Here is a 57,671-nt window from a genome sequence, read left to right on the forward strand (position 1 = left end):
TTTTCTAAAAATTGTACGCCATTCCAATCAAACATAGCATTATCACCCAAGTGTTTATTCCATAGATTAACATCAATGTTTTCTATGGTATGGTAACGCTTTACTACCAGCTGGTTAGGATCTACGATTTTGGGGGTTGCCACTACGTTAGTAGTAATGGGAGCCATCTTGAATGCTTTCCGGATTTTTTCATCCGTTTGGTTTGTTTCTATTAATGCTTTCTTAAAATGAAAGTTTAGTTTATCTACTAAAACTCGAATGTGCTCTAGTGAGTTATTTAAAGAAATGGTAATACGAACACCAATATTCTTAGCTGGAACCGCAGGAAAAGTGGCCAGATTTACGTAAATGCCGTCGTTAATTAATTCCTGAACCAAATGATTACCCATATCCATGGAGCCGGTACCAATAAAAAAGATGGGACTATTACTTTCGTGCACCAAGGGCAAGTCGGTTTGTTTTAGTAAATGATTGAAGTAAGCAATTTTCTGCTGTAATTCTTTTTGATACTCGTAAATCTCGTCGCTTAAATGGATGCGCGCTGATGCGATTGCTGCACCTAAAGTTGCGGGTTCAATCTGCACGGAAAAGGTAAGCGGACCACCAAAATTGTTTACTTTGTTGTACCATTCTTCATTCGGGAAAAGCGATAAGCCGCCACAAGCTCCAAAGGCTTTCCCTAAATTAGCCGTGAGTATCATTTTACGGTATAAGCCTTCGGGCATTTGGCTCATCACATAGCCAGTACCATGTGTGCCAGCCCAACTCATGCCATGTGCATCATCTACGTAAAGGTAAAGTTGTTCGTATTTTTCAGCTAAAGCAATTAATTCTTTAATGGGAGCAAAGTCGCCGTACATGGAGTAAACCCCGTCAGCCATATACCAGATTTTATCATATTTGTTTCTTTGCTTTTTTATCCGGTCTTCCAGCATTTCCAGATTATTATGCCGGATCATCTCTACTGTTACTCCTTGGCTAAGCAACTTTTTAACCGCCTCCTGCACACTGGCGTGTACCTGGTGATCCAAGATGATTAAATCGTTGGCCCGGATAATACTAGGTATAGTGGTTAAATGCGAGAGCGTGCAATTTTTAGAAATAACAACCGGGGCATTGTACATCGTGCGAATCATGGTTTCTAACTCGTTGTACAAGGGGTTGGAAATGTATGTACGCGACATGGGGAACTGCGTTCCGTAACGGTTAATGGCGTCGATCGAACCTTGTTTTAATTTTGGATGATGTTCCAGCCCCAAGTAGCCGCAAGTGCCAAAATGTAGAACCTGTTGCCCATTTAAAGTCAGCGTTTCCCCATTTAAAGTTTGATCCTGCGCGTGTAAATGAATAATACCTTTCTTTTTAGATACCGATAAAACGGAATCTACGGTATCTAAGATGTTATTATGTCTAATTTTTGCCATATAATTTTCCTATAATTGTACTCTAAAGTTTGACAACGCCAATATTGCACTTTATATTCAAAAAAAATGGAACATTTCCAAGAAGGTGATAGAACAAGGCTGACAGAAACTAAATATGTCAACATGTTCATTAAAGACGGAATATTTCAATGCTACTTTAAAGCAATGGAAGTAATGGATATAGCAGTTGCTATACGCACGGTAAAGGATCGTTTGAATTTTTTTGAGAACCAAGCCTATCCCTGTTTGTTTGATATAACGGAGGTAAGGCAAACTACCAAAGAAGCGCGCGACTTTATGGCTAACGAAGGCAATAATTTAGTATTAGCCAGTGCCATGATTGTAACAAATCCAATGCTTAAAATGATGGCAAATTTTTATGTAATGGTAAATCGGCCTAAAAACCCAACCAAATTGTTTACGGATCGGGAAAGTGCTTTAGAATGGCTTAACCAATTTAAACAAATTTAAAAAATGCATTTTTTAAGGTGGTTTTAAAAGGCAGCTAAAAATAACTACGCACGTTAGCTAAATCACTAAAATTATTTTGTCCTATTTTCTGTAAATACCACTTGAGGTTTATTTTTAAAAAAATACTATCTGCAACTTTTAGGAATTGGATATTAGCTAGAAAGAGCCAAAACTCAGGTAAATGGCACTTAGTAAAAATAAAACCCGGCTAGTTCAGAACTACTAACCGGGCTAATAAAATATCAATTTAAATTCAAGTTTATTATTGACTTGGCACGTTTAAAGTTAATCTTTGCGAACGGGGTAGATTATTAAGAACTAATGTATAAGAATGATCAATCCATTCTTGCAGGATCGTGTTTGAAAGATTACCTTTAATAGCAACGGTATTCCAGTGTTTCTTATTCATGTGATATCCAGGTTGTACTTCCTCAAAATTTTCCCTGAGTTCTAAGGCTTTTACCGGATCGCATTTTAAATTAATGCTGCTAAATTCTATTATATCCGCCAGAGCAAAAATTTTTCCACCGACTTTAAAAACCAGGGTATTGTCGCCAAAAGGAGTCTCTTCAGTAACACCAGGCTTCGAAAGACAATGATCCCGAAAATCTTCGATGTTCATTAAAACAAGTATTTGAAAGCCATATAAATTAATCCGGCTAAAAACATGCTCATGGATAATTTATTAATAAAGTGCATGGTGCGCAGATTAAAATTAGTTTTTCGGCTAGAATCTTTTTTACGGAAGAAGTAAGTAGCTACTTCAGATAAATTAAATAATCCCATGTTTAAGCTATTTCAGGTTTATAACGTTCTGTATATACAACAAAATATAGGTTAAAAGAATTTAGTTTATGTATTTTTTCACCAGATCATTTTCTGCTCATTCATCTTTGCAGCCCCATGGCTAACCTTTTGATGAAAGAAGGCATTTGCATCTTGGAAAACATATCAGCTTTCATACTTATAAATTAACCCGAGATAATAGCAACTCCTTGATAGAGCCGGAAGAAGCAAATTTTTTAAATTTTAGATAAACCAATTGGCTTCTAGATTTAGAACCAGTTTATTAAATAAAAGTTTAGTTTCTTTACACCAAAATTGATACTGTTATAATAATGTAAATGGAAGATTTTTCCCTTGCAGCTTATCATTTAGTTAGTTACTTCTAAGAGAACTTGGGCAGGCTCCACCCAGCGGTTATCTTCTTTTATTAATTCAATTAACTCATTTACGGCTGCATCTTCAGGTACTGATTTTTTAATAACCGACTGGCCACGGTATAAAGCAATTTTACCTTTTCCTACTCCCACGTAACCATAATCTGCATCCGCCATCTCGCCGGGACCGTTTACAATGCAACCCATAATACCAATTTTTACTCCTTTTAAATGGTCGGTGCGTTTCCGGATCAAAGCAGTAGTTTCCTGTAAATCAAACAAAGTACGTCCGCAACTTGGGCAAGAAATGTATTCAGTTTTACTCATGCGGGTTCGCGCTGCTTGCAAAATACCGAATGAAAGCCGATTTAACTGATCGATTTCCTGCATCCATTCCGGTTTTGATTTATCAGGTAAACTTTCTGTTCTTAGTAAAATTCCATCACCTAATCCATCAATTAATAATCCGCCCACATCCGTAGAGGCATATAATTGCGTTTGTTCCACCGTTTGATCCGGAAAACTTCTTTTAATAACTACCGGTGTAAGTACTTCTTGGTTCATTAGCCGGAAAAAAACTTTCCGCAACTCAGCCATGGCATGAGCATTATGAGTTTCAGCAATTAATACTACCGACAGGTCTGATCTTATTTGATTTAGGAATGACTCTGTTAAATTGTTAATTGTAACTTGCACGAAATTAACTTCCGGATGCTTTTCGACACCAGGCAGAAAATCCTTTCCTTGAAACAAAGGGTATCGTTCTAAACGATTTACAGCAGTTAACCAGGCCGAGTAATCTACTATTTCTTTTAAACCATTGGGTAGCATAAACGGAATCGGATTAGTACCGGTATAGAGATAATCGGCGCCTAAATCGTTCATGTTAAATTTATCCAACAACATAGAGTATAAATGCCCGACGCATTTTAAATCCGCGTATTGAATACTAGTCAGGCGGCTTAAATCAGCAATTACTCGGGGTACGTTTTGTCCGCCAATATTGGTAACTTCTAATGCAACGCGACGAGTATACTGAAAAGGATTGATGGGAACCTGACAAATAGGTTTTATAGGTGCGTGTCCGGACCGATGCGTATACCGATCAATTAACAACCGGGCTACTGGTGCTTCAAACTCAGGTGCTTCCGTTAAAGATACACGCACAGTATCGCCAATGCCATCTTCCAGTAAGGTACCAATACCTACCGCTGATTTTATGCGGCCGTCCTCTCCTTCTCCAGCCTCGGTAACGCCTAAATGAAAAGGATATGGCTGCAAACCTTCTTCTTCTAACTTTTGCGCTAAAAGCCGGTAGGCCTGCACCATCACCTGGGTATTGCTGGCCTTCATGGATAGCACAATATCATAGTAATGTAAATCTTCACAGATCCGCAAAAATTCCAACGCACTTTCTACCATGCCCAGCGGGGTATCGCCATACCGGCTTAAAATCCGGTCGGATAAAGAACCATGATTGGTGCCGATGCGCATGGCTGTACCGTATTCTTTGCAGATTTTCACCAACGGAATAAACCGTTCCCGAATACGATCGAGTTCCGCCTGGTAAGTAGCATCGGTATAATCAATTAATTCAAATTTCTTTTTATCGGCGTAATTTCCGGGGTTAATCCTTACTTTTTCTACTATACGAGCGGCTAGTTCCGCGGCGTTAGGTGTAAAATGAATATCCGCGATTAAGGGAACTTGGTAACCCCGCCGACGAAGTTCCGCTTTTATATTTTTTAAATTTTCGGCCTCCTTAACGCTTGGTGCCGTAATACGTACGTATTCGCAGCCAGCTTCTACCATCCGGATGGTTTGCTCTACCGAACCTAAAGTATCCATAGTATCTACGGTGGTCATGGATTGTACCCGAATAGGATTATTACCTCCTAAAGGCAATTCGCCGATATATACTTCCCGGGTTTGGCGGCGTAAGTATTCGGTTAGGCTGCGGCAATACGTTTGATTCATGATAAACGTTTGTATTTACACGTATAACAATTTACCAGGCAGGTTGGTGTCCGGTTTAGTAAAATTACTAGGTAATGATGGAATAAGCACTACTAGTAAATTGTTTTCCAATTAAAACTAATAATAAAGACCATTTCTGCCATAAATTGTTTTAAAGATTGGCAATGGCAAAATAAAAATGTTATTTTATGTTTAACTCCGTATTTACTACTAATACAATGACCACACATGAACCACCATATAATTGGCGAGGTAAGATTTTCCAGCAAGCAGAGGCTTTAGGTATGAAAAGCCAGCAAGTGTTGGATGTAATTTCGTTAACTCGGAGCGCCATTAAAGAAGAATTACAAGCCGAATTAGAAAATGGTCGTTATAAATTGGTTGTTCAGTTTATATTAAACCAATCGGTGCGGCACGGTAAAAATTTATTTTTTGATAAAGTTATTCAGAAAGTAGCTAGTCGTTTAATTTTGCGTTTAGGTTTACCGGGCGGCTTAGCCGTTAGCATTGCTACTTTATTGGTTCCTATGTTAATAAAAGGTGTAAGTAAAAAAGTACTTAAAAATAATACCGTTCAGGAATGGTTAACGCAAATGAGTAATCGCCACCATTTACCGGATTGGGTAAATTTTAAAAATTATTTTAATGATAAAAATGGCGCGGAAGCTGCCTGATGCTTAGAGCAGAATTTACTATAAACAAGAAAGGCGCTGAACTCAGCGCCTTTCTTGTTTATAGTAAATTATTTAAAATTAATGTTTGAATAACATTTCGCGGTATTTTACCAATGGCCAGTCTTCATCATCCACCATTAATTCTAATTTATCTACGCTGTAGCGGATAACATCAAAATAAGCGCGAACCACATCGCAATAGTTAATGGCGCGTTCGCGGACATCATCTATTTTATTGGCTACTTTGCGGGCTTCAATCATTTCGTCCACGTTTCTTTTAATAATGTTCACGTGTTTCGAAATAAATTTGATAGATTCAATGGTTTCTTCAGTGTACTCTCCTTGGTCCAGACCCAGGTCGCGTAAACCTTTAATGTTGTGTATTAATTTATTTTGATAAGCAATGGCAGTAGGAATAACGTGATTGTTCGCTAAGTCGCCTAGTACCCGGGCTTCAATCTGGATTTTCTTAGTGTATTCTTCCAGTAAAATCTCATGACGGGCGTGTAATTCTACTTTCGAGAAAATGCCATTGCGAATAAATAAATCTTCGGAAGTAGAGCTAACCAAGAAATCTAAGGCTTGCGGCGTAGTACGAACGTTGGCTAAACCACGAGCCGCGGCTTCGTCTTCCCACTCTTGCGAATAGCCGTTGCCTTCGAAACGGATCGCTTTAGAAGCTTTGATATATTCGCGAATTATTTCCACGATGGCTACTTCTTTTTTCTTGCCTTTATCAATTAACGCGTCCACTTTTTGCTTAAAGTCAATTAATTGATCAGCTACTATGGCGTTCAGGATGGTCATGGCCGAAGAACTGTTGGCCGAAGAACCAACGGCCCGGAATTCAAATTTATTACCAGTGAAGGCAAATGGTGAGGTACGGTTACGATCGGTGTTATCGAGTAAAATTTCGGGTATCTTATCAATCCCTAGCTTCAAATAAAGGTTATCGCCTTTATCAATAGAAATTTGAGAATTGTTTTCTAATTCATTTAACACGGCATCGAGCTGTGAACCAATAAAGACCGACATAATGGCCGGTGGTGCTTCGTTGGCGCCTAAGCGGTGGTCGTTATTAGCCGAAGCAATGGAAGAGCGTAATAAATTGGCGTGTTTGTAAACCGCCATAATAGTAGAAGCAAAAAAGGCCAAGAACTGGAGGTTTTCTTTTGGTCGTTTACCGGGGCTTAATAAATTAACGCCGGTATCGGTAGAAATAGCCCAGTTGTTGTGTTTGCCGCTACCATTTACCCCTTTAAATGGTTTTTCGTGCAATAAAGCTTTAAAGTTATGCCGCTCGGCTACCTTGCTCATTAAATCCATCAACAATTGGTTATGGTCTACAGCCAAGTTAGCGTCTTCAAAGGTAGGGGCACATTCAAATTGGTTAGGAGCAACCTCGTTATGGCGGGTACGCAACGGAATACCTAATTTTAAAGCTTCCTGTTCAAAATCCACCATAAAGGCGTGTACCCGCGGCGGGATAGAACCAAAATAATGATCCTCTAACTGCTGCCCTTTGGCCGGAGCATGACCAAACAAAGTACGACCCGTCATTACTAAATCCGGACGAGCTTCGTAAAGTGCTTTATCTACTAAAAAGTATTCTTGCTCTATACCTAAGGTAGCCGTTACCCGGGTCACGTCTTTATCAAAATACTGGCATACCTCTACCGCGGCACGGTCGAGGAAAGATAAAGTTTTGAGTAAAGGCGTTTTATAATCCAGGGCTTCGCCGGTATAAGCTACGAAAACCGTAGGAATACAAAGCGTTTTAGCGCCATAAGTTTCCATAATAAATGCCGGGGAAGTAGGATCCCAAGCGGTATAACCCCGCGCTTCGAAGGTATTCCGGATACCCCCGTTCGGGAAAGAAGATGCATCGGGCTCTTGCTGCACTAAAGCCGAACCTTTAAAGTTTTCGATAGCCTGTCCATCGTTATTTAAATCGAAGAAAGAATCGTGTTTCTCGGCAGTAGCTCCCGTTAACGGCTGAAACCAATGGGTGTAGTGAGTAGCTCCTTTGGCCAAAGCCCAGGTTTTCATAGCGGCGGCTACGGCATCGGCTACGGCCCGGTCTACTTTGGTGCCGTGTTTAATGGAAGTTACTAATTTTTTAAAATATTCACCCGACATGGTAGTCCGCATGGCTTCCATGCCAAAAACGTTTTTGCCGAAGAATTCAGAAATTTTTTGGTTGGATAAAGTTACATCTACTGGTTTGCGGTGATCAACCAGTTCAAGCGCTTTAAAACGAAGTACGGCCATAGTTTGATTAAAGGTTTATGATACGGTCAAAGGTAATAATTAATCTTTTTCATCAAAATGCTAAGATTGAAATTTTAAACATTTTTTTTAAAAATGATTAAAATATTATAACACTATCCTTTATTTAGGAGTGTATTTTTTTAAAAATCATTCTTTTTAAAAAGAAAAGGATAATTTAAAAAGCTTTTTTAAAATAGGGTTTAATCCAGCTTTTCTAGCAATTTTAAAATAAATATATCTTTGCTCCGTGAAGCAAGCTTATATCCGACCATTTATTTATTTGTTGTTCTGGCTTTTTGTAAGCTTTATCAGTAAGGTATTGTTTTTAAGTTACCAATACCCGCAAACGGCTACACTGCCCTGGTCCGAAATCGCGAAAGTATTTTTATACGGTTTGCGCATGGATGCTTCTTTTGCGGCTTATCTGTGCATTCTTCCTTTTTTTTGCTTTTTACTGGAGACTTTTGAATTAAGTATTAGGTTAACCCAACTAATTAGTTTTTACACCTATGTTGTAGTTATAATTGTTGCTGGTCTAACCATTGCGGATCTGGAACTATACCGGGCCTGGGGCTTTCGACTGGATGCTACGCCGCTGCAATACCTGAATACGCCCCGCGAGATGTTTGCGTCGGTAGCAGCTACTCCTATTTTTTTGCTACTTGGGTTATATTTATTGCTGGTAGTCGCCTGGTGCACTATTTATACCCGGGTAGTTCAGCCATTCTTGCGGCCCCAAACGCCGGATTTAACATCGCGCAGCAGTAAGATAATAACTGCTTGGTGCTTGCTGGTGCTTATTATTCCCATGCGTGGGGGCTTGCAACACATTCCGATTAACCAGAGCGATGTTTATTTTTCATCGCGTTTATTTGCCAACCACGCGGCCGTGAATTTACCCTGGAATGTGCTCTATACTTTAAATAAACGCAACCTGGCAGCTACTAAAAATCCGTATGAATATTTACCCGCTAAAACGGCTCACCAATTAGTTGATTCTTTATACGCTCTCTCACCGGCAACTGCGACAGCAAGCCCGCAAATTTTAAAAAATACACGACCGAACGTTTTATTTATCATTCTGGAAAGCTACACGGGGAAGTTGGTAGGTTGTTTAGGGGGAGAACCCGGAGTTACGCCAAACATTGACTCCATTGCCCAACAAGGCTTGCTTTTTAAAAATATATACGCGGGTGGCGACCGGAGCGAAAAAGGCTTGGTAGCTTTATTAAGTGGTTACCCGGTACAAACTACTACGTCTATTATTAAATTGCCCCGCAAAACTGAACACTTACCCCATTTAAACAAACTGCTTAAAATTAAAGGGTACACTACCAGTTATTACTACGGCGGGGAATTAGCATTTGCCAATATCAAATCTTACTTGCTGAACGCTGGCTACGATAAACTGGTAAGTAAATTTGATTTTAATTCTTCTAACTACAATTCTAAATGGGGCGTGCACGACCATGTTCTTTTAGAAAAATGGCTATCGGATTTAAAAGAAGAAAAACAGCCATTTTTCTCCACGCTCTTTACGCTCAGCAGCCACGAACCGTACGACATTCCCATCCCGGCCAAGTTTCCGGGCACCGACGAAGCTACACTTTTTAAAAATTCCATGTTTTACACCGATCAAGCAATCGGGCAATTTATTAGAACAGCAAAAAAGCAAGCCTGGTGGTCCAATACTTTAATTATAATGGCCGCCGACCACGGCCACCGCTTTCCCGGCGATGATCCCAATTATAAATCCAGTAAATTCCGGATTCCGTTTTTGCTTAGCGGCGGTGCTTTAAAACAAGCTTACTCCCCAGTAACTATAATTGGGTCGCAAACAGACATTGTTCCTACTATTCTGCATCAGTTGAACCTTCCGGCAGAATCCTTTAAGTGGGGCAAAGATTTATTAAATCCAGCCGCTAAACCATTTGCTTTTTACGTTTTTAACGATGGTTTTGGCTTTGTTACTCCTGATGGGGTGGTTACTTACGATAATATTGCCAAAAAAGTAATTACGCAAGATAAAACCGTAACCACCCAGCAGATAGATACCGGTAAAGCCTACCTGCAGCTTTCTTTTGACGATTATTTACGAAAATAATTTTTAGTCCATAGTCGGTAGTCCATGGTCCATAGTCCACCGTTCGAGGTTGTTAGTTAGAAGGATTATCGATCATCTGATTTTTGTAATTTATTCTTCATCGCATTTACGATTCTGCTTAGTCTCCATTCTAAATTTTTAAAAAAACTTAGAATGGATTATCAGCCGTTGCCTATGAATTATGGACTATAGACCATGGATATGGACTAAAAGCTAAATTTCTGTGGTCCATGGGCTATGGTCTGTTGTCCAAAAAGCGTATCTTTGCGGCGCAATGAAAAAGGTGGCATTTTATACGTTGGGTTGTAAACTGAATTTTTCGGAAACTTCTTCTATTTCCCGGATTTTTCAGGAGCGTGGTTTTGAGAAAGTAAATTTTGAAGACCAGGCCGATATATATGTAATTAATACTTGTTCCGTTACCGACAACGCGGATAAAAAATGCCGCAAAGTAGTAAAGGAAGCTTTAAAGCATTCGCCGGATGCATTTATTACTATTGTGGGTTGCTATGCCCAGTTAAAACCCCAGGAAATTGCGACTATTCCGGGGGTTGATGCCGTATTGGGCGCGGCCGAAAAATTTCAGTTAGTGGATATTCTGGAAGATTTCGTAAAACAAGGCAAACCGCAGGTACATGCCAGCCCAATTAGCGAAGCGAATACTTTTCATCAAGCTTATTCTTACGGCGACCGGACCCGTACTTTTTTAAAAGTGCAGGATGGTTGCGATTATTCTTGCTCTTTCTGTACCATCCCGCTGGCTCGGGGCAAAAGCCGCAGCCAAACGATTGAAGCCGCATTTACTTCGGCAAAAGAAATTGGGCAATCCGGTGTGAAAGAAATTGTGCTTACCGGGGTAAACCTAGGTGATTTCGGTATTATACCGGGGCAAGGCCGCCAGGAAACTTTCTTTCATTTAATTCAACGATTGGATCAAGAGGTAACCAACATTGAACGTTTCCGGATTTCGTCTATTGAGCCTAATTTATTAACTAACGAGATCATCCGGTTTGTAGCCCAATCGCAGCGATTTGTGCCGCATTTCCATATTCCGCTGCAATCTGGTTCCAATAAAATTTTAAAATTAATGCGCCGCCGCTATCAACGCGAATTGTATGCCGACCGCATCAGCACCATCAAAAACCTAATGCCGCATTGTTGTATTGGGGTAGATGTAATTGTGGGCTTTCCGGGCGAAACGGAAGACGATTTCCGGGACACCTTTAACTTTTTAAACGAACTGAATATAAGTTACCTGCACGTTTTCCCGTATTCGGAGCGGCAAAATACCAAAGCTGTAGAAATGAATGGCAGCGTACCTATAGGGGAAAGAAACCGTCGGACTACCATGCTACGCAGTTTGTCGGAAAAGAAAAAACGCTTTTTCTACGAGCAGCATGTAGGTTACGAAACCACCGTATTATTTGAAGCAGATATTACCGAAGGTTTTATGGAAGGATTTACAGATAACTACATCCGGGTACAAGCCAAGTACGATCCTGTTCTGGTGAACGAATTAAAAAAAGTCCGGTTAACTAATTTAAACGCTGCTGGGTTGATGGAAGCAGAGGAAGTACACGCCCAATTTTGGCAGCATTAATTCAATGTTCGTTATTTGAAATTTTGATGCTCGACCTATTAATCGCTATAAATAATTTGTTCGTATAAATTTAGTGCTTAACCACTTCCGGATAATTATTGTAGCTTTTTATTTATAATAGTGTAGAGTATCTAATTAGTCAACAATTGAAATTTCAAATATCGAAATTAAGGTAATGCCGAAACGGGAGCCTGCAAAGAGTTTTGTTGCTTAACGGATTCTTTGTTAAACCAATACCGTAATCCAAAGGACAAGCTAATCAAACTGGGATAACCGGGAACAAAGGTGGTGGAAAAATCCATTTTGTCGGTAAGCTGGTAATTATACTCTAGTTCGCCGGCGTAGGGTATAAACTTATACTGCCAAGCCGAGTGCGGCGTGCCGTCAAAAAAACCAGAATCCTGGTAACCGGGTAGCCGGTACCAGTTACGCCGGTAAATAAAAGTTGGTCCTAAGCCCCCGCTTACGGAATGTTGCTTGTTCTGAAAAATTATTGCCCGTACACCCATGTGGGTAAAACCACCCAGGAGAGCGGCGCAGTCAGTATACAGCGCCTGTATTGCCTTAAAAGAATACTTCTGGGGTTTCCAAAATTTTTCGTAGGATAACATGCCTCCCAGGTTAAATACCAGATAGCCTTTTTTATCAGGGTTTAAAGGCATTAAAGGGGCATTCGGATCACCTTTGGGATGCACACTTAAACCAAAGTATTTGAAATTAAGATTACTCTGCGCCCACCCATAATGGGCATTAACAACAAGTATAAGTCCTAGAATAAAGCTTATTTGCCTAGCCAGCTGGTTACAAGTACTTTTCATTTTAAAAATTTAAGAAGTAGATTTGTTAGTTAGTGGGCAATGCTGGTTTGGTGGGCAACCTAATTGTTCGTTTCGGTAGTAAACGGACCATTTAGGAGCGGCTTATTTTAAAAAAATCACCTACTTTCCGTTTCATACCTATTCTATAACTTTGGTTTTACCGGAAAGTTTTAAAATCATATATCCATCGGCCGATTTATTAAATAAGTAGTTGGTCGTTTTTAGTTGTTCGTTGTTAGATCGTTAATAAATTAATAATCAAGTACTTAAACTCAGGTTTTTATCAACTTAATTTTGTACTGTTACTTAAAAGGAAAATGCAGGAAAATAGTTGTTAGCCGAACATTTAACGAAGATGGATTAACCTAAATACATCGGGTTGAATCAGCATTTAGATGAATTTTACTCACCTTACCCGCGTCTAAGTATACATAATTAGTAATAAAATCAGGTACTTCCTGGGCATAATGTGATACTAAAATAAGAGTAGTATCAGGAGTGCAGTAATTTTCTAAAAGGCGGATGGCTTGCGCGATATATTCCGGACTCAAACCTTGAAATGGTTCGTCCCAGATTAACAATTCCGCATTTTTAAGTACCGACCGAATAAGCAAAACCAGGCGCTGTTCGCCGGCCGACATTTGCAAAAAAGGTTTAACTAATAAATCCGGCCGGTCAAAAAACGCAAAATGATCTTGGATGTGCGTTTCTCGTTCTTTCGTTAATTTTTTGGGTCGGGTGAGCGTATCCGTATAGCCGGTGGCGGCCACTTCGTGGCCGGTTAAAGCTTGCCGGAAATACAAATGCAATTCCGGCGATACAAATCCGATGCGCTTTTTTATATCCCAGATGCTTTCACCGGAACCTTTGCGCTTATCAAATAAGTAAATTTTATTCGCAAAGGCCTGCGGATTATCGGCGTAAATCAAGGAAAGTAAAGTGGTTTTCCCCGAACCATTGGGCCCGATCAAAGCCCACTTCTCCCCTTTTTTAACGATCCAGTTAATAGCTTCCAGAATCACTTTATTTTGATACCGAACCCAGACGTTTTCCATGTGTACGGCCACTTCAAAATCTTTCCCTGTTTTTTCCGGCAAAAGAATAGCCGGTCTGGGAGAGCTGACTGAATTACCTTCTTTAACTCGAGTGTTAGGCAAAAATTTAAAAAAATCTTCCCGCGAGAAGCATTCTTTTATTTTAAACTGATCGAGCCAGAGTACTTGAGTAATACTTTCCGGAATTTCGAGTTGATTGGTCGCCAGAAGTATTTGCGTCCCCTGTTGGGTTAAGCTATCTATAATTTGCTTTAGTTGCGTTCGGGATTTTTCGTCTAAACCGGTGAACGGATTATCCAGTATTAACAATTTAGGTTTTTGCAGTAAAGCCCGCGCAATTTGCAACTTTCGGGTTTGCCCATTGGAGAGTTTAATTAAAACTTCCGGTAATAAATCTTGTAGTTGTAATAGGTTTATTATTTCGTTTATTTCATCGGCAGTACAAGTAGTAGCTGCCTTAGCAAGTACCTCTTGTACGGTGGGTATAGCAATTTCACTTTCCAGGCTTTGGTAACGTTGCTGGTAAAAAGCCCGTTCGTAATTAAAAAAAGAGTTTTGTTGCTGAAAAGTTACCAGCGCCGAATGCGTCCGGAAAGAGGAACGATCCACCCGGTTAAATGTTAAATTTTCGTTATTCCGGATTTCTAATGCATAAGTACCTGATCGTAAAACGAGTTGTCCCGCCAGGGCGGCCAGGAAAGTGGTTTTGCCCGCTCCTACTTCACCGAAAATAGCCCACTGTTCGTTTGGTTTTAATTGCCAGTTCAGGTCAGAAAAAACAACTTGATTTTGGCGGGTAAAAGTAGCGTGGTGTAAGTGAATTGCCAGAGTACCAACCGTTGTTTTTTTTAATTTTTTCATGCTAATGCGTCAACAAAACCTAACCGGAAATAAACGCCAGCTAGCAGAATTACCGGTAGCAGGCGTTTATACTAAAACTTTCCGGTTTAAAGATGCAATAGAAAAAAGAATTAAGCTAAAAGGCTTTAAGGGCAATGGGAAAATTGTTTGTATAATTTAATTGGTAAATTTTTCGTGCTAGAAAAAACCAAGCAGCAAAATTTTCCGGAATAATCACTTTCGTTTATAGAAGTTTAAGTTTACCGTAGTAGCAAGTCCTTTTTCACTTAAAGTAAAAATACCGGAGTTATCGGCGGCAAAGGTTACGGCTTCGCCTTGTGGTTCTATGTTGTAAGGAAGGTTCGTAAAATCTTTTTGCAGAGCTTCCAGTATGGATTCGTTCCCGGAACGTTTGTAATAATACAAGCTGGCGTACGATTTTAACAACATCTCTTGTCCATCTGGCGACACAGCGGCACTGACAATGCCCGTGTATTTTGTACTTCCTACTAAGATGGCTTGGTTTACAGCCGTGTAATTATACGGGTAGGTAATTTGATAGAGCTTGCCCGGGTTATCGCGTTTGGTAATAATATAAATGTTTTTAGTTTGTGGATCTACGATAAAAGCTTCCGCATCGTGCGAACCGTCGGGGTACTGGAACCGAATGGTTTTTACATCTCTAACGGTGTCGGTGGCCAACGTTGGTTCGGCAAATTGGTAAAAAGAATATTCCGGATATTTACTGTCGTTGTCGCCGATATCACCAATAAAAAGATCAGTACCCGAAAGAGCCATATCTTCCCAGTCGCGGTTAACCGTTCCTTTTACAGTTATTTTGGTGATAACCTTACCCGTATGTTCCACGAATTGAATTTGATTGGGACGGCCGCTATCTTCCTGCACCCACAATTTACCCGGATTTACTTTGCTATCGGCTATACCGGAAACTTCTTCAATGATAGGTTTAAGGCTGTTTTCGGTAGGAGTGTTTTCAAAGCCTTCCGTTTTATTTATGGGAGATAAAATGTTTTTATCACAGGCCGGGAAAACCAATAAGCCCAAAATTAAAAAAGAGAGAGAACTAAATTTCACCATAAAAGAGGCTTTGTTACTATATGAAACAATCAAATTAAAAATTATTTAAAATTGAGTGACTTAAAGTCTGTTTCCCTAAGATTAATAATCAAGTTGGCCCCTCTTACAGTTTGCTACATTTTGCCAGAAGAGTCTACTTACAAATATATCTAATATTTTATATATTTATATTAGATCCTAATTATAACCTTATATTCCGTGGCTTTTTGATTTGTTTATCTATATTTAACCAATTACAACTAAAACATTTTCTTCCATGAAGTCAGATTATACTATTATTTTTAAAAATACAATAGCTTTTAAGCACCTATTACACCATTACACCAGTAACGAATAATAACTAACCAACGATAACTTCATAACTTCTAATTTAAGCCTCTATAATAATCGCCTATGACTTTTTCTGAACTACAACCTGCCCTAACGTACAATAAGGCCTACCAGACCCGGGTTGCCTATTTTTCGATGGAATTTGCTATTCATCAACCATTAAAAATATATTCCGGTGGTTTGGGTTTTTTAGCGGGTTCGCACATGCGCAGCGCCCATGAACTCCAGCAAAACTTAATTGGCATTGGCATTCTTTGGAAATTTGGCTATTACGACCAGATCCGGAAAGCCGACCAATCGATGAATGTTCTTTTTCAGGAAAAGCTGTATTATTTCGTAAAAGATACCGGGTTGCGGTTTCAAATAGATATTAACAATTCGCCGGTTACCGTGGCGGCGTATTACCTAGCTCCGGAAGTTTTTGATACGGTACCTATGTTTTTCTTATCCACGGATTTACCCGAAAATGATTATTTGGCGCGTACTACTTCGTATTACCTCTATAACGCCGACACGGCCGGTAAAGTAGGGGCCAGTATATTATTGGGAGTAGGCGGAGCCAAACTTTTGGATTTGCTGGAATACAACCCCGATATTTATCATTTTAACGAAGCCCATCCGCTACCGGCGGCTTTTTATTTGTACAGTAAATTTAAAAATTTAGCGGAAGTTCAGAAACGGGTCGTATTTACCACCCACACTCCCGAAGAAGCGGGCAACGAAAAAACAGATATTAACCTGTTGAATAAAATGAGTTATTTCTGTGGCACGCCGCTAGAAGAAGTACGGCAGATTACGGGCGAGTGGGGCGAAATCTTTAATCATACGTTAGTAGCCCTCCGGATGGCGAAAATAGCGAACGGCGTATCCAAAATGCACGGCGAAGTGGCCCGCCAAATGTGGAACGCTTACCCGGACATTTGTCCGATTTTGCACGTAACCAACGCGCAAAATTATAATTATTGGGCCGATTCCCGTTTATACCAAGCCTTAAAAGCCAACGACGATGAAGCTTTGCTCAAACGAAAAAGACGCTTAAAAAAGCATTTGTTCGAAGAAGTAGCCAACCAGGTAGGCGATATTTACAAAGAAAAAGTATTAACCATTGTTTGGGCCCGCCGGTTTGCCGGTTACAAACGCGCCGATTTGCTTTTGCGCGATGTAGCCCGTTTTGAAAGATTGGTTACCAATACGCAATATCCGGTGCAAATTATATGGGCCGGTAAACCTTACCCGATGGACTATGGCGCCATTGGCACGTTCGACCGGTTGGTACAAGAATCTAAAAAGTTTCCGAACTGCGCCGTAATGGTGGGCCACGAACTCAAATTATCAAAGCTACTAAAAGGCGGAGCCGATGTCTGGTTAAACAATCCGCGTATCCGGAAAGAAGCTTCGGGTACCAGCGGCATGACCGCCGCCATGAACGGCGCTTTAAACTTCTCCATTCAGGACGGCTGGATTCCGGAATTTGCCCGCCACGAACATAATTGTTTTGTGGCCCCGGTAGCCGAAGGCAACCTGACGGAGTTTGAAATGGATGAGTTTGACCACAGCAACATGATGGACCTGTTGGAAAATGTAATATTACCCATGTACTACGATCAACCGGAAAAGTGGCTCCAAATGGTTAAAAACAGTATGACCGAAATTATTCCGGTATTTGAATCCGGTAGAATGGCCGATGAATACTACCAAAAAATCTACAATGCTTAAAACACGCTAATCCGAAAATTTAAAAATTTAAAAAACCAGGCATAAACAACCTGGTTTTTTTTAAATTTTATTGTTTCTGCACCTCGCAATTAATCGTTCTCGCAAAAAACTAACTTGTTTTGGGTTGAAATAAGGTCCGGTAGTCGCTAATAAAATGGAGCCAAGGAACGTGGCTCCTGGCCGGTAATTTGTTGCACGTTGTTACTAATTTGGGGTGGCTTCTGAAAACGCGGCAGAAAGTGTAACAGCATCATAATAAAAATATACGCAATAGCTAAGCCTTCCTTTTTCTTCCGGAAGTAAAAAGACCATAAAGCAGGAGAATGATAAGTAATTTTCCGGTTTAATACTTCGGAAAAAACTTGCGCAATCTGGTTAAAAGTAACGTTTTCGGGGGTGGTTAATTCATAAGCCCGGTTGGCGTGCGGCGCATTGTTTTGTAATATTTTGGCCGATACCGCACCAATACCCCGGACATCGATTAAATTAAATAAGCCATTATCCGCAGGCAAATACAATTTTTGGCGATAGCGTAAATCCGGCAGTAAAACGGTGGTAAAGTTTTGCATGAAATAGCTCGGCCGCAAAAAAGTGTAGAGTATCCCGCTGGCTATAATTAATTTTTCAATTTTGTGATGCGGAATAAAGTTTGATTTTTCAGCGCCCTGCACCGATAAATAAACCAGATGCTGGACCTGGTGGCGTTTTGCTTCCTTTAGTAACTGCTCAAAATAATTTACTTCATTTGGTAAGCCGGGTGGTAATAACAAAAACACGCTATCTGCTTGTGAAATGGCAGGAGCATATGTTTTTGGATTTATCAAATCAAACGGAACGGTTGTGAGAGGTAATCCCGCGGGGAATATAGAAGGTGCAGGCTCTTGACGCACTCCCGCCAATATTTCTACTCCGGGCTGCAAGCAGTCTTGCAAAGCCTGCAAAGTAGCTAAACCCACGTTTCCGGTGGCTCCTGTTACCAGTGTGGCCGCCATTATATTTTTAGAAGCCCACCGGGCTGCTCACTTGGTTGTATAACGCAAAGCCAGAATAAAGTTACGGCCCGGTGCATTCACACCGGAGGCAAAAGTACGGTAATTCAGGTCCAGTATTGTTTGACCCCAGCTTGCAAAGTCCAGGATTTACGCCATTAATAGGTTTTTTTAAATTCCAGGTTTGCCAGCCGGGCGAACCGCCGGCAAGGGCATAAGATGAATAATCTTCGCCGGACGGGCTATAATTCCGGAGTTGTTTGGGACTATTCATCATCCAGTAAGTCTATGCTTGCCAGTTATTTTTGGTTGATGGTAAATTGACCTAGCCAAATACCGGAGCAATATTTAGCGGTACTTGATTAATTTTATCTTTGCCCCGGGTTTGCGAGGTATTTACCCGGGCTGTTACCGCAGGTAAAAACTTATACATGGCCACGGCAAAGTAGTACCGTAAAGGGCAGAAAAAATAAGCTTTCCTTAATAAAATTTAAAATAAGTATAAACAACCGGGACAATCGCCGTAACTATTAAAAAATTGATTTCATGAGTTCAAATAAGGATTTTAATATTAATACCACTGAGGCCACCGGTATGGCGCAAATTGTAGAACGTAATATTCATGCGTTACTCAATCGGCGCCAGCAAGAAGCTGCCAATCGGACCTGGCAGGATAAACTGGCGGATGCGGTAACTAAGTTTGCCGGCAGCATGCTATTCGTTATCATTCATTTAATTTTATTTGGCACCTGGATTCTTTGGAATTCCAACCTGTTTCCGGTAAAACAGTTTGATCCTTCTTTAGTGATTTTGGCCATGGTTGCTTCCGTAGAGGCTATTTTTCTCTCTACCTTCGTGCTTATTAGTCAGAACCGAATGGCTCTTATAGCCGACAAAAGAGCCGATCTAGATTTACAGGTAAGCTTATTAGCAGAGCACGAAATTACTCGCTTAGTTACTTTGGTGGCCCAAATAGCTAAGAAAATGGATATTCAGGAATCAGAAAATCCGGAGATTCCGGAATTAGAACAAGATGTGCGACCCGAAAAGGTTCTGGATACTATTGAAAAAATAGAAGACAAGTTTAATGCTACTGGTAAATCAATGGTTTAAAAATTAAGGTTCTTTCAAAAGAATTAGAAATTATGAATTAGAAATGAACACACCTTAACTTCAAATTTATAATTCCTAATTTAAAAAAAGCACTTATTTATTCGTACCGCAGTGATTCAATAGGGTCGAGCTTAGAAGCCCGGAAGGCCGGGTAATAACCAGAAATTAGGCCAACGGCCACGCAAACCAATAATCCTACAATTACCCACAACCAAGGCACAATAAAAGCCCCTTCGCCAATTAAAGAGGCTACTGCGTTACCCATTAATACGCCGAATAATACCCCGGCCATTCCGCCTAAAAAGCAAATAACAATTGCTTCAATCAAAAATTGCTGCCGGATTTGGCGCGCTGTGGCTCCCAAGGCTTTGCGCACGCCTATCTCCCGGGTACGTTCGGTTACCGACACCATCATAATATTCATGAGACCAATAGAAGCTCCCAGCAAAGTTATGAATCCAACTAAGCCACCGCCCACTTTTAAGTATCCCGTAATCTCGTTCATGGATTTTAGCATGGAATCGCTCCGGTTGATTTCGAAAGAATCTTCCTGGCCCAACGGATCGCGGCGTACTTTCCGCATAATTCCGGTTGACTCGGCCATGGCATAAAACAAGTTTTCCTTTTTTAAAATCATGGTTTTAATTTCGTAGGTAAGTGCCTTTTGCCGAGGCATTTGGTTCCCGGTAATTAAAGGAATAATTACTAACCTATCGGCTCCGCCACCCCCCATGTCGTTGCCGCTTTTTTCTAACTCACCTACTACCTTAAACCGGCGGCCTAGCATAAAGATAGAATTACCCACCGGGCTTTTACCCTTAAAAAGTTTATCTCCTATTTCACTGCCCACAATGGCCACATTGGCGCCATTTTCTAATTCACTCGTCGAAAAAGGCCGGCCTACTGCCACGTTATAATTTTCGTTTATCAAATAGTTTTCGTCGCCGGCTTGTACATTTATGTTCGGGTTGGTTTTAACATTACCATTTTTTACGATGGTGGCGCCTGAAATAAAAGCCGACAAACTTACCCGGGCGTTTTCGCCCGAAATATCTTTGTATTGCCGGGCTTGCAAAAAGGTTATAGGAGGGTAAACTTTACCTTGTCGGCCATTTTGCGAGTATCGGTTTGTATAGCCTTTGCTGACAATATCGTAAGAATTAGCGCCCAAAGAGGAAAAAGTTTGGTCAATGGAATACTTAATAGAATCTACGGCGGTTAAAATGCCAACTAAAGACATGATACCAATAGAAACAATCAGTGCGGTTAACACCGTACGCAGCAGATTACTCTGGATCGAGCGTAAACCTTCTTTAATATTTTCGATTAAATTCATGTGTTTTTAAAAAAAAAAGCAACCCGCTCTTAAAAAGAAATCGTTAAAATAACTTTAAGCTGAATTGTCTAAATTTAAGAGCAATTTTTGAAATCCTGCACGTTTATAACGTAAAAATGTGTATGTTACCTTACATAATAAATTCTGGAAGCACATGACTGGTAAGATTATAAGCACTTTTGTGCTACTATTACTAATTACTTTTAAAGGATTAGCCTCCCAGGTGCTCATCCCGATGGATGAAACGCAAAAAGACCATTTAAAGTCTTATGGCTTAGCTTACTGGGTGCTCCAAAACCAGGTAGAAGTAGATTGGCTACTAAATTACAAAGGCGGTTCTTTTTCGTTTCCGCACAGCCCAAAGCTTGAAAACGAAATGGTGGTGCGGGGCATTAGTTACCAGGTTATTTCGGATGCCCAATATAATCAAGTACTGGCCTTAATTGCCTCGCCGGAATCCAACATGGACGTTATGAAACTAGAAAAAGTCCCGAAAGTGGCGGTGTATTCTCCTAAAACTAAGCAACCCTGGGACGATGCTGTTACGTTGGTACTTACTTACGCCGAAATTCCTTATGACATTATCTACGACGAAGAAGTAATGGAAGGCGTTTTACCGAAGTATGATTGGCTACATTTACACCACGAAGATTTTACCGGCCAATACGGTAAGTTTTACATGTCGTATAAAAGCTACCCTTGGTACATTGCCCAGCAACAGGAATCCGAAGCTACTGCCAAAAAAAATGGCTTTAATAAAGTTACCCAACTGAAATTAGCGGTAGCCAATAAAATTAAAGAATTTTGCGCCGGCGGCGGTTTTATGTTCGCGATGTGTTCCGCTACGGACACGTATGATATAGCCTTGGCCGCTTCCGGAGTAGATATTGTGGAAGCCATGTTTGATGGGGATGCTGCGGACCCGAACGCCCAACAAAAACTGGATTACAGCAAAACTTTTGCTTTCAAAGATTTTACAATCAGCCGTAATCCCTATGATCCCGAGTTCTCCAACATTGACAACCAACAGCACGAACGGGGCTTAATGGAAAGTAACGATTTTTTTCAATTATTTACTTTTTCGGCTAAATGGGATCCCATTCCGACCATGCTCACGCAAAACCACGAGAAAACCGTGAAAGGCTTTATGGGCCAAACAACCGCCTTTAAAAAGAAACTAGTGAAAACAGATGTAATTGTGATGGGAGAAACAAAAGCCGCCAACGAAGTGCGCTACATGCACGGCACCTTAGGCAAAGGCACCTGGACTTTTTACGGAGGCCACGATCCCGAAGATTATCAGCACCACGTAGGCGAAGAACCTACGGATTTAGCCTTGCATCCCAATTCGCCGGGATACCGCTTAATTCTTAATAATATACTTTTCCCAGCCGCCAAAAAGAAAAAATTAAAGACTTAGGCAGTATTATTTTTAAATTCATTGCATTAAAAGCCGGCTTGTCCGGCTTTTCTTTTTGGTATAAACTTAATAGTGGATTATTCCTCTTTACTCGTTTATTATATGTAAAATCCCATATTAGTTTAAAGCAAAATTGTAAATTTTAAAGTTTTTATAGCTATATATGTAAATTCAAAAATGTACATGTGTCTTTAAATTAATTCTGCTACCATGAAAATTCAAAGTACACAAACCTTCGTCTTTTTATCACTGATTTGGTTAATTTCTGCTTGTTCCCTCATCAGTCATCACTCTGGCTACGATGCTAATCCCGTGTATGCACCGTTTCACGAAAAAGCTAATGAGTTAAAATTAAGCGCTGGCTATGGACGCGTGTTAGGAATACAGGGAAATGCTTCTTATTCGCTTTCCAACCGCATAGCCGTAATGGCAGGAGGTGTATATAATCATCAAACTATTGGCACAATCGGCATTTTGGATGAAATCTACTTTAAAATAAAAAGCCATTATGCCGAAGGTGGTATAGGTTATTATTTTCCGGTTGAAGGAAAAGCCATTACCCAAGTTGAAATATTTGCTGGTTTAGGATCCGGCATCATAAATAAAAAAACAGATTTTGATAAAAATTTTTCAGGGAGTTACCAGGAATGGAACAGTAGTTTTCAAAAAACTTTTATTTTAATTACGGCTAAAAAACCAACCACCGATAATCTGGACATAGGCTTTGCTAATCGCTTGTCTTTGATTCATTTTGATAAATTACAGTATAGTTCTTATAACGATTCGGCCCGCAATACTAATTTAAATTCTTTAGTAACGGAACCAGTTTTGATTGTAAACTATGGCAAACGCCTAAAATTTACTTCTCAGGTTGGTGTCGCTATTCCATTAACAACACCTTTTAAAACTACCTCTGGCACCAGGTATGCAAATGCAAGCGGCATTTTTCAAATCGGAGTAAAGTATGACTTAATAAAGTAGTTTTTTAAATTTCCAGTAACGAACCACCAATAACTTTTTAATGCATCCGGTCCGGCCGGTGTTCCAGGTTGCGGATGATATCGGCTTCAATTTTTAATAATTCCTGAAGCCGGGCGTCTACTATTTCGGCGGGCATGTACTCTTTGGCTAATTTCACAAAACTCACGTAATGTCCGGCTTCAGAAGCCATTAATTCATAATAAAATTTTTGCAAGCCTTCGTCCGGAATATTTTTCCAGAGCAGTTTAAAACGTTCGCAGCTGCGGGCTTCTATTAAGGCATTTACCAGCAAGTGGTCCATTAACTGGCGCTCGCGCTTATCGCCTTTGCGAATGTGCTTGCTTAATTCCACTACGTATTCATCCGGACGATTACGGCCTAAAGCATAACCTCTTTTTTTTAGCTCTTCGAGTACCCGCTCAAAATGTCCCCATTCTTCGGCCACTAAGGCCGTCATTTCGTCTACAAGCTTAGTCTTGTCGGGGTATTTTACAATTAAAGAAATACCCGATGTTGCGGCTTTTTGTTCGCAGTAGGCGTGATCCACTAATATTTCTTCAATGTTTTTTTCGGCAATATTCACCCAGCGCGGGTCTGTAGGCAGTTTTAATTTTAAAATAGTTTTGCCCGGATTCGTCATTTCTTCCATGTGTGTTGTGGTTGCGGGTTGCAAGTTACAGGTTGCAGATTTTTAAACAATTATGGTCGTTTAATCTTGTGTTTGGGTATATAGCCTGTAGCTTACAATATAAACCTTGTAGTTTAACTTGTAATCTGCAACTGGTAACCTGTAACCAGGTTAATCGAAAAACATCCAGCGCAGGCCAAAAGTTAAATTACGGGGCTGGCCTAGATAAATGGGAGTAGTAAAATACCCATCTGCCGGAAAGCCTTGGTTCACGTGGGCCATTTTTACGAAAATATTAAATGATTTAATATCAGCTGTTATGAATGCGTCTATTAAAGGGTACGAAGGAATTAAGAAACGATTTTGCACATTCTGCACATCTTGTAAGTAAAATTGCTGAGTGACCGGCATGTAATTATCGGCGTAGAAATCATCCTGCATGTACATCTCCGCCCCTACTTGCCCGTACAATGCTTTTTTAAATAAATGCCCCTGGAAATAGACCTTCGTATTTACCATCCATTTAGGTACCCGGATCACCTCGGCTTTGCTGTTATCGGCGTAAACAAAATTATTCTCCCAATGAAAAGTTTTTAACGCTAAATGATGCTTTACTGATAAAGTATATAATTGTAGCTGGTTAGAAGTTTGGACCGGAACCGCATTTTCATTAAAATAAGTATAGTTTTGAATGTTGGTCCTGGCCAGTTCGGCATCTAACGAATTATGGAACAAGGTCCCATTTACCCGCACCGCTGAACGGTCGGCTACCGTATTTTGAAACGTGTTTGTGTTTATATGATCCCATTTAAAATGATTTGATAGTACCCGCTGTTGGGTTAAGGTGGGCGAATACGACGTACGCGATTGCGAAACGGTTAAAAACTTTAGTCGTAAGGCGGCTTCTAAGCGATAATCTTTAAATAATTGGTATTCCCCGTCAACGGTAACATTAAAAACATCCCGGAATAAAAATTCCCCGTGTCCGCCTAAAAAATATTGTTTAAAGTTACGTTTATAGCCCAACCTAATCGTATCATTTACCTGCTTATAATTTACCTGGAACAGATTATTGGCATAGCTCCCATTTCGTTGTTTAAAATACCCTCGAAAATAATGTAATTTGCTGTCGCTCATAACACCTATCGAATTCTCTAAATACCGAAAATTGCTGCCATCACTGGTTCTTACCGTGTCGTAATTCACAACAGGATAAAATATTAAAGAATCGCCTATATAAGATAACCCAGTATCTTTAAACCGGTTGAATTGCGAGCGATAGTCTAAAGTATGGTATACCTTAAAATAATCTTTGGCAATTTGGTAAACCTGGCTTATATGTAGGTTTTTACGATATTCCCGGTTAGTAGCGGTAGTTAATATTACTTGTACATTATCTATTTGGTACAAGCTATCAATACTTCCCTCATCCGCAGTATTCCTCTGGATGCCACCAGATTCCAAAATAGCTTGTTCGGCATAATTAAGATTCGCAAAAAGATGGTAGCGGTTTTCTTTGGTTTGCAAGTGAGTAAATAAAGTTATGCCGGTACGTTCTACCTGGCGGGTGCCCCGGGTGGCACTGGTACCATAAAATTTTTCGCTGGAGATCCGTTCGTAAGTAAAACCCACACTGGCATTTTCATTTATATTCCGGCTGAATGTTCCGTCGAAGATTTGCTGCCCATTTCCTCCTTGCACGTAACTCAACCGGGAATAAGGTGATTTAGAGTCGAAATACGTCTGATTGGCCGGATTGTAATTATAACGATCGAAGATAGAACGACCATAACGAGCCCCAATTTGGGTGGGGAGCGTAAAATACAACCTCTTAGAAGGTGTAGCTAAAATGCCTAAATCCTGGTAAAAAGTAGTATCGTTGTACCAGTTCCGGATTTGTTGCAAGTTGTTTAAAGTAGTATCTACTTGTTGTAACTCGTACTTACCCCGGAAGATATCGTTTTCTTGCAAAACCCGGGTAGTTTTAGGACTGTATAAATTAACCGTGGAATCATTTAAAATTTGAGCCTGGGCATTATAAAAGCCAGAAAGGCAGAATATAACCAATACTAAAAGGGACAGAATGTACTTCACGCTCAAAATTAATTATTTTCCGGTTTACTCTTGCTAGCTACGTGGTTTAAAATAAAGGCATCAAAATCCTGCTGATCCTTAACAAAAGCAACTCGAATTGGCAAATAAAACAAAGGTGCTGTTTTCCAAAATGGTTTTAATTTTGGTGCCATTAATTTAACAGCATCTTTTCGGGTAGTAATTATAACTACTGAGTTATTATGGGAGTAACGCTGCCAATCCGCAAAAATTTTCGCAACTTCCGATTCAGTATAAGCATGATGATCCGGAAACGCATAATGATGCAAAAGATCGTAAGCTTGTTGTTGTAAATAATTTAGCAAAGGCTTAGCGTTGGCAATGGCCGTTATTAATAATACCTTCTTGCTTACAGACGAACTTTGAAAACAAGGCACTAGCTTACCGTACTCGTAAAAAGTAAAAAAAACTGGTATAGGTTTATTGGCGCGGGAAACCACCTGTTTTTTAATTTTTAATGTTTGTTCCTGGCTAATCGTACCCGGGCATTTGGTAACAATAATAGCATCGGCGCGATTAGCTCCTACTGCAAATTCCCGTAACCGCCCGGCAGGCAAAACTAAATCCTGGTAAAATAAACGGGAATAATCCGTTAACAGAATATTTAAAGAGGGGGTTACTCTCCGATGCTGGTAAGCGTCATCCAAAATAATGGCTTCCAAATCCGGAAATTGCGCAAGTAGCCGCGTGATCCCTATTGCCCGATTTCCCGCTACTGCCACCCGCACGGCCGGGTAATCCAAGTAATACTGAAATGGTTCGTCGCCTAAAGATTCTACCGTGGCTGAAGCATTCGCTAATAAGTAACCTGTGGATTTTCGTTTATAGCCGCGACTAAGAGTAGCCACTTTTTTATAATGCAGTAAACGCAACAGGTATTCTACGTGCGGTGTTTTACCTGTGCCTCCCACCGTTAAGTTGCCGATACTGATAACGGGTACTTTAAAATGAGCCGATGTAAATAATTTTTGATCATACAATTTATTCCGCACCAACATAGTACCGCCGTAGAGCAGCGAAAACGGATACAATAAAAAAGAGATAACATTCATGCCCCTCATTGATTCAAACAAAATTAAACTATTTTTAAGCTCTCGTTAAATTTGGCTCCACAAATTAGGTTTATAAAATGTTTAAAATAAAAGATTTAATTTATTTGTTAGAGCAAGTGGCTCCTCCGGCTTACCAGGAATCGTACGATAATGTGGGTTTACAAACGGGAAATGTACAAGATACCATTACCGGAGTATTGTTAACTTTAGATTGCACCGAAGCCGTTATAAACGAAGCTATACAAAATAATTGCAACCTGATCATTGCCCATCATCCCGTAATATTTAAACCGCTTAAAAAATTAACGGGTCAGAATGCCGTTGAAAAAATTATTATAAAAGCGGTGCAAAATAATCTGGCCATTTACGCCTGTCATACCAATCTGGATAGCGTAATAAACGGGGTAAACAGCAAAATATGCCAAAAGTTAGGTTTAATAAATACGCGTATTCTGGCGCCTAAAGCCGGGATCTTACGCAAACTAGTTACATTTATTCCGGTCAGTAACACTTCCCAAGTTTTGCAGGCTTTACATCAAGCCGGGGCGGGCCACATGGGAGATTACGAAAACTGTTCTTTTCAGGTAACTGGTCAAGGCAGCTTTAAACCCATTAATAACGCCAATCCCGCTATTGGAGAAATTAACAAGCAAGAATTTGTGGAAGAAAACCGGGTAGAAGTAATTTTTCCGGCTTATCTCGAAAGCAAATTAACAAAAGCCTTGTTCCAAGCGCATCCTTACGAAGAAGTAGCGTACGACATTATCTCTTTAAACAATTATAACCAGCAAGTAGGGGCCGGTATGATCGGCGATTTACCCGATTCTCTCTCCGAGTCTGACTTTATAACCTATTTAAAAGAGAAAATGGGGCTGCAGATGGTAAAGCATACCGCCTTCCAAAATAAAAATTTAAAAAAAGTGGCTGTTTGCGGCGGCACGGGAAGTTTTTTAATGAAAGATGCTTTGCATCAACAAGCGGATGTATTTATAACCGCGGATTTAAAATACCACGAATATTTTGCGGCTGAAGACAAAATGATGTTGGCCGACATTGGCCACTACGAGAGCGAAGTTTATACAAAGGAATTATTTTATGAAATTATTAAAAATAAATTCACTAATTTTGCAGTCTTATTATCAAAAGTAAATACCAATCCTGTCAGATATAGTTAATCACTACATGGAAAGTACCGTAGCTAGTAAATTAGAAGCCCTCATGAAGCTTCAGCAAATTGATTCCCAATTAGACGAAATCAGACGTGTTCGGGGAGATTTACCGGAAGAAGTTAGGGACTTGGAAGATGAAATAGCCGGTTACGAAGTTCGGGTAAATAAATTTGACGAAGAGATTGAAGGTTTAAATCAAACGATTGCCGCCCGCAAGCAAGCCATTAAAGATTCCGAAGGTTTAATTCGCAAGTACGAAGACCAACAATCAAACGTCCGCAACAATCGGGAATACGACGCCATTACCAAAGAAATTGAATTACAAAAGCTGGAAATTCAGATTTCGGAGAAAAAAATTAAAGAGGCTTATTACCAAATAGATCAAAAACACCACGATATAGCCGGAACCAAGCAAAAACTGGAAGAACGTAGCAAAGACTTAAATTCGAAAACCGGCGAGTTAAACGTAATTGTTTCGGAAAGTGAAGAAGAAGAACGCCTGTTATTAGCTGACCGAGAAAAAGCGGTAAAAAATATTGAAGAACGGTTATTTAATGCGTATAGCCGGATCCGGCAAAATGTACGCAATGGCTTAGCCGTAGTTACCGTAAAGCGCGATGCCTGCGGAGGTTGCTTTAATACTGTTCCGCCACAACGGCAATCGGATATCGCTTCGCACAAAAAAATTATTGTTTGTGAACATTGCGGACGTATTTTCGCCGATGTAGAACAAAAAGCAGTTATTTAAGTAAATTTTTTTTAAAATTTTTAACAAAAAAGGATGGCCTAGGGTCATCCTTTTTTGTTTTATACCTACTGCTAAATTCAAGAAAGAAATTAAAGTTAAGCTATATTTTTGCGCATGTACCACTTAGAAATTTCACATAAGAATTTACCGGATTCTTTGGCCAATTTTAAAAAAAAAGCTTTAGCCTGGGCAAATTCTTATAAACAGGTTGCTTATTATGAGCCTAATGAGATTGCTTTTCCGCACCACGGATTTAAAAATTTTTTGGCGGTTAGCAATACTTTTTTGCCGATTGACACAAACATAGCTTTACAAGCTCTGCAAACTGAAATTTACCAGCAAAAGCAAATTCTTTGTTGTATTTTAAACTACAATTTAAAAAATCAAATCGAGGATCTTACCAACCCTAACCCCGACTTTATACAATTTCCGACTATTCATTATTTCTACCCGGAAGTACAGCTCTGCTTTCAATCAGAAAAAGTTATCATATACTCTGTTTCCGATAATTGCTTAGGTTTATACCGAGCAATTACGAAACAAGACATTACGGGCAATGTGCAGCTTAATGCCATGGCGTTTAAATCCCGGATTTCAAAAAAAGAATATATAAATCAGGTAAATCAGGTAAAACAAAGAATTTGGGAAGGAGATGTGTACGAACTTAATTTTTGCCAGGAGTTTTATGCATCGGTTTCGGACTTTAACCCCATTACCGCCTTCTTCCATTTAAATAAACTTTCGCCCATGCCCTTTGCTGGCTTTTATAAAGTGCAGGATCGTTATTTACTATGTGCTTCGCCAGAGCGTTTTTTAAAAAAAGATCAGAACACACTCATTTCTCAACCCATAAAAGGTACCATCCGGCGCGGTAACACCGAACCAGAAGATGCGCAGCTCAAACACGAATTAGCCACCAACGAAAAGGAAATTGCCGAAAACATGATGATTATGGATTTGGTGCGAAACGATCTGGCCCGGTGTTCGGTTAAGGGTTCCGTAAAAGTCGAAGAAATGTTTGCCATCTACAGCTTTAGGCAAGTTCACCAGATGATTACAACCATTCAATCCCAAGTGTCCGACAGAACTTCTTTTTCCGATATGATTCGGAGTACCTTTCCAATGGGAAGCATGACGGGAGCGCCTAAATTGGCGGCCTTGCGCTTAATTGATCAATACGAAGCATTTGCCCGTGGCTTATACTCCGGAAGTTTAGGTTACATTTTACCTAACGGGGATTTTGATTTTAATGTAGTTATCCGAAGTATTCAGTATAACAGTATAGCGGGTTATTTATCTTTTGCGGTAGGGAGTGCCATTACTTACGATTCGGACCCGGAAAAGGAGTTTGAAGAATGTTTGTTAAAATCTAAAGCCATTCTTGAAATACTACAATAAAACTTAGGTTTACTATAGTAGAACGGCATAATATTGGTAAATGGTCGAGCGAACCAAAATTTGATCATGAAAAAAATTCTACCCATTTTATTTTTAAGCAGTTCCCTATTTGTAAGCGGTTGTGCTTCATCGTTTAAGAGTATCAATCCAGAAAAAATTTCTTATTCGTACACGAGCAAAGAATCTGAGGTGCAGTATTCGTATGCGTATGATGTACTAGCTATGCAGGGTAACCGGAAATACGTTAAAAAGGAACGGAAGCATGGCTTGCGGGTAGTTGCCGTTAAAATTGTAAATACCACTGAGCAAACCTTGCGGTTAAATGACAATTTAAAATTAATGGTGGGCAACAATCAAACAGTGCCGGTAGCCCCCACCATTGCCGCCAGAGAACTAAAACAAGGCGTGCCTATTTACTTACTTTACCTACTTTTAAATTTTACCGTTGGGGGCACTCAAACCACTACGAACGGCGTAACCACTACCACTGGAGGCAATTACATACCTAGTGGGCCATTTATTGCCGGTGGAAACATGATTGTAGCAGCAACCGCAAATAAGAATTTAAAATCAGAATTGCTACGATATAATTTAACAGATAAGGACATTGCTCCTGGCCAAACTGTATACGGTTTAGTCACTATTCATTCTTTAACAGCTGATCCAATTCGTTTTGAATTAAACACTACTCAGTTAAGCAGTAAATAGATTATATCAGCTTCATTATCATCAACAATCAGCGTAATTTTACTTTAACAATTAAGTGGTATTTAATGAGGATCACCATTAATTAGTTTAGATTAAACTTTAAAATAATATTTCTCCAAACGCCAGGTAAATAATTTACCTGGCGTTTTCGTTTAAACATAAGTATTAATTCCAGAGTTAATATAAGTATAACTGCCATTCTGTCATTTAAAATAAAATTTGTAAATTTGCCTCTTCAAAAATTAGAACATGAATAACTTAGTGGTAGATCTGGATTTTATCGATAATCGAACAGCCGAACAAGCGGCTTGTGAAACCAAGATCAGCGCAGAAACGAATACCGGGCGTTCCCGGAAACTATATATTGAGAGTTACGGCTGCCAGATGAATTTCTCGGACAGTGAGATTGTAACATCTATATTATTTAAAGAAGGTTTTGATACTACTGCCGATATTAATAAAGCAGATGTTGTATTCTTAAATACCTGTTCTATTCGGGAAAAAGCGGAACAAACCGTCCGCCATCGGTTAGTGCATATAAATGGTTTACGGAAACGCCGGCCTGGATTAATCATCGGGGTATTAGGCTGTATGGCCGAACGCTTAAAGAAAAATTTTCTGGAAGAAGAAAAAATAGTGGATTTGGTTGTGGGTCCGGATGCCTATCGGGATTTGCCTAATTTATTAAATGAAGTAGATAATGGCCAAAAAGCCGTAAACGTGCTTTTATCCCGCGAGGAAACGTACGCCGACATTAATCCCATCCGGTTAAATTCCAACGGTGTTTCGGCCTTTGTATCCATTATGCGCGGCTGTAATAACATGTGTTCCTTTTGCGTGGTACCATTTACTCGTGGTCGGGAACGCAGCCGCGATCCTTTTTCCATAATTCGGGAAGTACAAGACTTAGTTGCCAAAGGCTTTAAAGAAGTAACTTTACTGGGCCAAAACGTAGATTCGTACCATTATACTTCCGAAGACAACCTGGTTCAAGTAAATTTTGCCAGTTTACTGGAAAAAGTAGCGCAGGTTAGCTCAGATTTGCGGGTACGTTTTTCTACCTCGCACCCCAAAGACATTACCGATGAAGTATTGTACACTATAAAAAAATACGACAACATTTGTAATTACATTCATTTACCAGTACAAAGCGGTAATTCCCGGATTCTGGATTTAATGAACCGTACCTACGACCGCGATTGGTACCTGAACCGCGTAGATGCCATCCGCAGGATTTTAGGCGAAGACTGCGGTATTTCGTCAGATATGATTACCGGCTTTTGCTCTGAAACCGAAGAAGAACACCAGGATACGCTTTCTTTAATGGATTACGTGCAATACGATTACTCCTATATGTTCTATTACTCGGAACGTCCGGGAACTTTAGCCGCCCGTAAATTAACCGACGATGTGCCTCTCGAAACAAAAAAACGGAGGTTAGCCGAGGTAATCGAAAAACAAAGACAACTTTCACTGCAACGCAACCAAATGGCGCTAAACCAGGTGCATCGAGTTTTAGTAGAAGGTTTTTCTAAAAAATCAAATGAACATTTAAGTGGTCGCAACGATCAAAACAAGGTAGTGGTATTTCCTAAATTGCACTTTAAAAAAGGCGACTACGTGGATGTTTTAATTACGGATTGTTCGGTGGGTACTTTAATGGGAGAACCCCTAATTTAGATTGTTTAACTGATAAACGAAACATCAGGCATGAACAATTTTTAAAATTAATTAATAGGATATTGAATCAATCAGAAATACAAAGTATAAAGCAACGGTTTGGCATAATTGGCAATTCGCCTTTGCTGAATTACGCTATCCAGGTAGCGGCTCAGGTTGCCCCTACCGATATGACGGTGCTCATCACCGGCGAAAGTGGAAGCGGAAAAGAATCTTTTTCGAAAATTATACATTCTTTAAGTCCCCGTAAACACGGTCAGTTTATTGCCATTAACTGCGGCGCAATTCCCGAAGGAACTATCGATTCCGAATTATTTGGCCACGAAAAAGGCTCCTTCACCGGGGCGCAAGAAGCACGCAAAGGTTACTTTGAAGTTACAAGTGGGGGTACTATTTTTTTAGATGAAATTGGCGAAATGCCTTTAGGCACCCAAGCCCGCCTGTTACGGGTACTCGAAAACGGCGAATTTATAAAAGTAGGTTCTTCTAAAGTACAAAAAACGGATGTACGGGTAGTAACGGCTACTAACGTTAACTTATTAAATGCTGTCCGGGATGGTGCTTTTCGTGAAGATTTATATTACCGGTTAAATACGGTACCTATTACGGTACCACCGCTCCGCGAACGGGGTGAGGATGTATACTTGCTATTCCGGAAGTTTGCTTCTGATTTTGCCGAGAAATACCACGTTAAACCGGTTACACTAACCCCAGATGCGGTATTGGAATTGCAGCGTTTCCGCTTCCCGGGCAATATCCGGCAATTAAAAAACATTGCCGAGCAGATTTCAGTGCTGGAATATGATCGCGAAATTGACGGAAACAAATTACGGCATTACTTACCAAAGGAAGAAGTAAGTACTTTACCAATGCTTTTACCGGGCAACCGGGCCGCCGACCAAAACTTTTCGGAACGTGACCTGCTCTACAAAGTATTATTTGACATGAAAAAAGACGTAACCGATTTAAAAAAACTGGTTTACGAATTTATAAGCCCGCAGTCAAATAATGCTAATATTCTGCAAGAGCACAGCCATTTATTCGAAAACCTGGATACCGTTGATCGGCGATCTTATCCCGCTCCGGAACCAGCAGATAACCGGCTTCTACCGGTAAACGACCACACGGATGATTACGAAAAAGTAGAAGACATACCGCACGAAACCGAAGAAGAAACTTTGTCTCTAGAGAGTAAAGAGAAAGAAATGATTTTGAAGGCGCTCAAAAAACATAATAATAAGCGGAAGTATGCGGCCCATGATTTAGGTATATCGGAACGCACACTTTATCGCAAACTGAAACAGTACGACATTGAAGAATTATAATTTAATTATTTCGAGTTTATTTTTCTGGATGGTAATGGCTTTATCCGGTTGTGGCGTTTACTCTTTTACGGGTACTAACATCGATCCTTCCATTAAAACCATGAGTGTGCTTAATTTCGAAAATAATTCCGGACAAGGCCCATCTAATCTCACACAATTAGTAAGCGAAGAATTCCGGGATTATTTTCAAAGGAACACTAATTTAAAATTAATACCACAGAACGGTGATTTGCAATTTGAAGGACAAATTTTATCTTTTAATTTTAGTCCGGCGGCTTTGCAAAAACAAGGGGAAACGGATGTAGCCTCTGTTAACCGACTTACTATCAGTTTGCAGGTGCGCTATAAAAATAACAAAGATTCTAAACAAGATTTTGAACAATCTTTTTCCGCTTTCCGCGATTTTCCCCAAAATCAGAATATTTCGCAAATTGATGATGCCTCTATCCGGCGCATCACCGAGCAATTAGTAATGGACGTTTTTAATAAATCATTGGCTAATTGGTAAAAGGGTTGCAAGTTACAGGTTACCAGTTGAAAGTTTATGGAATAACTACTAATTAAACTTTCTTACCTTTTAACCTTTAATTTCTAACTTCTACTTTTCTAACCTGTAACTTGCAACTGGTAACCTGCAACCCACCTATGAACAAATCAGCTTTACTCCACATGGTGCGCAACGTGTCTGCTCTTTCGGAACAGAATGTGGAAGAACTAGAAAAGCTGGTCCAGAATTTTCCTTATTGCCAAACGGCACATCTACTTATTGCGAAAGCCGCCTACGATAAAGGCAATATGCTGTCGAACCAAAAGTTACGGAAAGCCGCCGCTTATGCCACCAACCGGCAATTACTCAAAAAGCTAATTTACACAACAGATGCAGCAGTACCATTAACGGTAGTTGAAGAGTTCAAAAATCAGTTTCAAGCTCAAGCAGTTGCTGGCAAATATGCGAATGATGGCTCTGAAGCAGCACTACTATCTCCTGTAAACCAGGACGAGGAAGCAATTTCTAGTTCCATCAATGCTGAAAATTCAAATTTAGACTCAGAAACCACCGCGGAGGATTTAAAACCGATAGTTGGTAAAAGTGTAGAATTTATTGCGTCATCCAATTCGCCTCAAACTATAGAACCAGAATTAGAACCAAATGAAGATGAAACGAATGAGCCAGATAGTACAGCGATAACTCCTTTCACCGAAACAGAAAAAGATAATACAGAACCAGTTGAATTAGCTGAAATTGATGAACCTGAATATAATTTAATTGAACCACAAACTGCCAATCCGGAGGAAGAAATAAGATTCTTACCTAATTTAGAGCCTGCTTATACTTTAACCTTGTCTGAACTGGAAGAAATGCTGCAGGTTGAAAAATGGACAAGCTCTGTTGATGCTTCCGAACCTGTAATTTCAGAATCCCAGGAGGAGGACATACCTGTTATTGAAGTAGAAATACCAAAATCTACTGCGCCTACCGAAATAATCCGGTACGAATTAGAAGTGCCGGAAGAGATGGAAGAAACTGCTTTCGACCAGACATTAGCCAATTTCGATTCGTATTTATTTAAACCTGAAAAAGACGAATTTTTTAATAGTGAATTAATACCTGCTACCACGGAAGAATTTATTCGGGAAGTGTATCTGTCCAATCAGTTAGGGTACTGGATGGGATCTAGCCGTTTAGGCGAATTACTGCAAGTAAAAGATGAGCTCACCCAACACACACCTCTGCAATTTTACCCGGATTTAATCTTAGAATATAGCAAACAAAATTACCTCACTCCGACCGATCCGCCCAAAACTACCCCGGCCAACCGGCAGTTTGAAATTATTGATCAGTTTTTAAAAGCAAATCCAAAATTAAAAGCATTTTCAAACGAAAAAATGCGCGCCGAGCCGCTCGATGATTTAGCCTTTAAGAGCACTAAAAATACAAAAAATTTGGCTTCGGAGAACTTGGCAAATATTATGGTGCAACAAGGAAAAATTAAAAAAGCCATTAAAATTTATGAGCACCTGATAGTGAAAATACCGGAAAAAAGAGCTTACTTTGCAGCTCAAATTGAAAAACTAAGAAATCAGATATAGTATATGTACATTGCCTTACTTTGCTTAATAATTTTTGTTTGCGTGCTGTTGATATTGGTAGTTTTATCTCAGAATTCAAAAGGTGGTGGCTTATCCAGCCAATTTGGCGCGGGTTCCAGCCAGTTGATGGGTGTTAAAAGAACCGGCGATTTACTTGAAAAATTAACCTGGGGCTTAGCAATTGGCTTGGTGCTGCTTACTTTAACGTCACATATTATTTTAGATACTACGGGCAATGCCGTACAATCCAGAAGCATTAACATCGAAAAGGCCCAACAAGACAGACCAGCTGCTACGGCACCGGCCATTCCACCGGTTGGTAATGGAACTACGCCTCCGGCTGGTTCTAACAACGCGGCTCCGGCTGGTACGGCTACCCCGGCACAACAACCGGCTGTAAGCACTCCCGGTGTTACACTTGATTCTACCAAATAATAAATAGATCAGTTATTATTCTCTACCGGTATTGCCCGCCGCAATACCGGTATTTTTTTGCTACTTTTTACAGTAACTTAAGTCAGTTTTTTAAATTTTATGTCAGCTTTACTTACCAACTGACAGCGCCAGCCTGACAATTGTGGCAGAAGCGAGCTAAAATAAACTGAAAATTTGACGATTAAGAATCAAAAAACACCTTGGCACAGGAAATGTAGCAGTGCTTCACGCGAGTAAAGCTAAAGGCTTTGTTTCAGATGAACTTAATAAAACATTCATATCTACTTTAAACTATAGAAAACCTATGGCAATTAACATTAAACCATTAGCAGACAGAGTAATTGTTGCTCCGGCAGCAGCAGAAGAAAAAACCAAATCAGGTATTATTATTCCGGACACTGCCAAAGAAAAACCGCAACGCGGCGAGATAGTGGCAGTAGGCGAAGGTAAAGTATCGGAGCAGGGTGTTCTGGTAAAACCACAATTGCAAGTAGGCGACCAAGTACTTTATGGGAAATATGCTGGAACCGAAATTACAGTGGATGGCCAGGATTACCTGATTATGCGTGAATCTGATATTTTTGCGGTAGTTTAAGTTAACCGTACTTTTATCTGTAATTTATTATAAGAACTATTTTTAAATTTTTTAAAAAATTAAAATTATGGCTAAGAACATTTCGTTTGATACCGATGCCCGTAATAAAATTAAAGTTGGTGTAGATAAGCTGGCCAACGCTGTTAAAGTTACTCTCGGACCGAAAGGCCGGAACGTAGTAATTGACAAAAAGTTCGGGGCTCCTGCTATTACGAAAGATGGAGTTACTGTAGCAAAAGAAATTGAATTGAAAGACCCAATCGAAAACATGGGTGCTCAGTTAGTAAAAGAAGTTGCTTCTAAAACTGCCGACCAAGCGGGTGATGGTACCACTACTGCTACCGTTCTGGCGCAAGCTATTTACACCGCTGGCTCTAAAAACGTGGCTGCCGGTGCTAACCCAATGGACCTGAAAAGAGGTATTGACAAAGCGGTAACTGCGGTAGTTGAGAACCTGCGTACCCAGTCCAAAAAAATTGAAAATTCCAGCGAAATTCAGCAAGTAGGTACTATTTCAGCTAACAACGACGCCGAAATTGGTAAAATGATTGCCGATGCGATGGACAAAGTTGGTAAAGATGGTGTAATTACCGTAGAAGAAGCCAAAGGTACTGAAACCGAAGTGAAAACGGTAGAAGGTATGCAGTTCGACCGCGGTTACTTATCGCCTTACTTTGTAACTAACCCAGAGAAGATGGAAGCTGATTTAGACAACGCTTTCATTTTAATCTACGATAAAAAAGTGTCTACCATGAAAGAATTGCTGCCGGTTTTAGAGCAAGTAGTTCAAACGGGTAAACCTTTAGTAATTATTGCCGAAGATGTGGATGGCGAAGCTTTAGCTACGCTGGTGGTTAACAAGCTGCGTGGTTCATTAAAAATTGCTGCAGTTAAAGCTCCCGGATTCGGCGACCGTCGGAAAGCTATGCTGGAAGATATTGCCGTATTAACCGGTGGTCAGGTAATTTCCGAAGAAAGAGGCTTTAAATTAGAAAACGCCAGCTTAGATTATTTAGGTCAAGCTGAAAAAATTATCATAGACAAAGACAATACTACTATTGTTAATGGTAAAGGTGAGAAAGCCGAAATAACTGGCCGTATTGCGCAAATTAAAGCGCAAATGGAAACCACTACTTCCGACTACGACCGCGAAAAATTACAAGAGCGCTTAGCTAAATTATCGGGTGGTGTGGCTATTCTTTACATTGGTGCTTCTACCGAAGTAGAAATGAAAGAAAAGAAAGACCGGGTAGATGATGCTTTACACGCGACTCGCGCTGCCGTAGAAGAAGGTGTAGTAGCTGGTGGTGGGGTGGCTCTGGTGCGGGCAATCGAAATTCTAAAAGACGTACAAGTAGAAAACGACGACCAATTAACTGGGGTAAATATTATCCGTACGGCACTGGAAGCTCCGCTTCGGACTATCGTATCTAACGCCGGTGGCGAAGGTTCGGTAATTATCCAAAAAGTACGCGACGGTAAAGATGACTTTGGTTACAATGCCCGCGAAGACAAATTTGAAAATTTGTTCGCTGCTGGTATTATTGACCCAACTAAAGTTACTCGTTTAGCTTTGGAAAACGCAGCTTCAATTGCCGGTATGTTATTAACTACCGACTGCGTAATCTCTGACGAACCAGAAGAAGAAAAAGCAGGTGCAGGTGCTGGTATGCCAGGTGGCATGGGCGGCATGGGCGGCATGATGTAATCTAATCGCTTTTTTCCCTAAATAAGAAAGCCTCCGAAAATTCGGAGGCTTTCTTATTTATAATCCGCTTGTGGCCTATTTACTAAAATAACTTTTGTAAGCATTTTGGTAAATAATTTCAAATTTTTAAAAATGACTATCAGTACTTTCCTTTTCAAACAACCCTTACGAATAATAAAAACGCTAGTTCTTTGATTTCGATTTTAATATTATGCGGAGCAGTCTCATCTCCTCCAAAATAAGGAAATAATTTATACTTATCAGAAGTACCCGAACAACCGCGCGACATTTCCATCTGTTGCCCGTTTAACTTAAAAATGTACGTGTTATCAGTAGCTTCCAGTTCAACTCGTAGGCTTTGTTTAAGTCAACAGACGTAATAAACGTTTCCCTTCTTTGTTGATTTGCATAAGTATAAGCCAGAATTTCTATCTGATAATTTAAAACTTGAACAAGGTTAAACAGGTCTCAGTTCTTTAACAAACAATCCGTTTTGTTATAGTTATACCAGATAGTAATAAGAACTTTCCATATTTTAGAAATGTTTGGTTTGCATGGGAAGAGTAAAGAAAATAGAGATCCAGGAGAGTGCGTCAGCGTTGCTGGAGTTGATGCAGCAGGAAAAGCGGGCTTTGGTGCAAGCGCGTTTGCAGGCCTTGTATTTATATAAAAGCGGGCAAGCGTCGGATTATGCCACTATCAGCCAGCAGGTGGGCTATGAGCGACACACCATTGGCAAATGGTTTAGCCAGTATGAACAAAAAGGTTTAGCCGCTTGCCAGGCTTTGGAGATGGGGAAGCACTCCGGTTCGCGCATCAGCGGGCCAGCCTTGGCAGAACTTACAGAAAAGCTTAACAGTACGACGGATTACTTTACTTCTTACAAGCAGATTCACCAGTGGCTGCAAGAAGCACATGGTATTCTGCTAAGCTATGAACACGTGCACCGCTTTGTACGCTACTACTTGGGAGCCAAGCTCAAAGTAGTCCGCAAAAGTAACCTGAAGAAAGATGTGGCTTACGAAGAGAAGTATAAAAAAAAGTAAACGTGCTCTTATCTTTTCTGCTCCAACGCTACTATGGGCCTTTAGCCCGAGCCGGGAAAGTGAATAGCTGGAAAGTGTACTTTCAGGATGAGAGCCGGTTTGGTTTGATGACCGTCTTGCGCCGGGCCATTACCCGAGCCGGAGTGAAGCCAGTGGGCGCTTACCAGCACCGTTTTATTTACCGCTACTGTTATGGGTTAGTAGAGCCCCTCTCGGGGGATAAGTTTTTTGTCACCGCGCCGCAAGTCAACACCCTGTTTTTTGAGTATCTGCTCCAGGAGTTTTCCCGCCACGAGCCATCCGTATACAAAATCATTTTCTTGGATAAAGCCGGCTACCATCGGGCCAAACACTTGCAAGTGCCCGAGAATATCCGCCTGGTGTACCTGCCCTCTTCCAACCCGGAACTCAACCCTATCGAAAGGTTCTGGCGGGATATGAAAGATAAAGTTGCTTTTCGCAACTTTCCGGATGAATCAGCGCTGGAAACCTGGATCAACACCACCATTAACAACTACTCCAAAGAACACATTGCTTCGCTAACTGGCTACGAGTATATTCTCCAGGCCGTCTCGCACGCTAAAAATGCTATGGAAGTATCTTAATACTATTCGGTATTATATATATGCAATATAATCCTTGTGTTATTCCATTTTTAAATTTTTAACTAGTATCCATCCACTTAAAACAAGAAAGCCGGCTGATTTTTACTCCAACCGGCTTTTCAGCTTTAAAAAGTTTGTAGCATCAGGCCGGAGCGTTCATCATTTTCACGAGCTTGCGGTTTACTAAAAATAAAATTAAAGAAGCAACGGCGCCTGCAAACACGAAAACCATAAAGAAGCTATATAAATCTGTGATTTCGTAACCAAATAATTGGGGCGCGGGTTTACCAGCTTCCGGATACAAACTGCTCATAAAACCGGCCAGGTAGTTTGCCGCAGCGTTAGCCAAAAACCAAACGGCCATTAATAAAGAGCTAAACTTTAAAGGCGCTAGTTTATTTACCAGGGATAAGCCAATCGGAGATAAACACAACTCGCCAATGGAGTGCAGAAAGTACAAACCTACCAAGAAAAACATACTAACTTTTACGCCCGGTTGTAAATCATTCACCCCAAAACACATTACCAAATAGCCTAAGGCTAACAAAGCTAAACCAATGGCCATTTTCATCGGTGAAGGCGGTTCCTGCCCTCTTTTACCTAAGGCAGTCCACAGCAAAGCCATTAATGGGGCGCAGGTAACAATAAAAAAAGCATTTAAATTTTGAAAAATACTAGCCGGTAAGGTATAATTAAAAATGGTCCGGTCCATTTGCTCATCGGCGAAGAAAGTAAGCGAGGCGGGCGCCTGCTCAAAGGCGGCCCAGAAAAATACCACAAAAAATGCTACCGTAAAAATAACGTATACCCGTTGCCGGTCGCCGGCGGTTAACGACTTATCTAATAAAATTAAGGCGGCAATGCCTAAAGCCGAAAGAATTAATAAAGGCATTATTACGGGCAAAGTGGTAGTATCTAACCATAGAAAGCCTAAGGCTAAAGCCAGCATTACCGGCAAAATGGCAAAAACACCTTTTACGCCCGGCGAAGAAATCGGGGTATTCCCTACTTGCTCTCCTTCCGGGGTATGCAGGTATTTATTTTTTCCCCATTGAAAAAGCCCAGTCCCTAAAACCATGGCAATGCCGCAAGCTAAAAAAGCCCAACGGAAATCTTCTGGTCGGCCAGTATCCCCAATTAGGCTAGTTATAGTATTGCCAATAAAAGAACCCAGATTAATTCCCATGTAAAAAATAGTGTAAGCGGCATCGCGCCGTTTATCAGTGGAGGTATAAAGTGTACCCACCATGGAGGATATATTAGGTTTAAAAAAACCGTTCCCGATAATCATACCGCCCAAACCTAAATAAAGTAAGCCCTGCCCCAGCGGCGTACCATAGGCACTACCAGCCGCAAATAAAATAAACTGCCCCACGGCCATTAAAATACCACCTACTAGTATGGAGCGGCGATTGCCCCAGTATCTATCCGAAATATAGCCCCCAATGAGCGGCGTTAAGTATATCAAACTGGTATAACCCCCGTAAAACTTAGAAGCAAAAGCTTTGTCCATCAGCATCGCTTTTGTTAGAAAAAGCACCAGCACCGCCCGCATGCCGTAATAGCTAAATCGCTCCCACATCTCCGTAGCGAAAAGCAGATATAAACCTTTTGGGTGCCCTTCGGCTTTTAAAGTTTGTTCCATGTAATAATTTTAAAAAAATTTAAAAAATATCCGATTTTGAAGAAAGTAAATCTACAATCTACCGTTCATTTCTACAACTTTATTAAATTTCTAATAAACCGAAAAGAGTACTTTTAAAAGAATGGTAGAAGTTAGGTGCAATCCCCAATTTTAACCGTCCTTTTTTACCTGGAGACTGGCGGTAAATAGATCAACTTTTAAATAAATTTAAAAAATTAGTATGCATCTCTTTTTCACACCCGATTTAAATTCCGAGACCTACACTTTAAACGAAGACGAATCGAAACACAGCATTCGGGTTTTACGATTAAGCCAAGGCGACACTATAAACCTGGTTGATGGGAAAGGTGGGCTTTACACAGCGGTAATCACCGATGCTAATCCTAAAAAATGTGCTTTACAAATTGTAAATCATGTACCAAATTTCGGTAAGCGACCGTTTTACGTACACATTGCGGTAGCTCCCACTAAAAACCTGGACCGGATGGAGTGGTTCGTGGAAAAAGCCGTTGAAATAGGAATTGACGAGATTTCGTTTTTATGCTGCGATCACTCCGAACGAAAAAATTTAAATACCGAACGTTTACAAAAAATCGCCATCAGCGCTATGAAGCAGTCTATCAAAGCGTATTTACCAAAGCTTAACGAACTGCAACCTTTTGCTTCTTTCGTAAACCAGTGCGATGCTTCAGCTACATTTATCGCTCATTTAGAAGATCACAACCGAAAATCCCTGGTTCAAGCAACTGTTAGCCAAAAAAATTGTATATTGATAGGACCGGAAGGCGATTTTTCAGGTCGGGAAATTGAAATGGCGTATAAACAAGGCATTAAGCCAGTAACTTTAGGTCCATCGCGGTTGCGTACCGAAACGGCCGCTTTAGTTGCTTGCCATACTGCCAACTTATTACATGAGATTCAGGTAGCATTACCTTAGTATATATCGTATGAAAAATTTTCTTTGCTCCATTCTTTTGCTTATTGTTTGCTTCGGGAGCGTGCAAGCCCAACAAGCCAGCTTTAAATTGGCTAAATTAAAATACAACGGTGGTGGCGATTGGTACGCCAATAAAACTTCTTTGGGCAATTTAATCCGATTTTGTAACCAAAACCTGCGTATGAATATTTCGCCGGAGGAAGCGGTAGTAGAAGTAGGCAGCCCGGAATTATATTCGTACCCGTTTGTGCACATGACCGGCCACGGCAACGTGGTATTTTCAGAGTCGGAAGCGGAAAATTTAAGAAAATATTTAACCGGCGGGGGCTTTCTGCACATTGATGATAATTACGGCCTCGATAAATTTATCCGAACCGAGATGAAGAAAGTATTTCCGGAATTGGAGTTTGTGGAATTACCTTTTAACCACCCGGTGTATCACCAAAAATTTGAATTTAACAAAGGTTTACCTAAAGTACACGAACACGATAATAAGCCTCCGCAAGGTTTTGGTTTAATTTACCAGGGCCGTTTGGTTTGCTTTTATTCTTACGAATGCGACTTAGGCAATGGCTGGGAAGATCAGGAAGTATACAACGACCCGGAAGAAAAAAGACAATTAGCTTTACAAATGGGCGCCAATTTACTATCCTATGCTCTCACCCAGTTTTAAATTTAAAAAATCAGTAATCTACGCGCCGGTTCAGTATCTCGGAAAGAATAAAAGCGGCCCGCATATTCTTAGGATCTTGTAACAACTTACCATAATTAACTGCTAGTGGAGCAGGAGCAGTTACCCTGGGTTTAGTTTGGCGGGCCAACTCAATGGCCGATGGTTTACGGATTAATTCTTTTGTAGGTGCTGCCCTTGTTTCTAAAGAACGGGCTTTCATTTCGGTATTCTCTAAACTTCTAGGTTCTCGCCTTACCTTTTCAGCTGAACCTTTACTTTCTAAGAAAATGGGTGTAGTGCTTTTCTTTGCCCGGTCGCCGGAGGCCTGCATTTCTTTTAAAATATCCTGGTACGAAGTAGCCGGCGGGGTTGGTACCGGGTAATTCTTTGGATTAGCAGGCCGGTTAGCAGCCGAAGGGTTAGAAGATGAAAAAGCTTTGAGCCACATGCGCACTACCAAAACAATGACGGCCAGTAAAACATAAAAAATCCACTTAAATTCTTCCATTCTTCAAGTTACTACTTTTAAAATTATTTTTTTAAATCTTTCTTTAAAGAGCTGCTCTCGCATTACTTTAGCCTGTTTCCATTAATTTACGAGTAGGGCAAAGCAAAGGCTTGTATAAGCTTCAGCGTTTTTAATACAAGGGAATTAATCGTATTTTTGTTATAAGAGAAAGAATCTATTTACAGTTGAATGCAAGTATCAAAATTAGAAATTAAAGGTTTTAAAAGCTTCGGCGACAAAGTATCTATTAATTTTAATGAAGGAATTACCGGTATTGTGGGACCCAATGGTTGCGGTAAATCTAACATTGTGGACGCCATCCGGTGGGTTTTGGGCGAACAAAAAACCCGGAATCTGCGCTCCGACAAAATGGAAAATGTTATTTTTAACGGCTCTAAAAACCGTAAGCCCCAGCAACTCGCCGAGGTTTCGCTAACCTTCGACAATAACAAAAACATTTTACCCACCGAATACTCCCAGGTAACCGTAACCCGTCGCTACTTCCGGACCGGCGACAGCGAATACCTGCTCAACAACGTTACCTGTCGACTGAAAGACATTACCGATTTATTTTTAGATACGGGCATTGGTTCCGATTCGTACGCCATTATTGAATTAAAAATGGTAGACGAGATTTTGAACGATAAAGATAATTCCCGCCGTACCTTATTCGAAGAGGCTGCCGGTATTTCAAAATTTAAAGTCCGGAAAAAGCAAACCTTGAAAAAGCTCGAAGAAACCGACGCCGACCTGGAACGGGTAGAAGACGTACTTTTTGAAATTAGTAAAAATTTAAAATCCCTGGAAAGGCAGGCCAAATTATACGAGCGCTACATCCGGTTAAAAGAAGAATACAAAACCTACAGCGTAGAATACGCCCGCCGGAATATTGCGCAATACCTGCAATCGCTGGAACGGTTAGATAAAGAATTAGCCAAAGAAGCCAACCAAAAGCAGAATATTGCCCGGGAAACCGAAGAACTGGAACTAGCCTTATTTGAGCAGAAAACCATTTTAAATTTAATTCAGGAACAGTTAGCCGGCGAGCAGCGCAATTTAAGCAACCAAACGGCCCAAATCCGGCAACTGGAAAATGATTTAAAGTTAAAATCCGAACGGATTAACTACTTGAAAGAAAGGCTGCGCACCTTACGGCAACAAATTAATCTGGATACTATCGCCTTGGAGCAAACCCAGGAAAGCATTGCGCAATTACAACAGGAAGGTGAAGCCCTGCACCTCGAGTTTACCGCTTCGGAACAACAAGTAGGTTATAGCCGGCAGGAGCTTGAACAAGCCAACCAGCATAAAACGGTTATTCAAAATACGGCCCAGAATACCGCCAACCAGCAACGGGTAAAACAAAACTTGGTTTTTCAGCTCCGCAAGGATATGGAAATTACCCAGATGCAAATGGTAAACTTAACGAAGGAAATAGACCGGATTGCACTGGCCCAACAAAATGACCAACTGAGCGGCGATAAATACCGGACCGAGTTAGCCGATTTAGAAGAAAGTTTGGAGCGGAAAAACCAGGAGCTAGAACAACTTACGACGCAGGAAAACGAACTGAACGCATCTATCGCGCAAACTGAAGGCGAAATGGCGGAACTGCGCACAGTTTTACAAGATATCAACCGGCAAATAGATGCTAAAAAAAACCAGTACACGCTTACTAAATCATTAGTAGAAAACCTGGAAGGATTTCCGGAAGCGATTAAGTTTTTGTATAAATTTAAAAATTGGCAAAAGCCGGCCCCGCTCCTCTCCGATCTGATCGTTTGCGACCAGAAATACAAAGCTTTAATCGAAAGCTACCTGGAACCCTATATGAATTTTTTTGTGGTGGATACTGTAGAAGATGCTTTAGAAGCTATTCAGCTACTAAATAACCAGAACAAAGGCCGGGCAAATTTTATTATTCTATCGGAGATTGAAGATTTAGAAGCCGAACCCACCGCCTCTACTTCTAAATACAAAGCGGCCTATGAAGTAGTTTCGGCCGCCGAAAAGTACCACAACCTGGTACGCTACATCTTACAAGAAGTATATATTGTAGCGGACCAAGCGCCCGATTATTACAGCCAAGACAACCGCACCTTTATTTTAAAGGATGGGTCTATTATTAAAAAGCCCTTGAGCATTTCGGGTGGTTCCGTGGGATTATTCGATGGGAGCCGCATTGGCCGTAAACAAAATTTAGAAAATCTGACGGCGGAGCTGCAAGAGTTAACCCATAAAGCCGAGTTTATTAAAGTTAAATTGAATACCCAGCAACAGGTTTTGTTGAACTACCGGAATGCCACGCAACAAGTAGCTATTAAGCAGCTTGAAAAAAACGTTACAGCGGTACAACAAGAGTTGATAGCGGTGCGCATCCGGCACGAACAACACGAGCAGTTGCAACAAAACAGCCAGGATAAAGTAGCCGATTTAACCCAACAATTAGAAGAACTACGGTACAAAAGCTACGAACTAGGTCCGCAGGCCGATGAAGAACAGGCAGAGTTAAAAAGGTTGGAAAATGAACTGGAAGCTTTTAACGAATCTTTAGCCCGGCAAAACGAAGTTATTCAGAATATTACTACTGGTTATAACCAGGAAAACATTAAATTCCACCAGCTTAAAAACCGGTTAGGTAGTATTCAGCAGGAAATTAATTACAAGCAAAAATCTTTTGATACCAACCTGGCCCGCCGCAATGCGCAGGAAGAAGAATTAGCGCACTCGGAAGAAGAAATTTATAGTTTAGAAGAATTTATAAAAATTAACTCCGGATTGCTCGAAGAACTAAACGAACAACGGCAGCAGATTGCGCAGCAGTTGGACCAGGTAGAAAAAGAGTATTTTACGGTGCGTGGCGAAATAGAAGCGAAAGATAAAAACATCCGCGATCTGCAACGCAAGCGCCAGAACGCCGACGAGATTGTAGCCAGTGTGCAACAAGCCGCTAACGAAACTACCATTAAGTTAGTGGCCGTGCGGGAGCGTTTGCTGGCCGAATTTAATATTTCGGAAGAAGAAATTATGCAAGCTCCCGACGAAAGTTTGGAGTTAACTACCGAAGATTTAAATAATCAAATAGCCGATATCAAAATTAAACTGGACAATTTAGGACAGGTAAACCCAACGGCCGCGCAGGCTTACGAAGAAATTAACGAACGGCATAATTTTATTAAAGAACAACGTGCCGATTTGTTTCAGGCGAAAGAAGCATTACTGCGAACCATTAACGAGATTGATACCGTAGCCAAGCAAAAATATTTGGATTCGTTCGATTTGATTAAAAACAACTTTGTCCGGGTTTTTCAATCCTTGTTTTCCGAAGATGATACCTGCGATTTAGTGATTGCGGATCCGGCAAATCCTTTAGAATCTAAGATCGAAATTATGGCCCGACCCAAAGGAAAACGGCCCTTAACCATTAACCAATTATCTGGCGGCGAAAAAACGTTAACGGCTATTTCTTTACTGTTTGCTATTTACCTGCTTAAACCGGCTCCGTTTTGTATTTTCGACGAGGTAGACGCGCCACTCGATGATGCCAACATCGATAAATTCAACAACATCGTCAAGAAATTTTCCGGTGAGTCGCAGTTTATTGTGGTTACGCATAACAAACGCACTATGGTTTCGACCGATATAATTTACGGCGTAACCATGCTGGAGCCCGGCGTATCGCGGGTTATTCCGGTGGATTTGAGGCAACTAGCTTAACTTAGATATTCGTTGCGGGTTGTTAGTTGTTAATTATATAAAAAATTTAAAAATTTTAATGATTTAAGAAGGTTCAACAGATGTAACTTATTTAATGAATAACTAGCAACCAACAACTACACTACCGGACACCATTTTCAGGAAACTTTGCGGTTTTGGTACGGTAAAAAGCCTGAATTTCTTCTAAGTCTTTTTCTATGTTACCACTTGGGTAAACCATTGGCCCCACGCCCGCTTCTTTTTTGGCATAATCCAAATAACCCAAGCTTATCGGAACATTAGCCCCTAGCGCTGCATGATAAAAACCACGACGCCACCGAGGCTGGTATTTGCGGGTGCCTTCGGGCGTTATCATGATCACCATTTTTTCATTTTGGTTAAAGATATCCACCATGGTTTGTACCAAGCTATTGTTCTTACTTCGGTCAACGGGTAAGGCACCCATGTATTTAATCCAGGAGCCCACAATGGGCCAGCTCAAGGCTTCTTTTTTAATGGTAAAACGTACATCTACGCCCATTATATAAAAAGCGCAGCGGGCAAATAAAAAATCCCAGTTGCTGGTGTGCGGAGCCGCAATCATCACACATTTTGGCACCTCTTTCGGAAAGCGACCAACTACCTTCCAACCAAAAAACTTCAAGATTAAATGCGATAAAAATTTAGTCATTACCAACTTTCGATTACAGGTCATAATAAAGCCAGTCTTCTTACTTCAGACAGACTGGCTTTCCTGGTTAAAATTAATAAAAATATTATTATAATGTAAATCCGGCAAGATTCAATATTTTAAGGCGTTAATAAATTTTTATTAAACCAATCTCTTCTAAAGCGCCATGTTCAGCGGATGCTCCGGTCTTAAAATTTAAAAAAAATTACTTATAACTTACCCTTTCAGGGAAAGCAATTTATCCGTAAACTGTAAGGTATGCGCGTAACCCGCCTCGAACATTACCCGGGCATTTTTTAAATCGGTTAAACTATAATATTTTAAAGCAGGCGGTTCGATGAGTAAATCGCAAAGAGCTAACCGGGGTTGCACGTTGTTATTAATGGCCAAATGGCTAGTGCGCTCTAAAATACTCCGGAAAGTGCGCAAAGGGGCATGCGGGTTTAATGGGTTTACATGAATGGCTATCTGGAATTCCGTAGTATCCATTAAACATTCAATGGGTAAATTATTAGTCAAGCCGCCATCCACGAGTAAGCAGTTTTGATATTCGTAAGGTGGACAAAGTAAGGGAACCGTGTTGCTAGCCACTAGCGGCTTAATAAGATTGCCCGAAGAAAAGAAAACCGAAATACCTTGCCGCAAATCGGTGGTGCCAATGGTTAAAGGTATTTTTAACGTTTCAAAAGTATGGTTGCCTAAGTATTTAATAAACTCTTTTTCTAATTTAAATAAGGTAATAAGTCCGCGTTTGTTAAAGGCCAGTTTAGCCAAGCGCCAGAAAACGGTATTAGAAACAAATTTAAAAATTTCTTCCGGCGAGTACCCTGCCGCGTAAAAAGCACCCGCAATAGCTCCGGAACTAACCGCCGAAATAGCATGAATGGGAATTTGCAGCTCATCTAATGCTTTTAATGCTCCTAAATGCGCTATACCATGCACGGCCCCTCCCGACAAGGTTAAACCAATTTTCATGCTTTATAAAGTTGCTAACGGAAAAGCTTCTTTTAAACGAACTCCTTTTTCGGTAAGTTGAACGGAGCAGCATTCGTGTACCGGGTCATGTTCCAAAAACAAAATGTATTGTTCGGCAGCGGCAATTTTTAAAAAATGCTCCTTTTCCTGTAAAGTAAGTAACGGCCTGGTATCGTAGCCCATTACGTAGGGCAGAGGCAAATGCCCGACGGATGGCAGTAAATCTGCCATGTAAACCACCTTTTTCTCTTTGTACGCAATTATAGGCAGCATCATTTTGTCGGTATGCCCATCTACGTACAGAATATCGAACTGCGGAAAGGGGGATGATTCTTGCGGATTAATAAATTGCAACTGACCACTTTCCTGAATAGGGCAAATGTTTTCTTTTAAAAAGCTGGCTTTTTCCCGGGCGTTGGGTTGGGTAGCCCATTGCCAATGATCTTGGTTAGACCAATAAGTAGCATTCGGAAAAGTTAACTCGAACGCGGTGCGATTTTGGTTATATTGCACCGCTCCCCCACAATGATCAAAGTGCAGGTGCGTAAGAAAAACATCGGTTATATCGGCAAACTGAAAACCTAATTGGCTTAGTGATTTTTTTAAGGTATCTTCTCCGTGCAGATAGTAATGCGCTAAAAACGCAGCATTTTGCTTGGTTCCAATACCTGTATCAATTAAGATTAATCGATTTCCATCTTCGAGCAACAAGCAACGCATGGCCCAGGCACATAAATTATTTTCATCGGCCGGGTTCGTGCGCTGCCAGATACTTTTGGGTACCACCCCGAACATGGCCCCTCCATCTAATTTAAAAAAACCGGTATTTATGACGTGTAGGCGCAAAAGAGGGTAAGAGTTACAAGTTAAGAGATAAAAATTATGAGTTAAATCTTAAAATACATTCTTTGATTGAAGTTAATGACTTATTCTGTACTCCACTTATCAGTTTACTTGTGTAGGTATCCAGATAAATTTAACTCATAACTTTAAACTCTTAACTCTTTTATAGCTCCTGTATTACGCCCATCGTCGAAAACTTCTCAATGCGTTGCATAATACGTTCTTCGGCGGGGAGGCTGTTTAGTTCCGTTAAGGTTTTTAAGATATGCTTTTTGATGGTACGAATCATTTTTTCGGGTTCGGTATGAGCACCACCGAGTGGTTCTTTAATAATGCCGTCGATTAAGCCATTTTTTTGCATGTCGGTGGCCGTAAGCTTTAAGGCTTCGGCAGCTTGTTCTTTATAATTCCAACTGCGCCACAATATCGAAGAGCAAGATTCCGGAGAAATAACCGAATACCAGGTATTTTCGAGCATGTGCACGCGGTCGCCAATCGCAATACCCAGAGCTCCCCCCGACGCGCCTTCGCCGATAATAATGCAAATTACCGGCACTTTAAGCATAAACATTTCTTTTAAATTACGCGCAATAGCCTCGCCTTGCCCGCGCTCTTCGGCTTCTAAACCGGGGTAAGCGCCCGGCGTATCAATAAAGGTAACAATAGGTTTATTAAATTTTTCGGCCATTTTCATTAACCGGAGCGCTTTGCGGTAACCTTCCGGGTTTGCCATGCCAAAATTGCGTAATTGGCGTTGTTTGGTATTCCGGCCTTTTTGCTGACCGATAAACATAATGGTGTGCCCATCTACTTCGCCAAAGCCGCCCACCATGGCTTTATCATCCGACACATTGCGGTCGCCGTGAAGCTCAATAAAACGGGTGGAAATGCCTTCAATGTAATCTAAAGTATATGGCCGATCCTGGTGGCGTGATAACTGCACCCGCTGCCAGCGCGTTAAGTTGGCGTACGTTTCTTTTTTAAGCGACTTAATTTTGTCTTCCAACGCCTTAACAGCCTCTGAAACATCTACCTGACTTTCAGCGGCCAGTTTTTTCATTTCTTTTAATTTCCCCTCGAGTGATGCAATGGGCTGTTCAAAATCTAAAAGCATACATCCGTGATTAGTTATACTACACAAAGTTAACGGAATCCGTGAATTTAAGTAGGCTCCTGTTTATTTATCTGAAAAAGGCAGAGTAGTTATGGCGCGTGCGCAAAACGAAAAATTTAAAAATATTGCCAAATTATTACCAATAGCACTTGCAGAATAAAAATTAACCCTCTACATTTGCATCACTTTAAAGGAAACACCTGTTGCTCTTTAAAGAAAACGGTCCGGTAGTTCAGTTGGTTAGAATGCCGCCCTGTCACGGCGGAGGTCGCGGGTTCGAGTCCCGTCCGGACCGCATAAGTGCCCTTAGATAGCTTCTAAGGGCACTTTTTTTTTCGGGTGCCAGTTTCGGTGCCAGTTTAATTAAAACTTTGGTCTAACCATTAACCTTCAGATAGTCTTTTATATGGCAACATTAATGGAATATTTTAATGGAGATTTCCATAGCCCAATGATTAATTGTGATAGAGCTGGTAGTTACAATATTAATGGTGAGATTATAAATTTCACATTTAGAGTAATGATAAGCATGGAATTTTCAACCAAATCTCTTGCATTCTACATTCATGAAAGTAAAGACACCATAGATATAATTGGAGATATTCTGAATGATGTCGGAGTGTATATTAATGATGATTCCCTAAAAATTGATTTGAAGGGTGGGCACGTTTCTGATACTAAAGTTGAAGGACTAATTGAAAAAGACTTTAAAAACATTTTTTCAAATAGAATTTATTTTTATTCAGAAACACAATTAGATTCTAAGCAATTATTGCGACTTTATGATTTTGCAGCAGCTAAAGGTTTACTAATAACAATAAGGAGCACAAATTACATGGAAAATAGACAAGCATATGACAAGCCAGTTGCTTTTATATCACATGATTGGAAAGATAAAGATAAAATTGCGCGCCCATTAGCGGAAGGTTTGTCAAAAAGATTATGCTCAGTTTGGTATGACGAATATTCATTAAGGGTCGGTGATAGTTTAAGAGAATCTATTGAAAAGGGAATTAGGGAAGTTGAAAAATGTATAGTTGTTTTAACTAAAAACTACCTAAATAATCATGGTTGGGGCAAGTATGAATTTGATTCTATTTTTACTAGGGAAAGAATTAATAAAGAAAAAATAATCATACCAATATGGTACGGGGTCAAAAAAGAGGATATATTTAAATATTCAACTTCTTTACCCGACACCATAGCTTTAATTTGGCCTTCATTAAAAAATAAAGACGAAGAACAATATAAAAAAGAGGTTGAACAATTAATCAGTAAGCTTCATACTGCCTTAACTGGTAAGTCAGGTGTAGACTATTAAACCTTGTTAAATTTAGAACTTACTAGGTAAAGAATCTAATAAGGTTTTTATAAATTTGCCTCTTCCATAATAGTTTGAATTTCGTTTAGAGAATCACTAACCTCAGTAGCCACTACGTAGGCTTTTAGCAACGTTTTTGAGTTTTAATTTCTTCCCTTATGCCTCGCATTTCGGCAACGAGCACGCCAAAAGCATCCGTATTAGGTCCACTCGGGCTAGAAACAGAACCATCGGAATACATGCCACCATTAGCCATATGCACCTTCGAGCCGCCTCGATGTAAAGAAGAATCTAGTAGTTTATTGATTAGCGAACCATTGTTGGCTACGGTATTTCTACTAAGAATCATGTAGGCCTCGCCTTTCTCCCATTCGCCCAGGTGTTCACCGGTCGCACCATCTACCATTTGAATACCACCGTTGGAGTGCAATTGGCCACTACCAGCAATACCAGCCGTAGGATTGATGGTGCCGCCATTAGCGAACTTTCTAGTGCCGCGCCAAGTATCTGCTCCGGCAGAAAAAATCCTGTGGCCAGCGCCTTTAAATAAACCTCCTAGGCTAAAACTAGGTAAAGGAGTTGCGGCAATTTTGGCCGTGGTGAGGGTAGCTAAAATACCGGTGGCAATTTGCAGAGGCACATTAGGAGCTGCTTTAATTACGCCTAATAATCCTGCCATTATAGAGTTCGCAATGTTGGCCGTTTTTTCATCCTGCGCCGCTTTCTTTTTAAGGTTGCGGGCCTTAGCATCATAATTAGTTTCTATCGCGTTTTTGCCGTTTTCGTAGCTTTCCTTGGATATTTTACCAGCGTTGTATTCCTGCTGCAACTTTTGCAAGCGAACCTGTTTATCTTTATCCAGCTTACTCATTTCCCGATCATTGGCAATTTTCTTAAACTCGAATAAAGCTGCGGTGCCTGCTTGGATTTGTTCCATCGCAAATACGTTTTTCTCCAGCTCGGATTTTGAACGCTGCTCGGCATACGAGGCGGTTATTTCGGATTTCTTCTGCTCGTACTGGTCATGTATGAGTAATTTTTCTTCTTCGGTTAAGGTGGTATTTTGTAATTCTAATTGGGTTTGTACATCTAATCGAGCTTTTTCGGCGGCTTCCATTGCGCCTAAATTGCCGCTTGACTTGGCTATGTTTACATCCAGTTCCGCGCGACCGTTGGCAATCCTGGCTCTAACTTCCTGTTCCTTTTTAGCCTGTTCTTCAACTTCTTTGAGTTTTTTGGCATCCGCTTCTTTCTGAACCTGGGCAATATCGGTTACAAGTTTTTTCTCCAGCAATTCCTTGATGGTAGCCTTTTGTTGGGCGGTACCCGTGGCAAGAGAAATTTCACGGCGGGCCTGCTCCTGAAGTGCCGCAATCTTACGAGCCGTTTCATCAGCGATATTCGCAATTTCTAAATCACGAATGTAGTTTTGCCTCTCGAGTTCTTCTTTAGCAAGCTGCTCCTGTTTTTTGCGTAATTCCTCGGCAGCTTTCTCTCGTTCCTTACGGAGTTTTTCAGCCGCTTTACTAGCTTCATCGTTGGCTTTGGTTTCAGCCGCAAACTTGCGCTTTCCTGATTCCACTACGACAGTTTCCGAGGCGGCTAGTGCTTCTTTCTGGTCCTCGAAAATATTGGTAAAACCATCCTTGATGTTGCTGAAATTTTTGATGGCATTGGCTTCCATCTTATCGACCAGCGAACTAAAATTTTCCTTCGGGTCAATTTTGAAATCCGCACCAAAGAAATTAGCCGCTTTCTTGCCTGCAAAAACCAAGATATTAAATTCATCTACTGCGAGTTGAATAAAGCCAGCTAAAGCCTTTAATGGAGTAAGGGAAAGATTGAAGGCAAAAGCCAACGTTTTCATAATTACGCTGCCTCGGTTGGCTCCTTCAAAGAAGGGAAATAAGGTAGCAAACAAGCTGCTAAAGCTATCCCAAAGGGTTTCTATCGTTTCTCCCAAGGATACAAATACCTCCTCCAGTGGCTCGGATTCTTCCAGCATATCGCCGATTAAGGCGGCTCCTTCTTCCAGCACCGGTAGCAATCCCTCGCCAATGTTTTCCTGCATCACGCCGATCACATCGGAAACACGTTCAAAGCCATTAGCTCCATCATTAAGAGCCGCTTCCGAGGAACCTTTAAACTTATCAAAAGCATTAGTGATACCTTCCACCGTTAATTTGCTCTGATCTAAGGTAATACCGGATTTCTGCAAGGCTTTATCTTTGCCAAGCAATGCGGCGGTAACATCATCCGTAGCACCAGCCAAATCTTTTTTGTTGGCCGTGGCATAATCCAAAAGTTTAGGGGTTAACCTTTCAATTTCAGCGGCGGTTAAGCCAAAGGTTTTTAGTTGGGCCTGTGCTGCCTGAATGTTTTCGGCGCTAAATCCAAAAGTCATCATTTCCAGCTTGTCGGACTGGTCCAAAAGGCGCTGCAAACTTCCTTCTGATTCGCCGCCAAGCGTTACTACGGCATTTTTTAGATGGCCTGCGGATTGTTGGGCCTCGTTAAATGCGGCCACTGATTCTTTCCCGAAATTGAGAATTTCGGTGCCGACCTGCTTAATTCCATCGTACAGCGCCGTACCTGTCAGAACACCAAGGGCACCTTCTTTCACTTTTGACCATAAGCCGGTAGCTTTTTGCTGCTCGTCGCCAATGCCCCGCATGGCCGCTTTTACTTCTTTGGCCCGGGCTTCCACTTGGGTTAATTGTTTGGACTTATCTATAAAAGATGCGGTGCCAGGAGTTAAGCCTTTCAACTCGCGGTTTAACTCGCGGCTTTGTTTCTCCAGTTGGTTAAGCGTTAAAGCAGTAGTACCTAAAGAGGTTCTTAAGGTATCGACTTGCTTATTTACCTGGGTTAGCTCCTGGTTCGCCTTAACAAATTCATCGGTTCCCCGCTTCATATTTTTTAACTCATCGGTAATGAGTTTTTGCTTGCGGGTTAGATTGTCTAATTCTACTGTTGCTTGCTCGGTTTTTACGTCCAATTCAACTTGAACCTTATCGGTTCTTACTTGTGCCATTGCTATTATTTTTTAAAGTTTGCTGCGATGTGTTTGCCAGATTCGGCCACATAAGCCGTTGCGATTTCATCGCATAGCTTATTGATGGAGGAAAAGAAAGTCTTGTTAAACCACTTGCCGGGGGTGTGCTGGTAGTTATTTTGCATACTTACCGCAATGCCCCAGGCAATGCGATTGATGGCCTTAGCCTGCGAAATAGGGATAGTGCCCCGGTCATAGCCCGGACTGTAATTAAATTTGCCAATACCCACGTTCCGGACAAATTCTTCCAATGCCTCAATAGGTGGGCGCTTCTTAAACCGTAGGGTATTCATATCCCGCATGCGGCCAGAATCATGAAAAGAAAGCAGCATTTTGGCCGCTACATCACCGGAGCGGCTTTGCACTTGGGCCACTAAAGAATTGTAGGTTTCCTTGCTTAAAGTTACCCGCTTATTCTTCATGCTTTGCTTCAAAAGGGAAAGAACCATAAAGCTCCATCCCTCCAGCTTGCCTTCGACTAGTTTATCTAATTCTTGTTTTGTCATGGTGCCAAGGTACAGGCACCGAAAGGTTAAGGGTAGGACGTAAAAAAAAGCCAGCCGGAGTAGGCATAGGCGCTACTCCGGCTGGCTTTTTTTTACAAATAAATATTTAAATAGAAAATTTTTGTAGCTTTCGAATAACAGGCTGATTGTTAGTTTGATTTCTTGTCTTCCGAATTTCTTTACGTTTTTGAGCCGCTAAGTCTTTTTCCAAAATAGCTTCAATACGCTCCCTTTCGGGTGTTCCTCTTTCGCCGTAGTCCTTAGTAATTAATTCTTCCAAAGTAAGTCTCCTTTTGGGAGTTTTAATTTCCTCTTCCAGTTCACCTAGAAAATCTTTAACTGGCGTGGTTTCAAGTTTACCTTTTTTAAACAATTCTACATCACTTAAAACTTTCCGAAAACGCTTAGTCAATTGAGACACTTGCAGTCTATGGCGTAATTTTCTTTGCTTGGCGGTGCTCTTGTTACTAGGCATACATTACTTTTGGTGGTGGAATGGCTCGGCCCAATTCTTGGGCTGTTTCAATCCACTCCTGTATAATAATTTCTACATTAGTTAAAACCTCCACTGAATTTTTACCATCTGCCATACAGCCAGGTAGTTCCGGCACTTCGGCAATGACCGCATTATCTTCTTCACTCCAATAAAGAAGAACTTCATATCCGGCATGGCTTGTTATTTTTTGAAGATATTCCATTAATCGTTCAATTTATATTTATTGATTATTTCTCTTACTTGTTTAACCTGATAAGGCTTTGCCTTGCTCCCAATGGGTTGAATATTAATCATTTCAGCTACTCCATCTTTGAAAAAAATTTTATGGCTAGTACCCCTTTGCCTTTCATCAAAACCGAGCCGATGCAAAAGATTTACTAATTCATCAAATTCAATATTAGCATCCGAACTACCATTTAAGATTTTTTTTATTAGTTTTTCAAACTTGCTCATTCTTCAAAATATGGGGAGTCTGCAAAAATTTTTTTCTTTCGCGATAGAGGTCATAGTCTATTTGCAGCCTGAGCCAAAATT

The 57,671-nt window shown here is 40.6% G+C and carries 50 protein-coding genes and 1 tRNA gene (2 of these 51 only partly in view); 26 read left to right on the top strand and 25 right to left on the bottom strand.

What is annotated here, in order from left to right; genetic code table 11:
• Positions 1-1,424: the 5' portion of a bifunctional aminotransferase class I/II-fold pyridoxal phosphate-dependent enzyme/GNAT family N-acetyltransferase gene (locus AHMF7616_RS08835; protein WP_115372559.1), read on the bottom strand. It extends 1,018 nt beyond the left edge of the window; 1,424 of the gene's 2,442 nt are visible here — the first part of the coding sequence; it begins with the start codon at positions 1,422-1,424; its stop codon lies beyond the left edge, outside the window.
• A gap of 66 nt (positions 1,425-1,490) precedes the next feature.
• Between AHMF7616_RS08835 and AHMF7616_RS08840 the strand changes: the two genes are divergently transcribed.
• Positions 1,491-1,895, top strand: coding sequence for a DUF7793 family protein (locus AHMF7616_RS08840; RefSeq protein WP_147275636.1), 405 nt, complete (start codon positions 1,491-1,493; stop codon positions 1,893-1,895).
• A gap of 262 nt (positions 1,896-2,157) precedes the next feature.
• On the opposite strand, the gene AHMF7616_RS08845 is transcribed toward AHMF7616_RS08840, so the two are convergent.
• From AHMF7616_RS08845 to ispG, 3 genes are all read right to left on the bottom strand, one after another.
• Positions 2,158-2,517 (bottom strand): MmcQ/YjbR family DNA-binding protein, encoded by a 360-nt coding sequence (locus tag AHMF7616_RS08845; protein WP_115372561.1) that lies wholly within the window; start codon positions 2,515-2,517, stop codon positions 2,158-2,160.
• Complete coding sequence (locus AHMF7616_RS27715; RefSeq protein WP_317047593.1) at positions 2,517-2,681, bottom strand: DUF6728 family protein; 165 nt, start codon at positions 2,679-2,681, stop codon at positions 2,517-2,519. Before AHMF7616_RS27715 ends, AHMF7616_RS08845 begins: the two co-directional genes overlap by 1 nt.
• A gap of 368 nt (positions 2,682-3,049) precedes the next feature.
• Positions 3,050-5,032: a (E)-4-hydroxy-3-methylbut-2-enyl-diphosphate synthase gene (gene ispG / locus AHMF7616_RS08850; RefSeq protein WP_115372562.1), complete on the bottom strand. Its 1,983-nt coding sequence runs from the start codon at positions 5,030-5,032 to the stop codon at positions 3,050-3,052.
• Between the two features lie 218 nt (positions 5,033-5,250).
• On the opposite strand from ispG, the gene AHMF7616_RS08855 reads away from it, so the two are divergent.
• Positions 5,251-5,706: a hypothetical protein gene (locus AHMF7616_RS08855; RefSeq protein ID WP_147275637.1), complete on the top strand. Its 456-nt coding sequence runs from the start codon at positions 5,251-5,253 to the stop codon at positions 5,704-5,706.
• A gap of 78 nt (positions 5,707-5,784) precedes the next feature.
• Here the strand turns inward: AHMF7616_RS08855 and AHMF7616_RS08860 are convergent, their stop codons facing one another.
• Positions 5,785-7,977: a glutamine synthetase III family protein gene (locus AHMF7616_RS08860; RefSeq protein ID WP_115372564.1), complete on the bottom strand. Its 2,193-nt coding sequence runs from the start codon at positions 7,975-7,977 to the stop codon at positions 5,785-5,787.
• Between the two features lie 247 nt (positions 7,978-8,224).
• Between AHMF7616_RS08860 and AHMF7616_RS08865 the strand changes: the two genes are divergently transcribed.
• Both AHMF7616_RS08865 and mtaB read left to right on the top strand, forming a co-directional pair.
• Positions 8,225-10,081 (top strand): LTA synthase family protein, encoded by a 1,857-nt coding sequence (locus tag AHMF7616_RS08865; protein WP_115372565.1) that lies wholly within the window; start codon positions 8,225-8,227, stop codon positions 10,079-10,081.
• 274 nt (positions 10,082-10,355) lie between these two features.
• Positions 10,356-11,681 carry a tRNA (N(6)-L-threonylcarbamoyladenosine(37)-C(2))-methylthiotransferase MtaB gene (mtaB, locus tag AHMF7616_RS08870; protein WP_115372566.1) on the top strand — a complete coding sequence of 442 codons (1,326 nt, stop codon included), beginning with the start codon at positions 10,356-10,358 and terminating at the stop codon, positions 11,679-11,681.
• A gap of 167 nt (positions 11,682-11,848) precedes the next feature.
• Here mtaB and AHMF7616_RS08875 read toward each other — a convergent pair whose 3' ends face one another.
• The 3 genes from AHMF7616_RS08875 to AHMF7616_RS08885 all read right to left on the bottom strand — a co-directional run bounded on the left by AHMF7616_RS08875 (position 11,849) and on the right by AHMF7616_RS08885 (position 15,492).
• Positions 11,849-12,499 (bottom strand): hypothetical protein, encoded by a 651-nt coding sequence (locus AHMF7616_RS08875; protein WP_199474161.1) that lies wholly within the window; start codon positions 12,497-12,499, stop codon positions 11,849-11,851.
• 365 nt (positions 12,500-12,864) lie between these two features.
• On the bottom strand, positions 12,865-14,415 hold the full coding sequence (locus AHMF7616_RS08880) for an ATP-binding cassette domain-containing protein (RefSeq protein WP_115372567.1): 1,551 nt from the start codon (positions 14,413-14,415) through the stop codon (positions 12,865-12,867).
• 213 nt (positions 14,416-14,628) lie between these two features.
• The gene (locus AHMF7616_RS08885) at positions 14,629-15,492 is read right to left on the bottom strand and encodes a hypothetical protein (protein WP_115372568.1); all 864 of its coding nucleotides are present in this window, start codon (positions 15,490-15,492) and stop codon (positions 14,629-14,631) included.
• A gap of 393 nt (positions 15,493-15,885) precedes the next feature.
• Between AHMF7616_RS08885 and glgP the strand changes: the two genes are divergently transcribed.
• On the top strand, positions 15,886-17,538 hold the full coding sequence (gene glgP, locus AHMF7616_RS08890) for an alpha-glucan family phosphorylase (protein ID WP_115372569.1): 1,653 nt from the start codon (positions 15,886-15,888) through the stop codon (positions 17,536-17,538).
• 146 nt (positions 17,539-17,684) lie between these two features.
• Here glgP and AHMF7616_RS08895 read toward each other — a convergent pair whose 3' ends face one another.
• Positions 17,685-18,530, bottom strand: coding sequence for an NmrA family NAD(P)-binding protein (locus tag AHMF7616_RS08895; protein WP_115372570.1), 846 nt, complete (start codon positions 18,528-18,530; stop codon positions 17,685-17,687).
• Positions 18,531-19,073: 543 nt separating this feature from the next.
• On the opposite strand from AHMF7616_RS08895, the gene AHMF7616_RS08905 reads away from it, so the two are divergent.
• Positions 19,074-19,640, top strand: a complete 567-nt coding sequence (locus tag AHMF7616_RS08905; protein ID WP_115372572.1) for a DUF1003 domain-containing protein — start codon at positions 19,074-19,076, stop codon at positions 19,638-19,640.
• Positions 19,641-19,737: 97 nt separating this feature from the next.
• On the opposite strand, the gene AHMF7616_RS08910 is transcribed toward AHMF7616_RS08905, so the two are convergent.
• The gene (locus AHMF7616_RS08910; protein ID WP_115372573.1) at positions 19,738-20,976 is read right to left on the bottom strand and encodes an ABC transporter permease; all 1,239 of its coding nucleotides are present in this window, start codon (positions 20,974-20,976) and stop codon (positions 19,738-19,740) included.
• A gap of 154 nt (positions 20,977-21,130) precedes the next feature.
• On the opposite strand from AHMF7616_RS08910, the gene AHMF7616_RS08915 reads away from it, so the two are divergent.
• Positions 21,131-22,396 (top strand): asparagine synthetase B, encoded by a 1,266-nt coding sequence (locus AHMF7616_RS08915; protein WP_115372574.1) that lies wholly within the window; start codon positions 21,131-21,133, stop codon positions 22,394-22,396.
• 210 nt (positions 22,397-22,606) lie between these two features.
• Entirely contained in the window at positions 22,607-23,377 is a 771-nt protein-coding gene (locus tag AHMF7616_RS08920) for a hypothetical protein (RefSeq protein WP_115372575.1), read from the top strand.
• A 37-nt stretch (positions 23,378-23,414) separates the two neighbouring features.
• Here AHMF7616_RS08920 and miaE read toward each other — a convergent pair whose 3' ends face one another.
• From miaE to lpxK, 3 genes are all read right to left on the bottom strand, one after another.
• Complete coding sequence (gene miaE, locus AHMF7616_RS08925) at positions 23,415-24,026, bottom strand: MiaE family protein (RefSeq protein ID WP_317047594.1); 612 nt, start codon at positions 24,024-24,026, stop codon at positions 23,415-23,417.
• A gap of 150 nt (positions 24,027-24,176) precedes the next feature.
• Positions 24,177-26,099: a putative porin gene (locus tag AHMF7616_RS08930; protein ID WP_158546123.1), complete on the bottom strand. Its 1,923-nt coding sequence runs from the start codon at positions 26,097-26,099 to the stop codon at positions 24,177-24,179.
• A gap of 8 nt (positions 26,100-26,107) precedes the next feature.
• Positions 26,108-27,169 (bottom strand): tetraacyldisaccharide 4'-kinase, encoded by a 1,062-nt coding sequence (gene lpxK / locus AHMF7616_RS08935; protein WP_115372577.1) that lies wholly within the window; start codon positions 27,167-27,169, stop codon positions 26,108-26,110.
• A 77-nt stretch (positions 27,170-27,246) separates the two neighbouring features.
• On the opposite strand from lpxK, the gene AHMF7616_RS08940 reads away from it, so the two are divergent.
• From AHMF7616_RS08940 to AHMF7616_RS09000, 13 genes are all read left to right on the top strand, one after another.
• Positions 27,247-28,344, top strand: a complete 1,098-nt coding sequence (locus AHMF7616_RS08940) for a Nif3-like dinuclear metal center hexameric protein (protein WP_115372578.1) — start codon at positions 27,247-27,249, stop codon at positions 28,342-28,344.
• 7 nt (positions 28,345-28,351) lie between these two features.
• Positions 28,352-29,086, top strand: coding sequence for a zinc ribbon domain-containing protein (locus tag AHMF7616_RS08945; protein ID WP_115372579.1), 735 nt, complete (start codon positions 28,352-28,354; stop codon positions 29,084-29,086).
• A gap of 114 nt (positions 29,087-29,200) precedes the next feature.
• Positions 29,201-30,484, top strand: a complete 1,284-nt coding sequence (locus tag AHMF7616_RS08950; protein ID WP_115372580.1) for an anthranilate synthase component I family protein — start codon at positions 29,201-29,203, stop codon at positions 30,482-30,484.
• Between the two features lie 66 nt (positions 30,485-30,550).
• Positions 30,551-31,192, top strand: a complete 642-nt coding sequence (locus AHMF7616_RS08955; RefSeq protein WP_115372581.1) for a hypothetical protein — start codon at positions 30,551-30,553, stop codon at positions 31,190-31,192.
• Positions 31,193-31,441: 249 nt separating this feature from the next.
• Positions 31,442-32,872, top strand: a complete 1,431-nt coding sequence (gene miaB, locus AHMF7616_RS08960; protein ID WP_115372582.1) for a tRNA (N6-isopentenyl adenosine(37)-C2)-methylthiotransferase MiaB — start codon at positions 31,442-31,444, stop codon at positions 32,870-32,872.
• 59 nt (positions 32,873-32,931) lie between these two features.
• Positions 32,932-34,197 carry a sigma-54 interaction domain-containing protein gene (locus AHMF7616_RS08965; RefSeq protein WP_115375520.1) on the top strand — a complete coding sequence of 422 codons (1,266 nt, stop codon included), beginning with the start codon at positions 32,932-32,934 and terminating at the stop codon, positions 34,195-34,197.
• Complete coding sequence (gene lptE / locus AHMF7616_RS08970; protein WP_233507416.1) at positions 34,184-34,705, top strand: LPS assembly lipoprotein LptE; 522 nt, start codon at positions 34,184-34,186, stop codon at positions 34,703-34,705. Before AHMF7616_RS08965 ends, lptE begins: the two co-directional genes overlap by 14 nt.
• A gap of 137 nt (positions 34,706-34,842) precedes the next feature.
• Positions 34,843-36,288, top strand: coding sequence for a hypothetical protein (locus AHMF7616_RS08975; protein WP_147275638.1), 1,446 nt, complete (start codon positions 34,843-34,845; stop codon positions 36,286-36,288).
• A 3-nt stretch (positions 36,289-36,291) separates the two neighbouring features.
• The gene (secG, locus tag AHMF7616_RS08980; protein WP_115372584.1) at positions 36,292-36,723 is read left to right on the top strand and encodes a preprotein translocase subunit SecG; all 432 of its coding nucleotides are present in this window, start codon (positions 36,292-36,294) and stop codon (positions 36,721-36,723) included.
• 304 nt (positions 36,724-37,027) lie between these two features.
• A complete protein-coding gene (gene groES / locus AHMF7616_RS08985; RefSeq protein WP_115372585.1) occupies positions 37,028-37,318 on the top strand; it encodes a co-chaperone GroES in 291 nt (96 codons plus the stop codon).
• Positions 37,319-37,385: 67 nt separating this feature from the next.
• On the top strand, positions 37,386-39,026 hold the full coding sequence (gene groL / locus AHMF7616_RS08990) for a chaperonin GroEL (protein ID WP_115372586.1): 1,641 nt from the start codon (positions 37,386-37,388) through the stop codon (positions 39,024-39,026).
• Positions 39,027-39,580: 554 nt separating this feature from the next.
• Positions 39,581-40,072 (top strand): helix-turn-helix domain-containing protein, encoded by a 492-nt coding sequence (locus AHMF7616_RS08995; RefSeq protein ID WP_147275639.1) that lies wholly within the window; start codon positions 39,581-39,583, stop codon positions 40,070-40,072.
• A gap of 2 nt (positions 40,073-40,074) precedes the next feature.
• Positions 40,075-40,677 carry an IS630 family transposase gene (locus tag AHMF7616_RS09000; RefSeq protein WP_115372588.1) on the top strand — a complete coding sequence of 201 codons (603 nt, stop codon included), beginning with the start codon at positions 40,075-40,077 and terminating at the stop codon, positions 40,675-40,677.
• 142 nt (positions 40,678-40,819) lie between these two features.
• On the opposite strand, the gene AHMF7616_RS09005 is transcribed toward AHMF7616_RS09000, so the two are convergent.
• A complete protein-coding gene (locus AHMF7616_RS09005) occupies positions 40,820-42,322 on the bottom strand; it encodes a peptide MFS transporter (RefSeq protein WP_115372589.1) in 1,503 nt (500 codons plus the stop codon).
• A gap of 220 nt (positions 42,323-42,542) precedes the next feature.
• Between AHMF7616_RS09005 and AHMF7616_RS09010 the strand changes: the two genes are divergently transcribed.
• Positions 42,543-43,259 carry a 16S rRNA (uracil(1498)-N(3))-methyltransferase gene (locus AHMF7616_RS09010; RefSeq protein ID WP_115372590.1) on the top strand — a complete coding sequence of 239 codons (717 nt, stop codon included), beginning with the start codon at positions 42,543-42,545 and terminating at the stop codon, positions 43,257-43,259.
• 10 nt (positions 43,260-43,269) lie between these two features.
• On the top strand, positions 43,270-43,932 hold the full coding sequence (locus AHMF7616_RS09015) for a DUF4159 domain-containing protein (RefSeq protein ID WP_115372591.1): 663 nt from the start codon (positions 43,270-43,272) through the stop codon (positions 43,930-43,932).
• Positions 43,933-43,942: 10 nt separating this feature from the next.
• Here the strand turns inward: AHMF7616_RS09015 and AHMF7616_RS09020 are convergent, their stop codons facing one another.
• The gene (locus AHMF7616_RS09020) at positions 43,943-44,440 is read right to left on the bottom strand and encodes a hypothetical protein (protein WP_115372592.1); all 498 of its coding nucleotides are present in this window, start codon (positions 44,438-44,440) and stop codon (positions 43,943-43,945) included.
• A gap of 189 nt (positions 44,441-44,629) precedes the next feature.
• Between AHMF7616_RS09020 and smc the strand changes: the two genes are divergently transcribed.
• On the top strand, positions 44,630-48,157 hold the full coding sequence (gene smc / locus AHMF7616_RS09025; RefSeq protein ID WP_115372593.1) for a chromosome segregation protein SMC: 3,528 nt from the start codon (positions 44,630-44,632) through the stop codon (positions 48,155-48,157).
• Between the two features lie 121 nt (positions 48,158-48,278).
• On the opposite strand, the gene AHMF7616_RS09030 is transcribed toward smc, so the two are convergent.
• The 4 genes from AHMF7616_RS09030 to AHMF7616_RS09045 all read right to left on the bottom strand — a co-directional run bounded on the left by AHMF7616_RS09030 (position 48,279) and on the right by AHMF7616_RS09045 (position 51,759).
• Positions 48,279-48,827 carry a lysophospholipid acyltransferase family protein gene (locus AHMF7616_RS09030; RefSeq protein ID WP_115372594.1) on the bottom strand — a complete coding sequence of 183 codons (549 nt, stop codon included), beginning with the start codon at positions 48,825-48,827 and terminating at the stop codon, positions 48,279-48,281.
• Positions 48,828-49,043: 216 nt separating this feature from the next.
• Positions 49,044-49,802 carry a patatin-like phospholipase family protein gene (locus AHMF7616_RS09035; RefSeq protein WP_115372595.1) on the bottom strand — a complete coding sequence of 253 codons (759 nt, stop codon included), beginning with the start codon at positions 49,800-49,802 and terminating at the stop codon, positions 49,044-49,046.
• Positions 49,803-49,805: 3 nt separating this feature from the next.
• Positions 49,806-50,648, bottom strand: a complete 843-nt coding sequence (locus tag AHMF7616_RS09040) for an MBL fold metallo-hydrolase (protein WP_115372596.1) — start codon at positions 50,646-50,648, stop codon at positions 49,806-49,808.
• A 160-nt stretch (positions 50,649-50,808) separates the two neighbouring features.
• Positions 50,809-51,759 carry an acetyl-CoA carboxylase carboxyltransferase subunit alpha gene (locus AHMF7616_RS09045; protein ID WP_115372597.1) on the bottom strand — a complete coding sequence of 317 codons (951 nt, stop codon included), beginning with the start codon at positions 51,757-51,759 and terminating at the stop codon, positions 50,809-50,811.
• A 221-nt stretch (positions 51,760-51,980) separates the two neighbouring features.
• On the opposite strand from AHMF7616_RS09045, the gene AHMF7616_RS09050 reads away from it, so the two are divergent.
• Positions 51,981-52,054 (top strand) — tRNA-Asp (locus AHMF7616_RS09050).
• A gap of 111 nt (positions 52,055-52,165) precedes the next feature.
• Positions 52,166-53,080, top strand: coding sequence for a toll/interleukin-1 receptor domain-containing protein (locus AHMF7616_RS09055; RefSeq protein WP_115372598.1), 915 nt, complete (start codon positions 52,166-52,168; stop codon positions 53,078-53,080).
• Positions 53,081-53,204: 124 nt separating this feature from the next.
• Here AHMF7616_RS09055 and AHMF7616_RS09060 read toward each other — a convergent pair whose 3' ends face one another.
• From AHMF7616_RS09060 to AHMF7616_RS09085, 6 genes are all read right to left on the bottom strand, one after another.
• Positions 53,205-56,114 carry a phage tail tape measure protein gene (locus AHMF7616_RS09060; protein WP_115372599.1) on the bottom strand — a complete coding sequence of 970 codons (2,910 nt, stop codon included), beginning with the start codon at positions 56,112-56,114 and terminating at the stop codon, positions 53,205-53,207.
• 5 nt (positions 56,115-56,119) lie between these two features.
• Entirely contained in the window at positions 56,120-56,641 is a 522-nt protein-coding gene (locus tag AHMF7616_RS09065) for a hypothetical protein (protein ID WP_147275640.1), read from the bottom strand.
• A 106-nt stretch (positions 56,642-56,747) separates the two neighbouring features.
• Complete coding sequence (locus AHMF7616_RS09070) at positions 56,748-57,116, bottom strand: hypothetical protein (RefSeq protein WP_147275641.1); 369 nt, start codon at positions 57,114-57,116, stop codon at positions 56,748-56,750.
• Positions 57,109-57,339: a type II toxin-antitoxin system HicB family antitoxin gene (locus AHMF7616_RS09075; RefSeq protein WP_115372602.1), complete on the bottom strand. Its 231-nt coding sequence runs from the start codon at positions 57,337-57,339 to the stop codon at positions 57,109-57,111. Before AHMF7616_RS09075 ends, AHMF7616_RS09070 begins: the two co-directional genes overlap by 8 nt.
• Positions 57,339-57,590: a type II toxin-antitoxin system HicA family toxin gene (locus AHMF7616_RS09080; RefSeq protein ID WP_115372603.1), complete on the bottom strand. Its 252-nt coding sequence runs from the start codon at positions 57,588-57,590 to the stop codon at positions 57,339-57,341. Before AHMF7616_RS09080 ends, AHMF7616_RS09075 begins: the two co-directional genes overlap by 1 nt.
• On the bottom strand, positions 57,577-57,671 hold the 3' end of the coding sequence (locus AHMF7616_RS09085) for a HigA family addiction module antitoxin (protein ID WP_115372604.1). 229 nt of this gene lie beyond the right edge of the window; 95 of the gene's 324 nt are visible here — the last part of the coding sequence; its start codon lies off the right edge, out of view; it ends in the stop codon at positions 57,577-57,579. The genes AHMF7616_RS09080 and AHMF7616_RS09085 overlap by 14 nt, the downstream gene beginning before the upstream one ends.

The organism is Adhaeribacter pallidiroseus, from assembly GCF_003340495.1.
In the GTDB taxonomy this organism is placed as follows: domain Bacteria; phylum Bacteroidota; class Bacteroidia; order Cytophagales; family Hymenobacteraceae; genus Adhaeribacter; species Adhaeribacter pallidiroseus.

Excerpts from the sequence above, each read along its gene's own strand:
- AHMF7616_RS08840 (WP_147275636.1), top strand. The coding sequence starts at position 1,491 with ATGGAACATTTCCAAGAAGGTGATAGAACAAGGCTGACAGAAACTAAA.
- AHMF7616_RS08845 (WP_115372561.1), bottom strand. The coding sequence starts at position 2,517 with ATGAACATCGAAGATTTTCGGGATCATTGTCTTTCGAAGCCTGGTGTT.
- AHMF7616_RS27715 (WP_317047593.1), bottom strand. The coding sequence starts at position 2,681 with ATGGGATTATTTAATTTATCTGAAGTAGCTACTTACTTCTTCCGTAAA.
- ispG (WP_115372562.1), bottom strand. The coding sequence starts at position 5,032 with ATGAATCAAACGTATTGCCGCAGCCTAACCGAATACTTACGCCGCCAA.
- AHMF7616_RS08855 (WP_147275637.1), top strand. The coding sequence starts at position 5,251 with ATGACCACACATGAACCACCATATAATTGGCGAGGTAAGATTTTCCAG.
- AHMF7616_RS08860 (WP_115372564.1), bottom strand. The coding sequence starts at position 7,977 with ATGGCCGTACTTCGTTTTAAAGCGCTTGAACTGGTTGATCACCGCAAA.
- mtaB (WP_115372566.1), top strand. The coding sequence starts at position 10,356 with ATGAAAAAGGTGGCATTTTATACGTTGGGTTGTAAACTGAATTTTTCG.
- AHMF7616_RS08875 (WP_199474161.1), bottom strand. The coding sequence starts at position 12,499 with ATGAAAAGTACTTGTAACCAGCTGGCTAGGCAAATAAGCTTTATTCTA.
- AHMF7616_RS08880 (WP_115372567.1), bottom strand. The coding sequence starts at position 14,415 with ATGAAAAAATTAAAAAAAACAACGGTTGGTACTCTGGCAATTCACTTA.
- AHMF7616_RS08885 (WP_115372568.1), bottom strand. The coding sequence starts at position 15,492 with ATGGTGAAATTTAGTTCTCTCTCTTTTTTAATTTTGGGCTTATTGGTT.
- glgP (WP_115372569.1), top strand. The coding sequence starts at position 15,886 with ATGACTTTTTCTGAACTACAACCTGCCCTAACGTACAATAAGGCCTAC.
- AHMF7616_RS08895 (WP_115372570.1), bottom strand. The coding sequence starts at position 18,530 with ATGGCGGCCACACTGGTAACAGGAGCCACCGGAAACGTGGGTTTAGCT.
- AHMF7616_RS08905 (WP_115372572.1), top strand. The coding sequence starts at position 19,074 with ATGAGTTCAAATAAGGATTTTAATATTAATACCACTGAGGCCACCGGT.
- AHMF7616_RS08910 (WP_115372573.1), bottom strand. The coding sequence starts at position 20,976 with ATGAATTTAATCGAAAATATTAAAGAAGGTTTACGCTCGATCCAGAGT.
- AHMF7616_RS08915 (WP_115372574.1), top strand. The coding sequence starts at position 21,131 with ATGACTGGTAAGATTATAAGCACTTTTGTGCTACTATTACTAATTACT.
- AHMF7616_RS08920 (WP_115372575.1), top strand. The coding sequence starts at position 22,607 with ATGAAAATTCAAAGTACACAAACCTTCGTCTTTTTATCACTGATTTGG.
- miaE (WP_317047594.1), bottom strand. The coding sequence starts at position 24,026 with ATGGAAGAAATGACGAATCCGGGCAAAACTATTTTAAAATTAAAACTG.
- lpxK (WP_115372577.1), bottom strand. The coding sequence starts at position 27,169 with ATGAATGTTATCTCTTTTTTATTGTATCCGTTTTCGCTGCTCTACGGC.
- AHMF7616_RS08940 (WP_115372578.1), top strand. The coding sequence starts at position 27,247 with ATGTTTAAAATAAAAGATTTAATTTATTTGTTAGAGCAAGTGGCTCCT.
- AHMF7616_RS08945 (WP_115372579.1), top strand. The coding sequence starts at position 28,352 with ATGGAAAGTACCGTAGCTAGTAAATTAGAAGCCCTCATGAAGCTTCAG.
- AHMF7616_RS08950 (WP_115372580.1), top strand. The coding sequence starts at position 29,201 with ATGTACCACTTAGAAATTTCACATAAGAATTTACCGGATTCTTTGGCC.
- AHMF7616_RS08955 (WP_115372581.1), top strand. The coding sequence starts at position 30,551 with ATGAAAAAAATTCTACCCATTTTATTTTTAAGCAGTTCCCTATTTGTA.
- miaB (WP_115372582.1), top strand. The coding sequence starts at position 31,442 with ATGAATAACTTAGTGGTAGATCTGGATTTTATCGATAATCGAACAGCC.
- AHMF7616_RS08975 (WP_147275638.1), top strand. The coding sequence starts at position 34,843 with ATGAACAAATCAGCTTTACTCCACATGGTGCGCAACGTGTCTGCTCTT.
- secG (WP_115372584.1), top strand. The coding sequence starts at position 36,292 with ATGTACATTGCCTTACTTTGCTTAATAATTTTTGTTTGCGTGCTGTTG.
- groES (WP_115372585.1), top strand. The coding sequence starts at position 37,028 with ATGGCAATTAACATTAAACCATTAGCAGACAGAGTAATTGTTGCTCCG.
- groL (WP_115372586.1), top strand. The coding sequence starts at position 37,386 with ATGGCTAAGAACATTTCGTTTGATACCGATGCCCGTAATAAAATTAAA.
- AHMF7616_RS08995 (WP_147275639.1), top strand. The coding sequence starts at position 39,581 with ATGGGAAGAGTAAAGAAAATAGAGATCCAGGAGAGTGCGTCAGCGTTG.
- AHMF7616_RS09005 (WP_115372589.1), bottom strand. The coding sequence starts at position 42,322 with ATGGAACAAACTTTAAAAGCCGAAGGGCACCCAAAAGGTTTATATCTG.
- AHMF7616_RS09010 (WP_115372590.1), top strand. The coding sequence starts at position 42,543 with ATGCATCTCTTTTTCACACCCGATTTAAATTCCGAGACCTACACTTTA.
- AHMF7616_RS09015 (WP_115372591.1), top strand. The coding sequence starts at position 43,270 with ATGAAAAATTTTCTTTGCTCCATTCTTTTGCTTATTGTTTGCTTCGGG.
- AHMF7616_RS09020 (WP_115372592.1), bottom strand. The coding sequence starts at position 44,440 with ATGGAAGAATTTAAGTGGATTTTTTATGTTTTACTGGCCGTCATTGTT.
- smc (WP_115372593.1), top strand. The coding sequence starts at position 44,630 with ATGCAAGTATCAAAATTAGAAATTAAAGGTTTTAAAAGCTTCGGCGAC.
- AHMF7616_RS09030 (WP_115372594.1), bottom strand. The coding sequence starts at position 48,827 with ATGACTAAATTTTTATCGCATTTAATCTTGAAGTTTTTTGGTTGGAAG.
- AHMF7616_RS09035 (WP_115372595.1), bottom strand. The coding sequence starts at position 49,802 with ATGAAAATTGGTTTAACCTTGTCGGGAGGGGCCGTGCATGGTATAGCG.
- AHMF7616_RS09045 (WP_115372597.1), bottom strand. The coding sequence starts at position 51,759 with ATGCTTTTAGATTTTGAACAGCCCATTGCATCACTCGAGGGGAAATTA.
- AHMF7616_RS09055 (WP_115372598.1), top strand. The coding sequence starts at position 52,166 with ATGGCAACATTAATGGAATATTTTAATGGAGATTTCCATAGCCCAATG.
- AHMF7616_RS09060 (WP_115372599.1), bottom strand. The coding sequence starts at position 56,114 with ATGGCACAAGTAAGAACCGATAAGGTTCAAGTTGAATTGGACGTAAAA.
- AHMF7616_RS09065 (WP_147275640.1), bottom strand. The coding sequence starts at position 56,641 with ATGACAAAACAAGAATTAGATAAACTAGTCGAAGGCAAGCTGGAGGGA.
- AHMF7616_RS09070 (WP_147275641.1), bottom strand. The coding sequence starts at position 57,116 with ATGCCTAGTAACAAGAGCACCGCCAAGCAAAGAAAATTACGCCATAGA.
- AHMF7616_RS09075 (WP_115372602.1), bottom strand. The coding sequence starts at position 57,339 with ATGGAATATCTTCAAAAAATAACAAGCCATGCCGGATATGAAGTTCTT.
- AHMF7616_RS09080 (WP_115372603.1), bottom strand. The coding sequence starts at position 57,590 with ATGAGCAAGTTTGAAAAACTAATAAAAAAAATCTTAAATGGTAGTTCG.